Source organism: Shewanella aestuarii, from assembly GCF_014647215.1.
GTDB lineage: Bacteria > Pseudomonadota > Gammaproteobacteria > Enterobacterales > Shewanellaceae > Shewanella > Shewanella aestuarii.
In genome coordinates, this window is record NZ_BMOT01000008.1 from 57,672 (window position 1) to 115,342 (window position 57,671).

Sequence of the window (57,671 nt, forward strand, 5' to 3'; positions counted from 1 at the left end):
CAGTGACATGGGCTTCTAAGCGATCCATCTCTTCGGCCACATCTTGTTTTTGAGCCAATAATACCATTTCTTGCTCAATACGGGCTGGGTCTAGTTCGCCTTGAATTTCTGCTAGGCGATTGGTTAGCTTTTCACGTTGATATTGCATGACCGTTGGCATGTGCTCACGCACTATATTTACTTGCTCCATGACACCATCTAAGCGCGTAAGCAGCATGTCTTTTATGGCAGACCCTTCTCGGCCTCGCGCTTCAATAAATTGATCTATGGCGCTATCAAAGGCTTTCATCAGCTCTGCGCCAATCGAATCCATGTCCTGTTCAGCCGATGCTAACACTCCAGGCCAACGCAATACGTCAGTAAGGCTTAATTCACCTTGGCCGGCTTCTTGTTTTAACCAGTTAGCGGCATTAAGTAATTGCTTGGCAAGATCTTGGTTTAGCTGTAATTCATTACTGCTATTGTCGGCTAATTCATAACGTAGGTTCACTTCTACTTTACCGCGGTTTAGGCGTTTACGCAGACGATCTCGCAGTACAGGTTCAAAGCTACGAAACTGTTCTGGCAAGCGTAAGTAGGTTTCTAAATAACGCTGATTTACGGAACGAATTTCCCAAGAGGCTGTGCCCCATTGTGCTTTGTGCTCTATGCGAGCATACGCTGTCATGCTTTGGATCATGAAATGTCCTATTATGTGCTATTAATTAAATTGATTATCGATTATAGCGGTTTTATCACCAGGGGTTAAAGGATTCGTTCACAGAATGATGCCTTTGCATGGCATATGTAAGCTTATGCGACTATAATATCGTCCCAAATTAAATACGAATTCGACTACAGGACTTTTCATGCGCCCAAGCAATCGTACACCCGCTCAAACTCGCCCTATTACTATTACCCGTAACTTTACTGCCCATGCAGAAGGTTCTGTTCTGGTTGAGTTTGGTGATACTAAAGTACTTTGTACCGCCAGTTTTACGGAAGGTGTGCCACGCTTTTTAAAAGGCCAAGGCCAAGGTTGGGTCACTGCTGAATACGGAATGTTACCGCGTTCAACCCATAGCCGTATGGATCGTGAAGCTGCCCGCGGTAAGCAATCTGGTCGTACACAAGAGATCCAACGTCTTATTGGTCGTTCGTTACGTGCTGCAGTAGATATGAAGTTACTAGGCGAAAATACCATTGTTATCGATTGTGATGTTATTCAAGCTGATGGCGGCACACGTACCGCGGCGATTACTGGAGCCTGTGTTGCTTTAGTTGATGCGTTAAACTGGGCGCGTGGAAAAGGCATTATTAAAGCTAACCCACTTAAGTTTTTAATCGCTGCGGTGAGTGTGGGTATTTTTGAAGGTGAAGCGATCAGCGATTTAGAATATATCGAAGATAGTGCCGCTGAAACAGACATGAACGTAGTGATGACTGAAACAGGCAAGATTATTGAAATTCAAGGGACTGCTGAAGGTGAACCATTTAGCCATGAAGAGTTAATTGAGCTGCTTGGGCTAGCTAAAAACAGTATTCGTGAAATTGTCGATGTGCAAAAAGCGGCATTGAGCTAAAATCAATTCCAAAATTAGGGGCCGTTTACGGTCCCTTTTTTTAAGTAAAAATAGTCAATAGAGGATTAAAAGTGAAAGCTTATCAACGCGAGTTTATTGAATTTGCCCTAGAACGCCAAGTATTACGTTTTGGTGAGTTCACCTTAAAATCTGGCCGTACTAGCCCGTATTTTTTTAATGCTGGATTGTTTAATACAGGCAAGGATTTAGCCCGCTTAGGACGCTTTTATGCCGCAGCATTAATGGATGCGGGTATCGAGTTTGATTTGTTGTTTGGCCCTGCTTATAAAGGCATTCCGATTGCCACTACAACGGCTGTGGCGCTTTGCGATCACCATGATGTCGATGTGCCTTACTGCTTTAATCGTAAAGAGGCTAAAACCCATGGCGAAGGTGGCAGTCTTGTGGGGAGCGAGCTGAAAGGCAAGGTAATGTTGGTTGATGACGTTATTACAGCAGGCACTGCGATCCGTGAGTCGATGGAAATCATTAATGCCCATAATGCCAAGCTTGCGGGTGTGCTGATTGCGCTAGATCGTCAAGAAAAAGGCAAGGGTGAGTTATCGGCAATTCAAGAGGTTGAGCGTGATTTTGGTTGTGACATTGTATCCATTATCAAACTGTCAGATTTGATTAATTACTTATCTGAAAAGCCTGGAATGGAAGCGGAGTTAGCGTCAGTCAGCGCTTATCGCCAACAGTACGGGATTTAATCGATTTCATCATGATGTTGATTATTAAAAAAGCTGCTCAATAGCGATATTGATGCAGCTTTTTTATTGCGGCACTATCTATTTTACCTGATGCAGAAATTCAGCCCGTGTTGCCGAATTTGATTTGAAAATCCCGCCTAAGGCCGTAGTTGTGGTTGAACTGGTCGAGTCCATCACACCGCGAGATTTAACACAGTAATGCACAGCATCCATTTTAACGGCCACATCTTTAGTTTCTAACAAGGTTTGCAATGCCACTAACACTTGCTGGGTTAATCGCTCTTGCACTTGTGGGCGTTGGGCAAAAAATCGCACAATACGGTTAATTTTAGATAGACCAATAATTTTAGTCCGAGGCAAATAAGCCACCGTTGCGAAGCCATCAATCGTCACTAAGTGGTGTTCGCAGGTGCTGGTAAGACTGATGTCTTGAACTCTGACCATTTCATCAACGCCCATTTTGTTTTCAATGACGGTGATCTTAGGGAAGTTTTCGTAATCAAGGCCTGAAAATATTTCGTCGACATACATTTTGGCAATGCGGCGAGGTGTGTCAGCAAGGCTGTCATCGCTTAAGTCTAATGACATAAGAGTTAAAATTTCACGCATGTGGTGTTCAATTTTGACCTTACGCTCTTCAGGTGTTGACGTTTTTGGCAACATTGGGGTTTCTAGCCCACGGTCAGCTAAGGCGGCTTGAACTTTCTTTGCGGCTTCAGATAGTGCCATCACATTCTCCAACAACAAGTATCACATCAGTGTACGATAAAAATGAGGGTGCCGCTAACTGCAGCCGGGCGGGGATCATAACGCTATTTGCTTTAAAATAGTATTGTTGAAATAGAAAAGCCGACCTTTTTAGTCAAGTATCGGCTTTGGAAGGGTATTTAAAACTTAAAAAATTATTTTACATTTAAGTTTTCTTTTAAGAACTTAAGCATAATTTCATAATATTTAGCGCGGTTTTCTGCATTATAAAAACCATGTCCTTCTTTGTCCCATACTTGTTTTTGGTAAGGGTAATTGGCTTGTTTTAGTGCTTTTTCCATCGCTTCAAATTGTTCTATTGGTGCTCGTTCATCTTCTTCACCATGAATCAATAACACATTGGCTTTAAGCTTATCAACGTTATGAGTTGGTGACATCGCACGTAATTGCGCTACGTCACTACCAAGTACTTCTTTTAAAAATGCTTTACCGCCGTATGATTCTGGAACATCACCAGTTTCAAACATTTGCTCTAAATCATATACCCCAGCAACACCTATGGCACATTTAAACATGTCGGGTGCTAGCATTGGGCTCATTAGGGCAGAATATCCACCAAAACTCGCGCCAGAGACACACACTCTGTTTTTGTCGGCATAACCTTGATCTATTGCATATTGTGTTGCATCAAGAATGTCATGTTGAATTTTACTTCCCCATGCACGATAACCAGATTCCTCAAAATCAACTCCATATCCACCTGAACCACGGAAATTCACTTGCAATACCGCAATGCCGTTTTGGGCTAATAATTGATTTTCTGGGTTAAATACCCATAAATCGCGAGGGCCGTGCGGTCCACCATGTGGATTAACCACCAATGGCATGTTTTTATGTTCAATACCACGCGGTAAGGTTAAATAACCATGAATGGTTACACCATCACGATTGACGAAGCTAATAGGGCGAACTTCTGACATCTCATTAGGGTCAAGTGCGGCATTTCCTGCGAATAGAAACTTTAACTTGAGGTTTTGACGGTCAAATAAGTAATAGTCACCTGAGTTTTTATCATTCATTGCCATGACAATAAGGGTATTACCGTTGATGGTTTCACTGACAATACGGATACGGTGATCTGGAATTGCAGCCATAAGCTGCTGTAATGCTTTGGCTTTATTGCTTTCGGTGTCGACGAAGCGATATTCAGGATAACCATTTTCAAATTCAACCGCGTACAGTGTATTTGTTTGGTCACTTATCCAGGTCTTCAGTGGATCGACAATATTATGCTGAATAATTTTTTTATGTTTAGCGCTAGCAAGTTCAACTTCATAAATAGCGCGAGTATTGCCTTCGCTATTGGCTATCGCGTAAATTGATTTGTTGTCTTCGGTAAATGAAATAGGATAAAAATCAGTTAGATCGCCTTTAATTCTGCTGGCATCAATCCATTCGTTATTATCATAATAAAATAATTGGTCATTATTTTTGCTATCACGAGCAAAGCTAAAACGCACTTCTTCATTGTTATCTACTAAAAAACCAGCGTTAGCGACAGGGGAGGTGGTGATGCGCTTGCGTTTGCCTGAATAGACGTTTACTTTGTAAACAAGGGTATATACATAGTTGAGACTATTCCAAGGATAAGCCATCACATAAATGTATTTATCATCATCTTTTAAGGTATCTAATACAAATGCACTTGCCTGAATAGACTCGTTATCAGACATGTTAGCACTGCCTGAACTTCCCCGGCCATTGTAGCCAAACAAGTATTTTGATTTACTGCCATCGTAGTTAACAGCTAAAAGCTCACCGTAATAAACAGATGATTCTTGACGAGGTTTCTTATAGAGTTTTTGCAAGACAATCCGTTCATCATTGACCCAGTAATAACTGCCCACTTCTTCTTCGCCATCAAATTTTACAGCGTAGGTAGGTTGCATTTTTTCGAGGTTTAAAATCAGTAATGTGCGCTTTTCATTCTCGATAAGAATGACACCTAGATGCTTACCATCGGGTGAAATTTTTACTTCTGAAAACTCTGAATAAGCACTGAAGTCTTTAATTGATGGCGAGGCAAAAGTATGGGGGGTGAATAAAATAAACAAACAGCAAGTGAGGTATAAAATGCGCAGCATAAATACAGTCCGTGTAATAAATGTTAAAAATGTAACGGCATTGTATTTTATCTGAATTTATGGGGCAAGAGTTGTGGATTAATTATTCAATTAGATTAAGCGGATATAGGGAGGAAACTAGAGCTACATACACATTGCATATAGCCCTAATGCTGGCTAGCTTCTCAACAATTGCTGCTGAATAAAGGTCCATTGCTCATCAAAGTGTTGCGTTGGTTTTTGTTTAAACTCACTGCGGACAAATTGCGAAATTCTACCTTCTGCAAAGGCCAGTAATAAGTTAGCTAAAATGGCTTCATCTAGGTTAAATCCATGGCCTTCACGTAAGGTTTTTTCGCGTAAAATTTGTTTAATTTGGGTTTCAATTTTAGCAAACAATACACTGATGCGACTGCGTAAACGTTCATTTTCACCCAATAATGCATCACCATTAAGCACTCTTGAAATGCCCGGGTTGCGTTCAGAAAATACTAACAAAAGATGCAACACTAACTGGCAGCGTTTCATGGTGTCTTTTTCTTCATCCATGATGATATTCAAGCGAGATAAAAGTGCATCTTCAATAAACTCAATCAATCCTTCAAACATTCTGGCTTTGCTTGGAAAATGACGATACAGCGCAGCTTCCGATACCCCTACTTCGGCGGCTAACTTCGCCGTGGTAATACGTTGGCCTGGGCTTGTTTCTAACATTTGGGCTAAACATTGTAGAATGTGTTCGCGACGATTGATTTTTGGGCTTTCCGCCATTCTTATTTTCCTTGACTCAGTGACTACTTATGAAGATTACTTGGTGCCTGAGTGACCAAATCCGCCTTCACCACGATCTGAGCTATTAAATTCATCTACTAATGTAAAATGTGCTTGTACGACAGGGACAAAGACAAGTTGCGCTAAACGATCACCAATCTCTAAGGTAAAAGGTTTAGTGCTTCTATTCCAGCAAGATACCATTAAGGGGCCTTGATAATCCGAATCGATGAGGCCAACCAAATTACCTAATACTATGCCGTGTTTATGACCTAAACCTGAGCGCGGTAAAATAACGGCGGCAAGGCTAGGGTCGGCAACATGCACAGCGATACCCGTAGGGATTAATACTGTCTCACCGGGGGCGATAACCATAGTGGTATCTACCATAGCGCGTAAGTCCATTCCTGCACTGCCAGGGGTTGCATAGGCTGGAAGTGGGAATTCACTACCGATACGCGAGTCGAGTATTTTTAGTTCAATAGGTGTTTTCATTTTGTGGGTAACTGCTGATTAATTAAAGTAAGTAGTTGGCGCGCTAATGACAGTTTATCTGTTGTAGGCAAAGTCTGTTGGCCTTTTGGCCAAAATACTTGCAACGCATTATTATCGGCATTAAAACCTAAGCCTTGAACAGATACATCGTTCGCCGCAATCATATCAAGTTTCTTGCGTGTTAGTTTGCCTTTCGCGTATTGCTCGACATTATTCGTTTCAGCCGCAAACCCAACCGTGAAGGGTTTATCGGCCAATGCCGCAACCGTTGCTAAAATATCAGGATTACGTATCAACGAAAGCTGCATTTCTTCCGCTGACTTTTTCATTTTTTCTGTGGCGACATCGGCAAAACGATAATCAGCGACAGCAGCACAACCAATAAAGATATCTTGCGGGTTGATGTGTTCCATTACGGCTGAGAGCATCTGTTGTGCAGAATCAACATTAATGCGTGACACATTTGCTGGCGTAGCCAAACTCACCGGCCCAGAAATTAAGGTCACTTCCGCGCCCATTTCTGCAGCTGCTTGTGCTAGCGCAAAGCCCATTTTTCCTGAGCTATGATTCGAAATGTATCTGACAGGGTCAATGGCTTCGCGTGTAGGGCCTGCAGTTAACATTAGCTTTTTGCCTGCAAGTAATTTGGGAGCAAAAAATTGACTTAATTGCTCGGCTATAACCAAAGGCTCTAACATTCTGCCTGGGCCTACTTCGCCGCAAGCTTGGCTGCCAATGGCCGGGCCCCATAAACTGAACCCTTTTCTGTTTAAGTTAGCCAAATTTTCTTGGGTAGCGATATTTTGATACATCTGCTGATTCATCGCTGGACACACAATCACAGGCGCGCTTGTGGCCAAACAGGTGGTTGTCAGTAAATCATCTGCCATGCCTGCATTAATGCGAGCAATTAAATTGGCCGTCGCTGGGGCAAGTAACATCACATCAGCCCAGCGGGCTAGCTCAATATGTCCCATAGCTGCTTCTGCCGCGGGATCCAGTAAATCTGCCGCCACAGGATGACCTGACAGTGCCTGAATCGTCAGTGGGGTAATGAACTCCATCGCGCTTTGAGTCATGATCACGCGCACATCTGCACCGCGTTCTTTTAAGCGACGAATTAAATCGGCACTTTTATATGCGGCTATGCCACCACCAATACCTAATAATACTTTCTTATCTGTCAGCATGGGTAAAATTCGCTTCAAATTCTAATGCGGCTAACGATACCACAAAGCAATAGAAAGTGGGTGAAGATCCATTATCAAAATATTCGACCATACTGTTTTGTGACTGCCATTAATTTAAATGGAAAAGGGCAAATAAAAACAAGGAAGGTTTATGGCGATTAAAGATTGGCCTCAAGGTGAAGGGCCGCGAGAAAAACTGTTACTTAACGGTGCAGGACAATTATCCGATGCAGAATTACTTGCAGTGATATTAAGAAATGGTCTGGCTGGCAAAAATGCATTGGATTTATCACGGCAGCTCATTATGCAGTTTGGCGGTTTACGAAAATTACTTTCAGCCTCGAAGCAGCAAGTTTGTAAAATTAACGGTGTAGGACCGGTAAAATTTGCGCAATTACAGGCTGCAGCCGAAATTTCTAAGCGAATTGCGCGAGAAAATCTACAAAGAGGTCAAATTTTGACAAATCCTGATTTAACTCGGGACTATTTAATGAGACAATTAGCAGACCGATCCTATGAAGTGTTCGCCTTACTATTGTTGGACAACCAACATAGAGTCATTCAATTTGTAGAATTATTCCGTGGCACAATAAATGCGGCTTCGGTTTATCCACGTGAAGTGGTAAGCCTTGTGCTTGAAAAAGGTGCTGCGGCAGTAATAGTCTGTCACAACCATCCCTCTGGCATTGCAGAGCCCAGTCAAGCTGATCGGCGAATAACTGAGCGAATAAAAAATGCATTAGAAACTATCGATGTTTCTTTGCTAGATCATATGGTTGTGGGTGATAAAGAGATAGTGTCCTTCGCCGAGCGAGGATGGTTAATATAAACAATACTTGATCTTGTGTAGCCAATCGTGTATAAAATGCGCCCTCTTTGTGCCTCGGGCGACGGCCATACGAGGCACATTAATGCTCGAGCGTTAAAAATTTGTTTTGGAGAAGATTGACATGTCAAGAGTATGCCAAGTAACTGGCAAAAAGCCTATGGTTGGTAACAACCGTTCGCATGCTAAAAACGCGACTCGTCGTCGTTTTTTACCTAACCTACAAAACCACCGTTTTTGGTTAGAAGAAGAAAAGCGTTTCGTACAATTACGTGTATCTACTAAAGGTATCCGTATTATCGACAAGAAAGGTATTGAAGTTGTTATTGCTGAACTTCGTGCCCGTGGCGAGAAGGTATAATAGAAAATGGCTAAATCTAAAGGTAATCGTGAGAAGATCAAATTAGTATCTACTGCTAAAACTGGTCACTTCTACACTACTGAAAAGAACAAGCGTAACATGCCTGAGAAAATGGAAATCAAGAAATTTGATCCAGTTATTCGTCAGCACGTTATCTACAAAGAAGCTAAAATCAAGTAATTGATTTTTGACTCTTAAAAAAGCCCCTTAATAGGGGCTTTTTTTATGCTTGAAGAAAAGTAAGCTATACTTGGTTACTAGTCATGATAACTTTCTGGCTGTCATGAAGTTTTTACAGTGTTTGGAAGTTTTTTATTTCATCTGTGATGAAAATAAATGCTTTAATAGTGAATTAAAATGCAATAGCATTGCGTAAAATATGGTGGTTAAGTGAACTTAATCATCGAAATTGAATTATTAAATGTTAAGAGAGGTGATTTTGTCCGTGAGAACTACAGAACTGGTTGATGGATTTCGTCATTCTGCACCTTATGTTAATGCCCATCGCGGTAAAACATTTGTTGTAATGTTAGGCGGTGAGGCACTCGCGAATAATCATTTTCGCGGCATTTTAAATGATGTAGCTTTGTTGCATTCTCTTGGAATTAAAATCGTTCTTGTTTATGGCGCCAGGCCACAGATTGATGCGGGCTTGAAGGCGGCAGGGATAGAGCCTGCTTACCATAATGGTATCCGTATCACTGATGAAGACACATTAAAAGTCATTAAGCAGGTTGCTGGTGCAACTCAATTTGATATTACTGCGCGTTTATCAATGAGCCTTGGCAATACTCCAATGCAAAATGCGCAGATTAACTTAGTGTGCGGTAACTTTGTAATAGCACAGCCTTTAGGTGTTGATGATGGTGTTGATTTTTGCTTAAGCGGAAAGGTACGCCGTATTGATAGTCAAGGTTTAAGACGTCAGCTAGATAATAACTGTATTGTGTTAATGGGGCCAATTGGGGCATCTGTTACCGGTGAAAGCTTTAACCTCACCGCTGAGGAGGTCGCGACTCAGGTAGCGGTTAAATTAAAAGCAGATAAAATTATCGGCTTTAGTGAGACTAATGGCCTATCTGATGAAAACGGTAATGCGATTGCGGAACTGATGCCTAATCAAGCGATAGAGCATTTAGCGATAATGGAGCAGAATGGCTCAGCATGTACTGGCACAACGGCGTTTGTTAAAGCCAGTATTGATGCTTGTCGCAATGGTGTACCTCGTTGTCATTTAGTGAGTTATTTAGATGATGGTGCATTGCTGCAAGAATTATTCTCCCGAGAAGGGATAGGTACCCAAATTGTTACCGAAAGTGCTGAGCGATTACGCCGTGCGACTATCAGTGATATCGGTGGAGTACTAAATCTTATTCGTCCATTAGAAGAGCAAGGTATTCTGGTAAGACGTTCTCGTGAGCAATTAGAAATGGAAATCGAACAGTTTATGCTGATCGAACGTGACAACTTAGTTATTGGTTGCGCTGCGTTATACCCGTTTGAAGAAGATAACGCTGGTGAGTTTGCTTGTTTAGTGGTTCATCCAGATTATCGTGATGCCGACCGAGGCAGTGTGTTATTAAACAACATTATTGGTCAAGCAAGGGTGCGCGGCTACTCACGCTTATTTGCACTAACAACACGCAGCATTCACTGGTTTTTAGAGCACGGCTTTAATATTGTAGAAGTGGAAGCGTTACCGAATAAGAAAAAGCAATTATATAATTATCAGCGTCGTTCAAAAATTTTAGCGCTTGATTTATAATCTATTTTCAATATAAGAATGCCGGCTTGTCCGGCATTTTTTATATCTGCAATTCCCTCACTACAACGAGTGATTAAGGTTTTCTGCATGTATTATCGCGCAAGATGATGTGATGATTTTTGTGTAAAACTCATGTGTTGGGGTCATCGAGTATTGTCCTTTTAAAACCTAATGGTTGGCTTATATTGTGCGGTTTGATAGCCTCTTAACCCCACAATCAACGGAATGTTCAGTATGCATACCATTACCTTAAGCGCCATCGATACCTCAGCACTTTATAGTTTAATCGGCTTACTCGTTGGTTTGGTGGTCATAGCGGGCATTATATTGATGAAACCTATGCCAAACACGGCCAAGTATGCCGCTATGGGCATATTGCTGGCGGTATTCAGTATATTTAGCGTGGCATTATATCAATCTTACACAAGCCAATTGATATGGGATGATAAAACCGTTTCTTTAAACATCCCGTTATATGCTCAAACCCTAGACGCCGCAGATATTGATTGGCAAGGGGCATATATTGCAGATTTAACGACTCAAACTGAACTCAAGCCAGCATGGCGCACCAATGGATTAGGGTTACCGGGTTACAGTTTAGGGTGGTTTACATTACAGGATAAGCGCAAAGCGTTATTGTCTATTGTTGGGGCTACACAGGGCTCGCAGTGGGTAATTATCATACCCACATACAAAAATTACTTGATGATGATAAGTGTGGAGCAACCAGAACGCGCATTGGCTTTACTTCACTCAAAAATCACTCACTAACCTCACTTGGGAGTATAAATCCAGATCAAACGGCCCACTGCACCGCTAACAGCGTTGAATTTACTTGCCATCGGGTCGTTATCCCAGCTATTGGCTCGTAAATTCTGCCGTGTTATCTGTGAAAAACTCAAGTTTGGCTGAAACTCATTAGGTATTCGCTATTTAGGTCTGGTTTATTCATCTATCAACCCGAATTGAGGTTAGCTAAACTCGGTTATTCGTTGGCGACTTGGCGGCGTTTTTGACGCTGAGTAAGCATATCGCCGACGAAGACGAGCAGTGCCAGCCAGATAAATCCGAAGGTGATGCCTTTTTCCATATCAAAGGGTTCATTAAACAGCTTTACCGCTAAAATAAACATAATACTTGGGCCTATGTATTGGAAGAAGCCCAAAATTGAAAAGGGGATACGTACCGCTGCGCCAGCAAAACATAATAAAGGGATGGTTGTTACAATGCCGGCTGCGATGAGTGTTAAATTCAAATTGAGACTATTTAACAACATACTGGTAGCAGATGAGTCTAACGTCAGCAGTAAATATCCTAACGCGACAGGTAAAAGTAATGCGGTTTCAACCAGTAATCCGGTTTTAGCATCCACATTGACCTTTTTACGCAGTAAGCCATAAAAGCCAAAACTGGCTGCTAGGGCTAATGATACCAGTGGGATTGAGCCGAATGAGATAAGCTGCAACAAGACGCCCATAAACGCCAACGTAACGGCTACCCATTGCATTTTTCGTAATCTTTCACCCAGAAATAACATCCCCAAAAGCACATTAAACAAGGGATTAATAAAGTATCCTAAACTTGCATCTAGCATGTGATCGTTATTTATAGCCCAAATAAAGATCAGCCAATTAGCGGCGATTAATATCGATGTAACGATTAACACACCAATCTGTTTGGGGTGTTTTAATACCAACCGTAAGCGCCCAAATCCGCCAATAAATTGCATTAATACAATCATAAACACAAATGACCAAATAACACGATGCATTAAAATTTCGAGCGGCGAAACTTGAGTGAGCAATTTGAAATAAAGTGGTGCAATACCCCAAATAACATAGGCGCACACAGCAAGGAGAACGCCTTTACGGTATTCTAAATCAGGCATAAAGGATCACAGGAGTTGTCAGGCAAATGGACTGAGGATTGTAGGCCTCATCGATGAGCGACTCAAGTAAACTTAATTAACTTGTTTCATTCGCTGTGTAAAGAAATGTGCTGATATTACCCAACCATGTAAGTGCCAGTGCCAAACGCGATATGAGTGCCTTCTTCATTATGTAATTCCATCCGGCAAACCGAGACGCGATTACCTGAACGAATAACGCTTCCCGTGCCAGTAAAGGTTTTACCTCTACCAGGGCGAAGATAATCAATACGCATATCGATAGTACCTAAGGTTGTGAGTCGCTGTTGTAGCTCCTCGATATTCCAATCTTTTCTGCTGGCGACCAATCCAGCAAACACCGTCAGGCCACCTACGACATCCAATATGGTTGCGGCGACACCGCCGTGAAGAATATTTTGATGTATATTACCAATCAGCTCTGGCTTCATATTGACGACGACTTCTACGCCCTCAATGTCATAGCGTGTTATCGATAATCCTAATAGATTATGGAAAGGCACATGTTTATCAAAAACCTCTGCAACTTGGGCTAAAACTTGAGCTTGAATAGGTGAAGTCATGTTCTTCCTTGGCATATCTCACAAACATAGAGTATTTAATCTAGCGCTAATTTACAGATGATTCAATCACTAATACTGAATGCGGTTTATGCCAAGACATATGGCTTGTGGTGCTTTAGAATAGACGGCGATTTTTCCCGTTATCACCATGGATATATAGTTTTACGCTAATGACATCACAACCGCTTAAGTCCACCCAGAATGATTTATTAGCTGCGCAACTGCAGCAGGTTTTTGGCTATCGCGATTTTCGTGATGGGCAGCGTGAGGTGATTGAACAGGCCCTATCGGGTAATGACACCTTAGTGATTATGCCTACAGGTGGTGGTAAAAGTATGTGTTATCAGTTACCTGCGCTAGTATTTCCAGGAGTGACTATTGTGGTATCGCCACTGATTTCTTTGATGAAAGATCAAGTGGATAGTTTAAGACAAAGCGGCGTGAGTGCTGCATATTTAAATTCATCGTTACCGCGTGAGCAAAGTGCTGCTATTTTACGCCAATTGCATCAAGGTGAAATAAAACTGTTGTACGTATCACCCGAACGGTTATTAAGACCCGATTTCATTGAGCGTATGCATGAACTGACGATTTCATTATTTGCCGTTGATGAAGCCCATTGTATTAGTCAGTGGGGACATGATTTTCGACCTGAGTATGCCGCTTTGGGTGCACTTAAACAGCATTTCCCGCACATTCCATTAATGGCATTAACGGCAACAGCGGATCAAGCGACTCGGCTCAGTATTTGTGAGCGCCTGCATATTCAGCCATACGTGCTACTGGCTAGCTTCGATCGTCCTAATATTCGCTATACCGTGGCAGAAAAATTAAATGCTGCCAATCAGCTGCGCCAATATCTGCAATCCCAAAATGGTGCCAGTGGTATTATTTATTGCAGTAGCCGCCGTCGTGTGGATGAGGTTGCAGAACGTCTGCGATTACAAGGCTTTAACGCACAGGGTTATCATGCGGGCATGAGCCAGGAAGACCGGGTTGATATTCAGGATAAATTTTTAAAGGATCAAGTCGACATAGTGGTGGCGACAGTTGCTTTTGGAATGGGAATAAATAAGTCAAATGTGCGTTTTGTGGTGCACTACGATATACCTAAAAGCATTGAGTCTTACTACCAGGAAACAGGCCGAGCAGGTCGAGATGGACTCGATGCTGAGGCATACATGTTGTTTGACCCCGCCGATATTGGCCGTGTACGCCACTTAATTGAGCAATCTGAACCCGGCCCACAACAGCAAGTCGAATTTCATAAACTGCATACCATGGCCGCTTTTGCTGAGGCACAAACCTGTCGACGCCAAGTGTTACTCCATTATTTTGATGAAAGTGCCTCAGAGCCCTGTGGTAACTGTGATATTTGCTTAGACCCACCAAAACGTTATAACGGCACAGAAGATGCTCAAAAAGTTTTATCATGCGTGTTTCGATTACAACAGCGATTTGGCATGCACCATGTGATTGATGTACTTAGAGGCTCTAAAGCGGCTAATGTGGTCGACAGAGGGCACGATAAACTCACCACATGGGGTATTGGCGCGGATAAATCGGCAGAACATTGGCTAAGTGTGCTTAGGCAGTTGATTCATTTAGGTTTGGCGAGCCAAGACATTACCAGAGGATCAAGTATTCGATTGAACCCTGCTGCAAGACCTATTTTAAAAGCTGAAATGGCATTGATGTTGGCTGAACCGCGGATTCAATTGCTGGACGTCAAGCGTAAATCAAATACTCGAACGGTGCAGCAATATGATCGTAAATTGTTTGCGCGATTAAAGTTGTTGCGTCGCGAATTGGCCGAGCAACACGATATTCCACCTTACTTAGTATTTAATGATGCCACATTGGCAGAAATGTCTGCGATGCTCCCCACAAGCCCTGGTGAAATGCTGGCGGTCAATGGTGTGGGACAGATTAAATTAGACCGCTTTGGTGGTGAGTTTTTAGATGAAATAGGCGATTATTTATCTAACGGATAAAGCCCGAGATCATTGTGGCTATTTGATGCCTTGATGTTGTTTTTGAAGCTTAGCTAATTTATTTAATTCTGCGCGTTTTACTAAGGTTTGTAAATTATCCAACTGCTGTAAACTCGCGCTGCCGAAATGGAGTTTTACTGACAAGTAAGGCTGTATGATCGGCGTAAGTTGACGAATCACTTTCAAAGCACCTTCTTCAGAGGCAAAAGGCAATAAAATCGCCATTTTATTGTCCTCAACGCGTAAAATCTTATCTTGCTCTCGTAGCGTTTGCTGTACCTCTTCCTGCACTATCGAAATATCGACTTGACGGATTTCATCTGTATCTAATAACAATAATGTCAAAGGATAATGGCTTTGTTTCGCTTGGGTTAAAATGGTATCAACTAACTGTAATGGATCATTAAGGTGTTCAGATACTTTATTCGATTGGGGTTTTCGGTAAATAAAAGCCACAAATGATGCCAGTAAAATGAAAATACCTAGGCTGAGTAACGCCACATTTTGCGCTTGAAACATTAACAATTCAGCATTTCTTTGACTTGAAGGGTTCTCAATAGGCTCCCTACTGGCTTTTATTTGAGCAATACGCGAATTGGATAATTGTTCATTCGCTTTTTGGCTGGCGTTGAACTTAAGTTGCTGTTGTTTTAACGCCTGCTCGAACTGGTTTTGTTGCTCATAATAATCGCTAAGTATTTGATGAAACTCTATAAGGTCAAAATATTGCTCACTATCATCGGCTTGCTTAACAATATCTGTCATTAAACTTAATGCTTCAGCCGTTTTATGCTGGGCAAAATAGATCAGAGATAAGGTCCGTTTAGCTCGCATCACTTTTAAATCATCAGCAGTATCGACAAAGTGTAGCAAGCTTTTATTTATGGCCTCTTCAGCGGCGCTTAAGTTGCCTAAATGTAATTCTATATAAGCCGTTTGAGCATTAAAGATTGCTTGATTATGCTTATTTCCTGCTTCAGGGATAATGTGTTTAGATTGGCTTAAGTATTTTTCTGCGGCAGCTAAATCTCCTAATGAGATTGATATTCTTGCCAAATAGAAAGCTGTGCCTATTGCAATTGCGCCATTTGTTTGTGGATCTTTTAGGATTTCCTTGGCGTAATCGAGAGCGGTTGCTGCATCACCCGATGAGTAGAGTAGGTTGCTCATGACCATTTTTAAATAAGGTGCAGGAACCATGTACCAAGAAGGTAATTGTTGTTTTGCTACAGGGTATAGCTCTTTGGCAATCTTTATGTTTTCTGACGCTTGTAGATAGTTACTATTTATATTTTCTCGTAAAGATCGAGTGACTAAACCTAATAACAAAGCCTGAGGCTGATCATATTGCTTGGCGAGTTTAATCGCTTCTTCATTGATTAAGTTTGATAAAGTGTATTTACCTAAAAAATCATACGCACTAGCTTCACAGGCCAAAAAGTACGGCTTGGCTTGATCTATACGCATTATTTTAGTGCTATCAGCCCCTTTTTTAGCAATATCAACGGCATTCTCATTTTGTCCCATATCGATAGCATTGAAACAGCTAACAAGTTGTAATTTTAAATATAAAGTGTCTGATAACGGATGGTGTTGATGGCTTGATTCGAGTGTTTCAATCAGGGCCTTGGCACTGTTGGGGTATTGAGGCGAAAACCAAGAAATATAGTCCAGTTTTTGGTTAATCGTTTTGGTTTCAAAATCTTGCATTGAGAATTCAGCTGGTGCAGCTATTGCTAAAGTGACTTTTGACATCAGTAATATGGCGATACAAAATAACTTTTTTAAGGGAGGCATTAGGCAATGAGTGCGTGAAAGTGCTGGCAGCAAAAACATGATGACCTAGTCGATGAGGGAAACGAATTAATTGGCGAGAGTATACCGATTCTGAAACGAATAATGCAGAAAATAAACAGATAAACTGTAGCTATTTAGTCTAATTTTGAGCACAGAAGACATATTCATTCAATCATTATTCATTATCATTGGTCATTCATATTACTCAACTTGACAAAAAGGGGGTTGACACTGAAGCGTTGCCAAGGTAATTATTAACCCAAGAGAAATTTACACACTGTTAATAATAGAATAGATATTTAACAATAATGAATAGAATTTATGCACTACTAGGCCTCCTTCTCCTCACTCGCAATTGTTGCGCGGAGCCTTTTGTGTTACATGTGAATTAAGATTCTCACCCATCACAAACCCCGCGCATTATGTCGCGGGGTTTTTTGTTTATACACATTTGAAAATTGAGCTATTGCTGGTTTGAATCAAAAAGCAAAGGCAAAAATGGAGTAAAGTCGATGTCAGATAGAGTAATAATTTTTGATACCACGCTACGAGATGGTGAACAGGCATTAGCCGCCAGTTTGACAGTGAAAGAAAAACTTCAAATCGCCTTCGCATTAGAACGTCTAGGTGTTGATGTGATGGAAGTGGGTTTTCCTGTGTCTTCACCCGGCGATTTCAAGTCAGTGCAAACCATTGCGCAAACGATAAAAAATAGCCGTGTATGTGCTTTAGCTCGAGCGTTAGAAAAAGATATTGATGCCGCAGCTCAGGCGTTGTCGGTAGCTGATCAATTCCGTATTCATACCTTTATTTCAACTTCAACGATTCATGTTGAAAGTAAACTAAAACGCAGCTTTGATGATGTATTGGCTATGGCAGTACATGCGGTTAAGTATGCTCGTCGTTTTACCGATGATGTTGAATTTTCTTGTGAGGATGCTGGTCGCACACCGATTGATAATTTATGCCGTATGGTCGAGGCTGCCATTACCGCTGGCGCTCGAACCATCAACATTCCTGATACCGTCGGTTATACCATTCCAAGTGAGTTTGGTGGAATTATTCAAACCTTATTTAATCGCGTGCCGAATATCGATCAAGCGGTGATCTCAGTTCACTGCCATGATGATTTAGGTTTATCTGTGGCCAACTCGATTACCGCCGTTGAAATGGGTGCTCGTCAGGTTGAATGTACTATCAATGGTATTGGCGAGCGTGCCGGTAACTGTTCGCTTGAAGAAATTGCGATGATTTTATCAACCCGCAAAGGGCTGTTGGATTTAGAGTGTGGCATTAACGCCAAAGAAATTCATCGCACCTCAAGTTTAGTTAGCCAGTTATGTAATATGCCTATTCAAGCCAATAAAGCGATTGTGGGGACTAACGCATTTTCTCATTCATCGGGCATCCACCAAGATGGTATGTTGAAAGCGAAAAATACCTATGAAATTATGACGCCAGAAAGCATTGGCTTGAACCGCAACAATTTAAATATGACTTCGCGTTCAGGACGCCATGTGATCAAACATCGTATGGAAGAAATGGGTTATTTGGTCACTGATTACGACATGGATAGCTTATATGATCAGTTCTTAAAATTAGCCGATAAAAAAGGCCAAGTGTTTGATTATGATTTAGAAGCATTAGTTTTCATGGAATCACAAGCACAGGATGATGATAACTACGAATTACAACACATGATGGTACATTCAGATTCCACTGAAGGGGTTGCAACAGCAACTGTGCGTATTGTGGTTGATGGCGAACAAAGAACAGAAGCGGCAACGGGTAATGGTCCAGTCGATGCCGCATACAATGCCATTGCCCGTGCGACGGGGCGTGATATTAACATTACCAGTTATAAGTTAGGCGCCAAGGGCGAAGGCCAAAATGCATTAGGCCAAGTGGATATCACCGCTAAATATAATGGCCAAAATTTCCATGGTGTTGGCTTGGCAACCGATGTGGTTGAGGCATCAGCGCAAGCCTTAGTGCATGTAATGAACTTAACGTATCGTGCAGATAAAGTGGCTGATTTTAAACAACAGATTCATAAAAATAGGGAGTTAGGTGGCGTATGAGTTATCAAATAGCAGTATTGTCGGGTGATGGTATCGGTCCTGAAGTGATGGCTGAAGCGCGTAAAGTGCTCGCAGAAGTGGAAACGCGCTTCAAACTGGATATTAACTACACCGAATATGACGTAGGCGGCATTGCGATTGATAATCATGGCTGTCCATTACCAGATGCCACCCTGAAGGGATGTGAAGCCGCAGATGCGATTTTATTCGGCAGTGTTGGTGGTCCTAAATGGGAGCATTTACCACCTAACGATCAACCCGAGCGTGGTGCGCTATTGCCACTACGAGGTCACTTTGAGCTGTTTTGTAATTTACGCCCAGCCAAATTACATGATGGTTTAGAGCATATGTCACCCCTTCGCAGTGATATTTCTGCCCGTGGTTTCGATGTATTGTGTGTGCGTGAGTTAACGGGTGGTATTTACTTTGGTAAACCAAAGGGACGCCAAGGTGAAGGTGATGACGAAGAAGCATTCGATACCATGCGCTACAGTCGTCGTGAGATCACTCGCATAGCAAGAATTGCCTTTGAAGCTGCTCGAGGACGTAAAAACAAAGTCACTTCAGTCGATAAAGCCAACGTGCTGGCCTGTTCGGTTTTATGGCGCCAAGTGGTGGAAGAAGTGGCTAAAGACTTCCCTGATGTCACCTTAGAACACATCTATATCGACAACGCCACGATGCAATTATTACGTCGCCCAGATGAGTTTGATGTAATGCTGTGTTCAAACTTATTTGGTGATATTTTATCCGATGAAATTGCCATGTTAACTGGCTCAATGGGCTTGTTATCTTCAGCAAGTATGAATAGCACCGGATTTGGTTTATTTGAGCCTGCGGGTGGCAGCGCGCCAGATATCGCAGGAAAAGGGATTGCCAACCCTGTTGCGCAAATTTTATCCGCAGCATTAATGTTACGTCATAGCTTAAAGCAAGAAGATGCCGCAAGCGCGATAGAACGTGCGGTAAGTCAGGCTTTATCTGCAGGCTATTTAACTGGCGAGCTATTAACAGCGGACAAACGCAGTCAAGCAAAATCGACCAAACAAATGGGTGATTTTATCGCTAATGCCATTAAGGAAGGTGTCTAATGACGCAAACTAGCGCAAAAACATTATACGAAAAAGTCTGGGATGCCCATATTGTTGCAACTCCAGAGGCTGAAGCGCCGATTATTTATGTGGATCGTCACTTGGTTCATGAAGTGACCTCTCCTCAGGCTTTCAGTGGCTTAAAAGTTGCCGGACGCAAATTGCGTGCGCCTGAAAAAACCTTTGCCACCATGGATCACAACACCTCTACCAAAAGTGCCAGCCTTGATGCCCTAAGCCCAATGGCCCGTACCCAGGTAGAAACTTTAGCGCAAAACTGTAAAGAGTTTGGTGTGCGTTTATATGATATTCACCATCCTAACCAAGGGATCGTGCATGTTATGGGGCCAGAATTAGGCATTACCTTACCAGGTACTGTGATTGTTTGTGGCGACTCACACACCGCCACTCATGGTGCCTTTGGCGCCTTAGCATTTGGTATCGGCACATCTGAAGTTGAACATGTGTTAGCAACCCAAACCTTACGTCAATTAAAAGCCAAAACCATGAAAGTGGAAGTGCGTGGTCAAGTGACGGATGGTGTAACGGCGAAAGATATCGTATTGGCGATTATTGGTAAGCTAGGTATGGACGGTGGCACAGGCTACGTTGTTGAGTTTTGTGGCGATGCCATTGAAGCGTTATCAATGGAAGGTCGCATGACACTGTGTAATATGGCTATCGAAATGGGCGCTAAAGCCGGTATGGTTGCGCCAGATGAAACCACCTTTAGTTATTTAAAAGGGCGTGAATTTGCACCTAAAGGCGCGACATGGGAGCAAGCTGTTGCTGCTTGGTCTGAGCTAAAAACCGATTCAGACGCTAAGTTTGATGCACAAGTGGTACTTGAAGCTAAAGACATTGCGCCACAATTAACCTGGGGAACTAACCCTGGTCAAGTTGTGGCTATTGATGGCGTTGTGCCAAATCCGGATGACGAAACCAACAGCACTGAGCGTAACAGCATTATTAAAGCGCTGGAGTACATCGGCCTAACTGCGGGCACCAAAATGACCGATGTGGCAATCAATAAGGTGTTTATTGGCTCATGTACCAATTCACGTATTGAAGATTTACGTTCCGCTGCAGCACATGCTAAAAACCGCAAAGTGGCCGCAGGTGTTACCGCAATTGTGGTACCGGGTTCTGGTCAGGTTAAGTTGCAAGCTGAAGCTGAAGGCTTAGATAAAATCTTCCTTGAGGCAGGTTTTGAATGGCGTTTACCAGGCTGTTCAATGTGTTTAGCCATGAACGATGACCGCTTAGAAGCAGGTGATCGCTGTGCTTCAACCAGCAATCGTAACTTTGAAGGTCGACAAGGCCGTGGTAGTCGTACGCATTTAGTGAGCCCAGCAATGGCAGCCGCGGCAGCTATTGCTGGCCACTTTGTTGATATTCGCAAACCTTACTAAACCGAGAAAGGAAATAAACATGCAAGCATTTACTGCCCATACCGGTTTAGCGGTAACGATTGATAGCGCCAATATTGATACCGATCAGATTATTCCAAAACAGTTCTTGTCCAAAGTGACCCGTGACGGATTTGGCGTGCATTTGTTTCATGATTGGCGCTATTTAGACGATGCAGGCGATCAACCAAATCCTGAGTTTGTATTGAATCAGTCGCGTTATAAAGGCGCATCTATTTTATTAGCGCAAGAAAACTTTGGTTGTGGATCGAGTCGTGAACATGCTCCTTGGGCATTAGCCGATTTTGGTTTACGGGTAATAATTGCACCAACCTTTGCAGATATCTTTTATGGTAATTCCATCAATAATGGTTTGTTACCTGTGAAGTTATCTGCTGAGCAAGTGCAGCAATTAATGGATGAAGTGGCGGCTAAAGAAGGCGCGGAAATTACTGTTGATCTGCAAGCTTTGCAGGTGATCTCACCTTCAGGCGCCGTGTTCAGTTTCAGCCTTGTTGAGTCAGCGCGCCATAAGTTACTCAATGGACTCGATGCGATAGGCTTGACGTTGTCGTTTGATCAAAGCATTACTGATTATGAAGCGAAAATTCCAGCTTGGTATGCATAAGCGCTAATAATGAGTGATTTCAAATTAAAAAGCCTTCTAGTATGGAAGGTTTTTTTATGTCCTTTTACTTGCTTATGGCAGTATGGATAACATTTGATCTCCAATTCAAATGCAGTGCTTTCAATACTGAATATACTTTTCAACTGAAATATTCAACATAAACTATTGCATGTATTTGCAATCCGCTATTTTTCTGAATAAGGTGCTCGGTAGAATATATCTTCTCCAAAAAACCGATATAGGGTTAATTATGTTTTCACATTGATGTGAAATATTTTTATTTTTTGTGTATGGATAGAGCATTTCTGTAATGTAAGTTGAAGCTGCTATAGGTTAAATGATGGATAAAAAAGATTTAAAGTTACTCGATATTTTGCAAAAACAAGGCCGTATTTCCATTGCTGATCTCGCGGACAAAATGAACATGTCAGATACACCTTGTTTACGCCGAGTCAAAAAACTTGAGCAGGATAAAGTGATCACCTCATATCATGCGCAATTAGACCCGCAAAAACTGGATTTAAATGTGAGCGCATTTATTGATGTTCGCCTAGCTGATTGTTCCGTGATATTTGCCGATAAATTTGAGCAAGATATGGCTCAGTTAGTTAATGTTATGGAATGTGCGGTGGTGACCGGGGAGTATGACTATTTGCTGAAAGTGGTTGTGAGGGATTTACTCAGTTTAGAGCGGTTGATAAAACACAATATTAGTAATTTAGATAACGTATCTTACGTGAGTTCAACAGTGGTGATGAAACCTGTTTTTAGTCGTACAACCTTACCATTAGAATAACTATCTGCAATTCCCTAGATAGGCAGCAAATGGCATCAAGTATTTGGTCGCATTCTAGCTATTAGCCTTGCGCACAAAAAAGCCGCCATGCATTTATAGGCAAGACGGCTGTTAAATTTTTTATGTCAGCGGACGTTAGGCGCCAGCTTCCATCGATTTAATAAATTTATTTGATTCAGCAATCGACTTATTCATTTCGTTTATTAAGCTAGAAATATCGGTTTGTAAATTGGTGAATTCCCCTTTAATAGCACCAATAGCCTGTGCATTAAGGTTATGTTTTAAATACAACATATTGTCTTTCATCGCGGTTAAAATAGGTGGCATTTTGGCTTCGGCGCGGCGCATGCTTTTAACTAAAGATTGGTAAGAGCGCTGGGTTTCTTTTAACTTCGAGGTACTATTACGACGTAAGCTGGCTTTGCTAATTTCATCGATTTCAGACTGCCATTCTTCAAATAGTGCTTCAGCTACATCTTCTACTTTGTTAATGCGATTACTGACATCATCGGCCGCCGATTGGGCTGACTCGTATTCATCTTTGGCTTTGTTGTAGGCTTTTTCTAAATTGCCACCATCAAATGCCAATAATGCCTGCATTTCTTCTAAAGCAGAGCTAAATTGTTGCTGAGCTTCTTCCTGCGATTCTTTGGCATCTTGTACACGATCAACCATTATGTCGCGTTTGTGGTAACCCACTTTCTCCATTGCACCATAATAGGCACTTTGGCATCCGCTTAACGATAATGTACTGATAGCAAGGGTTGCAGCAAGGGCAACTTTAATAAACTTAAATGCATTCATTTTGTAAGTCTCAATTAAGTGTTAAGCGGGAGATTTAAATTTCGCCGCGTCGATAACGCTCCATAAGTGGAAAATAGCGCCAATAATCGGCGGAATGATTAATACCCAAAAGAAATATCCCACGCCAACAATACAAAAGAAAGCGATAGCAGCCAAAATACGACCTTGTAATAATTGTCCAAGACCTGGAAAAAATAAGCTTGCGACAGCGGCTAATACATTGCCAGCCGATCCTTGTTGCGACATAAATAGTATCCTTTGGTTTATATTTTGATTTGTAATAACATTGTACGAAGTTGAAATGTGATTACAATGAATATCTTACCTATCGTTTATGAATAAGGATTTTTATGGCTATTAGTCGTATTTTGCCATCCCTCAAAGGCTTTTTTATTGGGTCTTGGAAATTCTTATTGCATTTAAAGCAAAGACTTAATGAAGATCAAATTAATATACGTGCAGGTCACTTAACCTATGTCACCTTGCTGTCATTGGTGCCAATGGTTGCTGTTACTATGTCTATGCTGTCTGCTTTCCCTGTATTTAAAGGGATAAGAGGGCATATTGAAAGCTTCATTTATGAAAACTTTTTACCCGCAGCTGGCGACACAGTTCAAGTGTATATCAATGAGTTTGTCAGCAATGCGTCTAAGGGCACGTTTGTTGGTATTGTCGCGTTGGTTTTTGTGGCTATCATGCTGATTTCAGCAATCGATAAAGCGTTAAATAGCATTTGGCGGGTGACTGAAAAACGTTCCTACGTGGTGTCGTTTTCAATGTACTGGATGGTGTTAACGTTAGGCCCGGTATTAATTGGCGCAAGTATTTTGGCATCGTCGTATGTTTTATCCTTGCAGCTACTATCAGATACTGAGTTGTCAGGGATCTTGCCTTGGATTATGTCTCGGTTGCCTATGATGTTCTCGGTCGCATCAATTTTATTGTTATATATGGTTGTACCCAATAGAAAAGTGCGCTTTTGGCATGCGCTATTAGGGGCAATTGTAGCCGCTTTACTATTTGAAGCGGGCAAAAAAGGTTTTGCTTATTATGTGACACAATTTCCCAGCTATGAGGCGATCTATGGCGCATTAGCCGTTATTCCTATTTTGTTTGTATGGGTCTATTTATCGTGGATGATTGTGCTGTTAGGTGCCGTCATTACCGCCTCGTTACCAGAGTATTTAGATCAGCATGTCACCGAGTTACTGCATAAAATCAGAATGGAAGCTGGACATGAGCCGCCGCAAAAATCGCAGCGTTCAAAAGATGTTTTAGGGCCTGACAATGATGAAATGAAACCAATGAATCAAGTAGAGATTGTGGATTCTTCTTCGTCTACAAAAATATAACTAGGCGGTTGAACAGGGATATTGAGTTTGATTTTTATTCGTCATGTTATGGTAAAGGTTGCAGATGATATTGCTTTGTCTGTTTCACAATATGGGCGAGTCGGTGCCAAACCCGTATTGTATTTACATGGTGGGCCAGGTGCTGGCTGTCACGCAAGTGATGTGACATTGTTTGAGCACCTCGATTTACATGTATTTTTTATTGACCAAAGAGGCTGCGGTCGTTCAATCGGTGATGATATGACCGCTAATACCTTAGCTGAATTAATCGAAGATATTGAGCGCGTAAGGCAATATTTTGCTATCGAGCAATGGGCAATAGTGGGCGGGTCATATGGTGCCACCTTAGGGTGGTTGTACAGTGGGCTTTACCCGCACAGAGTTAATAAACAGGTTTATTGGGGGATGTTTTTAGCCAATGAGGCTGCTCGCGATTGGTTGTATGGTCCTAATGGTGCGGCAGTGTTTTTTCCTGACGATTACCATGACTTTCAGCTTGCAGCCAAACATAGTGCCCATATACCTGAGCGTATGTCGATTGAAGATATATTGCTTGGATACTCACAGCACTTTAACGCCGATAAGCAATACCAGCAGCTAGCGGCATCATCCTGGAATCAATGGGAGCAAAAGCTCGCATCACCAAATCAACTCAGTGTTGCTAATTCATCTGAGGAGGCGATCAAGTTGGCTGTGATCGAGCACCATCATGCCCAGCATCAATACTTTTCAGCGGCTAGTTTATTTCAGCAAGTTGATGGCAAAATTACCGCCCAAACGCACTTGATTCAAGGGGAGTTAGATTGGGTGTGTCCAGCCCACTTGCTCAATGACTTTTTACAGCAATCGCAACAAAATCATCTTATCGTTGAGGAAGTTAAATCGGGTTATCACAGCTTAAATGATGTTAAGATGTTAACCCGTGTGATGCAAAGTATAGCGAACATAAGTTAAGGAAATAGAATGAAAAAAATATTACTGCTAAGTGGTTTGTTAGTGCTGTCAGCTTGTAGTACTACCGGAACAGAGACTAAGGCCGCGGCAGACAATGCCATTCCTAGCACTGTCGATATGTCTGCCATGACGAATGAGCAAGCCACCGAGCAATTATATGTTTCGCTAATAAAAGCCAACTATTTAGTCACCAAAGTTGGGCCTACTCGTGTGGCGGTTCAATTAGGGGATCATCAGTTTGTGTTACAACCTAGCATGAATGCAGAAGGGATTGACCGTATTTTAGCGAATCGCTTTTATGCTGTGCATCCGAAGCTTCAAGGAAGTAAAGAATTATTGGTGATGATAGGTCAACTTAATCAAAAATTAAATTTTGCGAAGTTTTTCATTCGTGAAAATGGTGCCGTTATTCAAGTGCAAAGTAGTGCCACTTTTGTCAATGTGATGAGCATTGAAGAAATTCGTCGCTTCTTACTTTGGACTGATGAGGGCTTACGTCAAGTCGGAACCTCTATGCCTGAAGGCACTGAAAAACTGATTAAAGCTATACCTGTGATGCAACATCCTCAAGGGGTTTAGTGTCAAGATGATCGGCTTAATACAACGAGTTAAACAAGCAAAAGTAGTTGTCGCGGATGAAACAACCGGGGAAATCAATCAAGGATTATTGATTTTTCTTGGGGTTGAACGCGATGATGGCATCGAGAAAATGCAAAAGTTAGCCAATAAAATCATTAACTACCGTGTGTTTAATGACGATAACGGCAAGATGAACTTCAATGTGTCGCAAGTTGGCGGCAAATTATTGGTGGTATCACAGTTCACTTTAGCTGCCGATACAGGTAGAGGCTTGCGCCCTAGTTTTTCAGGTGCCGCCACCCCTGAGCAAGCTAAGACCTTATACGATGCGTTTGTGGTTTATTGTCGCGAACTTGGTGTGGAAACCCACACGGGACGTTTTGGGGCTGATATGCAAGTGTCATTAATTAATGACGGACCAGTGACATTTAACCTGCAGGTTTAACCATGAAAATGCATCAACCGCTCATTGAACAACTGGTTGCGACCTGGCATCAAACCATTCCTCTAAGTCAGTTTATGCAGGTGAATGTGGTATCGTTTGCATTAACACACGATATCCATATTAACGCTTCATGCTCGAATGCGTTATTGAGTTCAGATCAACTGATAACCACAGCACCGCTATCTCCCAATATTAACCTGCATAACACCATGTTTGCTGGCAGCATATACACTCTGATGACATTAACGGGGTGGGGGATGGTGTGGTTGCAACAAAAGCTCGCGGCAGTTGAGGGTGATATTGTTTTAGCCGATGCACACATAAAATATCACGCCCCAGTTCGCACTCAACCTATTGCGAAAGTGATATGGCCTGATACTTCATTGATAGCATTATCACAGGGGCGACGTGTTAAAACTAAATTGTCAGTTGAACTTTGGTGCGATGATCTATTATGCGCCACGTTCGAAGGCTTATACGCGTCTTTACCTGTGCAAATTAAATAACCGCAACTCAAGATTACGTCAGTTAATATTCGATTTAATCGAATCTTCGTGTCGATTTATTCCGCTATTATTCCATTTATTAGTAGTTAAACTGTATTCCTGTCAAAAGAGCAGCCATTCAAGGTGGTTGGGCAATGCTGATAACGTTACTAAGCTAAGGAATAATCATGAAAAAAATATTAATGTTGAAATCGAGTATTTTAGGTTCTCATTCACAATCATCAGCATTGTTAGATGATCTTGCTATGTTATGGAAAGACCAAGGTGCGCAGATCACCACACGTGATTTAGTCGCAGATCCTATTCCTTTACTCGATGGTGAATTAGCCAATGGTTTACGTGGTGGCGATGCGTTAAATGAACGTCAAACCGCGGCTTTGGCTTTATCAGACACACTTGTTGCTGAACTGAAACAAAACGACACCATAGTGCTCGCCGCGCCTATGTACAATTTTATGATCCCAACTCAGCTAAAAGCTTGGATTGATTTTATTGCACGTGCGGGCGTGACTTTCACTTATACCGATACAGGGCCTCAAGGATTATTAAGCGGCAAAAAAGCCGTTATTGTGACTTCTCGTGGTGGTATGCATAAAGATGCGGGTAGCGATCATTTAGTGCCATATTTAACAACCTTACTCAGTTTTATTGGTATCAAAGATGTCGAAGTGGTTTATGCAGAAGGATTAAATATGGGGCCGGAGAATGCAGCGACAGCGATGGCGAATGCTAAACAAGCCTTGAACCAACTAGATTAGTGAAGGCTTTCACATTCGGATTGATAGAGAGTATTTTGCTTTAGTTACCCTTTGGGGGCTAATTTCTGCCAAAAAATGATTTTGGAAACACAACTTTTTTTGCGAATAAATTACCGCCTATAACTGGCTAATTTTTTGATTTAAAGTAAAAAAATGTTATTTGGCAATGAAATTCTGCAATTTTTTATTCTGTAGAATGAAGCCATTTTGTCAACGACGACTTTAAAAATGGTTAATGCCTACTTTGGACTATAATCCAAGGTAGGCATTTTTGTATTAGACAGAATAAATATCATTTACAAGAACTGGTGATCTCAATGCAAAAAAGGCAAATGTTGTGGGCTGTAGGATTCATAATCACTACAGTATTGTTAGTGCCTCTATTGATGGTGATTTCACAGCAAATAGCTGGGCGAGACGGCAACCCTCAGTATGGCATCAATGGTGAAAGGTTAATGCCGCTTTCATTTGAATGGCAAGATGTAGCCGAGAATGTACACAGTTTTCCTACTCAAAAGGCACAATACACCTATTTATTTGCTGGCTTTTTATCCTGTTCAGAAATTTGTCCGATACGGATTCAGCAGTTGTATCAACTTGAAACTGCCATCACAAAAGACAATGATTTAAGTAACATAGATATCGCGTTTATGTTTATTACTATCGATCCTGAAAACGACACTTTTGCGATTCGACAACAAATGATTGATGAACGTTCGCCAAGATTTAAAAGTGCTGCGCTACAAGAACCAGACCTTTTAAGCTTGTCAGGTCGTTTATCTGAAAATATTCAATCACACTCGCCTACAAATAATCATGTAGGCAATCTATATTTAATTAAGCCAAATGGCGTTGTTGCCCGTATATACACAGCAAAACAACTGTCGACAGACAAAATGTTGGCCGAATTAAAATACGACATAGAATCGAGCTAAGGTAATAATAATGACTGATAAACAAGCAACCAATTTACTGTTAAAGAAAGATGCCTATATTTATCGACTGTTATTGCTTCAAGTGCCGTTGTTAATTGTTAGCGGGCTATTTGGCGCACAAATGCTGACTTTTGCACTGGTTTCAGCTGTGGCAATTGCCTTACTTACGCAGGCGAGTTATAGCGTGTTAAAAGGTTCGCCCCTGTTTGGTATTGTTGCTGCAGTGCTGATGATGACGGTATCGGCAATCTTAGTGCAAAGCCAAATGGGCATGATTGAAATGCATTTCCACATATTTGCAACTATGGGTATTTTATTGATTTATCAACGGTGGCAACCTTTGTTAGCCTCGCTATTAACCGTTGCTGTGCATCATGTGTTGTTCACCTATATACAACTATCTGGTGGCAGCTTATTCGGCACACCCATTATGATTTTTGCTGGCGAGTGTTCATGGGGCATTATGTTGGTTCATGCCTTATTTGCGACCGCTGAAACCTTAATTCTTATCCAAATGTCACTTTTTATGCGGGCTGACTCATCGGCAAACTTACGTATCGCTAATGCCATTCAGCATATATCGGCAAATAAAGATTTATCGATTAGATTGTCTCCTGCCGACACCCAGGCCGAAGGGGCATTCAACTTAATGTTGGAAGAGTTAAGTCAGCTATTCAGTGATTATCGCGATATCGCGACCAAAATGGGCAGTACTTCAAATCAGCTATTAATGCTTAGCGATCATACCCAAGAAGCGATGACGCACCAACAGCACCAAGCGCAATCAATATCGCAAACAGCCCAGAACGTGATCCAATATTTTCAGCAGGTCACTGAAAACAGCCAGCAATCTGCCCAGCAAGCACAGTCTGCGGCCTCATCGAGCATGCAAGACAGGCAAAGTGCCTTATCGATCATGAAAGATATGCAACTTTTGGAAACCAATACGACTGAAGTCACAACGGCATTGACGGACTTAACTAAAGACGTGTCAGCTATCACGACACTTTTACAGGCGATACGGAGTATTTCAGAGCAAACCAACTTGCTGGCATTGAATGCTGCCATTGAAGCGGCAAGGGCCGGTGAAAGTGGTAGAGGTTTTGCTGTTGTAGCCGATGAAGTTCGTGCTTTAGCGCAACGTACTAGCCAGTCAACTGATGAAATTGAGAAGGTACTGAGTCGCTTAAATCAAAGTATGTTAAAAACCGTTGATTCGATGGATCAGGGAAAGCAGCGCACGACGAAAAATGTTGAACATACCAATACCATAGCAGCAGGGTTGGCGGAACGTGCTAGCCAAATCGAACAAGTGGCCAGCCTAAGTCGTAATGTCGCTAATGAAACCGAGCAACAAGGTACACAATTGAATCACATTGGCAGTGAAATGAATGACAATATTAATACCGTTACTCTGTTGTCAGAACAAATTGCCAAATTGGCCATTGGGGTCAATGAGATGAAGCAAATTACCCAAGAGTATCAAGCCAAAGCGGCGACTTATCGGTTGTAGTCAGCGCTAAACGGATAGCAAAACAATAAAAATGCGACTGCTAAAAACTGAGTAGTCGCATTTTTTTAAGCTGTTCATCACAAGTTGCAAAACTTAGTAATATGATTTGATATATTTTGCCGCGTATTTACGCAGTTTTTTCTCTGGTGCGGTTTCAGCAAGATGCGCGATAACAGGTTTAAATTTTTCATTGCCCGATGACGCTAAAGCCTTAGCAATCCAAGCATAGGTATCTATTGATAGCTTATCCTGCTTGAGTAAATCTAAGCTGGTGAGTTGGCTGGCTAATTTTTCTAGTATGAACTCAGCATAGACTCGTTTTGCCGCAATGTGTTTGGCTGCCATGCGTTTCAATTCTAAATCATTGCTTGCCAACGCATTGGCTAGCACATTTAACTGCTGAGGTTGCATAGCATCATACTGACTTTGGTCATTTAGGATAGGGTTCCAAATGGCAAATTGGTCTAGGTTTTTGAGTCCTTCTTGGGCGTATTTACGCAGTTTTTTATGGTAATCGCCGTTCACAATGGCTTGCAGGCTGGCACGATACTTATCATTACCTGAATAGCCTAATCCTTTGGCTAACCAAGAAGAGTATTCTATTGGATGTTTTTGGGTCGCAAGTGGCAAGCTGGCATTGAGTTTAGCTTCAATCATATCAAATAAACTTGGATCACTGAGACCGGATAAAATCAAAGATTCAAGCGCCAACTGTTGTTTCTGCTGATCCCCGTCTTGAAAAATTTGTTGATATTCTTCTTGGGTGTAATCTTGACTAAAGCCATATGGTGTCAGTAAGCAGCTTGCAATTAACAAGCTTAATGCAATTTTCTTCATTTCATATCCTTATGGGCTAGGTGTTATTTAGCGCATTCTTGCCAGCGTTTAAAAATTAATGAGGTATTAATACCACCAAATGCAAAATTATTACTCATCACATAATGGGTTTCCAGTGTTCTGATATCGCCACGAATGTAATCTAACGGGGCACACTCAGGGTCTATTTCTGTCAAGTTTAACGTGGGTGCGAACCAATTTTCATTCATCATTTGAATACTGGCCCAGGCTTCTAATGCACCGCAGGCACCGAGAGTATGGCCGGTGTAACTTTTTAGTGATGAGATAGGCATTGTGCTGCCAAATACGGCATGAGTTGCACTCGTTTCAGCCACATCGCCTCTGTCGGTAGCAGTGCCATGTGCATTAACATAGCCAATGTCATTTGCATTGAGTTGCGCATCTTTTAGGGCTAAGCGAATAGCAATTTCCATGGTTTGCGCATTAGGTTGAGTAACGTGTAAGCCATCCGAGTTTGTGCCAAACCCGACCAATTCGGCATAGATTTTCGCGCCACGTACTTTGGCGTGCTCTAACTCTTCCAGTATTAAGGTACACGCACCTTCGCCTATGACTAAGCCGTCACGATGTTTATCAAATGGGCTTGGCGTTAAGGCGGGAGTGTCATTTTGAGTGCTGGTGGCAAATAAGGTATCAAATACCACGGCTTCCGTTGGGCAAAGTTCTTCGCCACCGCCGGCTAACATTACCGTTTGGTGACCATATTTTATAGCCTCATAGGCGTAACCAATGCCTTGGCTGGCAGAGGTACAGGCACTACTTGTGGTATGAATTCGTCCCTTTAGACCAAAAAATACCCCGATATTGACCGCCGTAGTATGGGCCATCATGCGGATATAGCTTGTGGCCGTCAGGCCTGTCATATTGCCGGTTTTTAGCATATCGCCAAAGCCCACTATGGGATCAGTGCTTCCGGTAGAAGAGCCATACGCGACACCCGTTTCACCAGAGGTGAGTATTGGATGTTCAAGTAGGTTGGCATCTTCTAGCGCTAGTTCACTGGCGCGAGTTGCCATTAAGGATACGCGGCCCATTGAGCGGATTTTTTTACGGGGATAATGGCTTGGGGTAACAAAATCAGTGACTGGTGCCGCTAAACGCGTGTTTAAGTCAGGGTATCTGTCCCATTCATCCATACGAATAACGCAGTTTTTTTGCGCGAGTAAGCTGGCTTTAATACTTGGCCAGCTATCGCCTAAGGCAGAGATCCCGCCAATACCTGTAATGACGACTCGACGGCTCATATCATGCCTCCGTTAACAGAAATAACCTGACGGGTGATGTAGGCTGCATCCTCTGATAACAAAAACAGCGCTAGACCAGCGATTTCATTGGGTTTGCCCATGCGTTTCATGGGCACGATTTGATCGACCATTTCTTTGGGGAAATCATTGACCATATCGGTTTCAATTAAACCTGGTGCGATACAATTGACGGTGATTTTTCGCTTCGCTAATTCTAAAGATAAGGCCTTAGTTGCACCAATGATCCCCGCTTTGGAGGCGCTGTAATTCACCTGTCCACGGTTACCTGCGATGCCTGATACTGATGCTAGGGTGATAATGCGACCGCCTTTACGGTTTTGAACCATGGGCATTACCGTGGGATGGACCACGTTATAAAAACCATCTAAGTTAGTATGGATGACGCTATCCCATTCCTGTTCTGTCATCGCAGGAAAGGCAGTGTCGCGAGTAATTCCAGCATTTAAAACCACGCCATAATACGCTCCATGTTCAGCAATATCTTGCTCAATAGCGTGCTTAACTGCAGGGCGATCAGCAACATCAAATTGTAATAAACTGACGTTAATGCCACAGGCGACTAATTCTGTTTGGGTGTCAGTCGCGGCTTGCAGATTACTGTGAAAATGTAAGGCGATATCATAGCCTGCAGCGGCAAGCTTTAGGGCAATGGCTTTACCTATGCCACGGCTTGAACCCGTGATTAAAACTCTTTTATTCAATGTGGTTCTCCAAAACGTTAAGCGCTATGACTGTCTTTGATATACGAATGACTATCGTCAGGTTGAAAGACGTTCACGTTGGCTTGCGCCATTAATGTATTTTGATGAAATATCTGACAATCAAACACGGCTAAGCCAGACTCCTCTTGATATAAGCGAGTCACGTGCGTGTGGTAGGTGTGTCCAAGGGCAAATAAGTGCTGATGCATTTGCAGTTTACGGCTACCCAATAAAAAACCTACCTTAATAGGTTGTCCTTGCAGTATTGCCTCAACCCCAGCCAGAGCAGCAATGCTCTGGGCCATATATTCAATGCCAACGTAATTAGGCACCCCTTGCTGTGTTTCGTCAAAGTATGCACTTTGCGGACTAATCTGTGTTTGGGTGATCAAACTGTCTGGCTGATGACGAGTAATACTGTCAATTAAAATCATTGGGGCACGGTGCGGTATAAAGTCGCTTATCGGGCGTGCTAATAATTCAGGCGTCGCGGTTGTCATTAACTCTGACCTTGTTGAGGTTGTTTGGCAAAAATTATGCTGGCATTGCTGCCGCCAAATGCAAATGAATTACTCATTAAATAGCGAAGTTTCGTGGCGGTTTGCCCTGGGCTGACTAAAGGTAGGCTGGGATCATTAGGATCAGCTTGTCCATCCCATAATTGCGGTGGCAAGGCTTGATGAATATTGAGGTCACTTAATATTAAATAACAAAATGCGGCCTCAATCGCCCCAGCAGCACCAAGTAGGTGGCCAACCAAAGGTTTTGTCGAGCTACAAGGTGGAATTGTACCGTTAAAGAGCGCCGCTACAGCGCGCGACTCCATCGCATCATTTTTAGGGGTGGCTGTACCATGTAAATTAATATAATCGATGTCGTTTATGCTGATATTGGCATCAGCAATTGCTTGTTCCATTGCCGCTATTGCACCGCAACCTTGCGGGTGTGGCGCTGATATATGATGTGCATCGGCGGATTCGCCTACGCCAACCAGCATGACTTGGGCGGATTTTTTTTCAAGGGTAAAAAGGACCGCTCCTTCACCGATATTTATACCATCGCGATTAACACTAAACGGATTACACTGCCCTGATGAGACAGATTCTAGTGCGCTAAATCCGTTTAAGGTGAGTTGGCACAAACTGTCAGCTCCGCCAACAATCACCATATCGCAAAGGTCTGCTTGTAATAAACGTTTGGCTGCAGCAAAGACTTTTGCGCTGGAAGAGCAGGCGGTTGAAATGGTGTAACAGGGGCCTTCAAGTTCAAATAGTTTTTGTAAATAAAAACTGGTGCTGCCCAATTCCTGTTGCGAATAATGATAATTAGGCGGAAAACAGCCGTGTTCAGCACGATACCTTAATGCGGTTTCGCCCTTTGAAATCCCCGACGTGCTAGTGCCTAAGATCACGCCAATCCGTTTGGCTCCATAGGACTGTTTTGCGCTTTGTACCTCAGCATTGATCTGCATAGCTGCGGTATGAAGTAATCGGTTATTGCGACAGGAAAACTCCTGTAAATGTTCTGGAATATCCAGCAGGACATCATTGTTCACTACGCCAACGAGTGTCGATTTTTCAAATAATAAATCGTCACGCCATTGCATCGCGCTAGTATCGCCTTGCAATAATTTGCTTAACACGGACTCTGCGCTATTGCCTAGCGGAGTACACAATCCTATGTGTGTGATGCCTATACCTGTCATGTTTTTATCTTCAGCGTTGTTTATGTCTATTGGCGATTCAGTTGTTGCGCTTATTGTAACGCTTGAATCCTAATCTGCACATCGGCTTGGGTGATGTTAATGTTGATAGCTGCTTGCCAAGGGTTATTTTGGCTATATTCAGCGTGCAATATTACATTATCTTGCGTGAGTTGACGGCATAATGCCGACAGACAAGCTTGTTGCTGCCAGCTACCTGACGACAAATGTTGATTAACTTCCTCTGTTGGCCAATACACTAACTGTAAAATTGCCATCAGATATTCTGCTTTAAATGCTTCACCAAGCAAACTGCTTTGCTGACTAATTAAGTTGTTTCCATCGTAGACTATGGTGAACAGTGGCTGGCCCAATGGAGCCAGACCAACCAAGGTCATAGTATATTGATCAATTTGTAGCTCAGTAATTAATTGATGTGATTGTCCATCATGGCTAAATTGCACTGTTTGGCTATGTGTGCCCTGTTCAACTTGCGTGCTAACTGGCGCTAAGCAGTAGCTAACCCCCTCTGTCAGAGCCACACAGGTTTGCCGCTGCAATTGCTGGCTACAACCGCTAAGTAATAAGAAACTTAGTAGCAATCCACATAAGAGTTGTAAGCGATAGCTATGGTATTGAGTCTTTATCATTAATTTATGATTGATCTTAGGTTGATGGTGCGGGTTATTGAGTCCCTATCCGATCCCATTGAGATTGGCGCACCAATGATACAAGTCATGCCGCAGTTTCACGACATAAGGCGACGATGGTATTTAAGCGTCGTTCCGACTCAGCCACAAAGGGATTGTCTGCATCCCAGGCATAGCCAGCTAAAATTGAACAGATCATCTGTTTGATCTTAGGGTTGCCTTGCTGGTAAAAAATCACGTCCTGAAAACGGCCGTCATACCAAGCTTGAACATAAGTTCTAAAGGTATTCACCCCTTTCATCAAAGGTTCAGCATAGTCTTGTTGCCAATCGACTGTTTCACCCTCTAATTGTTTTAATAAGCTTTCAACGGCCATGGCGGCAGATTGCATCGCAATGGTTACACCAGAAGAAAATACCGGGTCCAAAAACTCTCCAGCATTGCCAAGTAGGGCAAATTTGTTGGTTGCTAGGGTGCTGACATTGGCAGAGTAGCCTTTTAAGGTCGCACATTCTTGAACAATTTTTGCATTTGCCAGTAAACGTTTCAGGCCAGATTCTTCATTCACAATAGCGAATAATTGCTGTTCTAAAGTGCCTTCAAGATGTTGCAGTAAATGGGGTTCACCTACTACACCAATGGAGCAGCGGTTATTGCTGAATGGGATCAACCAGTACCAAATATCTTTATGCTGTGGATGCACACTGATCAGAATCTTGTTGCGGTCGAATGTGGGATCATCAATATTGTCTTCGATATGGGTAAAGATAGCACTGCGTGAAGGTAAATTTGACGGTTTTTCAAGGTTCAGTAAACGCGGTAAAACGCGGCCAAAACCGCTAGCATCGAGAATAAATTTGGCGTTGACTTGATATGCGCAGCCATTGTCATCGGTAACATGTAACACTGGCTCGGCATTTAAATCGACTTGGGTCACTGTATGGCCGTAATGAATGCTAACGCCTTGTTGCGCGGCAGTATCAGCCAGAAGTTTATCAAATTGTCCGCGCTGTACTTGAAATGTCGTGCCAGGACCTGCAGTAAATTTGTCGGTAAAGTTGAAGGTAGTGTACTGATCTTGGTAACGAAATGCCGCGCCGTCTTTAAACTGAAATCCGGCTTGTTCAACCGCATCTAACATTCCCGCTTGTTTAATAAATTGCATACAACAAGGCAATAAGCTTTCGCCAATTGAAAATCGAGGGAAATACTGCTTTTCTAACACCAACACTTTTTTACCTTGTTGATGCAGTAGGCTGGCGGCTATTGCGCCAGAAGGGCCTGCGCCAATAATGGCAACATCAACGTCCAAGTTGTTGATTGAATTTAACGATTCGCTGTGCATGTTAATGCGTTTTCCTTGTTATCAATGTCATAAAGGGGGCAAGTAAAAAGGTATAGCCTATCCCCAGTAATAGGGTTAAACCAAAAAAGTGGATAGCGTTGGTTTGGCTAAAGGCTAATAAACCAAAGGCAAGTAAGGTTGAGCAAGCCGACATAAATATCGCCATCATCACCCCTCGGCTAGTGCGTTTCGCCTCGGCAAAAAACAAGCTGTAGTCTATGCCAATTCCTAGTACTAAAATGAGCGCCAGTGCATGAAATAGGCTAAATGGAGAAGCCAATATCCCTAAACTACTTAGTGTTAAGATAATCGCCAGCGTAGGCACTCCGATAACGGCCAGAGCTAATTTTATCGGGTATTTGATGCAAAAAATCACACTAGCAATGATCAACACACCCAATAGCAGCATCAAGGTAAATTGGCGATATTGGCCCATCAAATTGGAAATGTCGCCTACTTTATCGACCAGTTTAACCTTAGCATCGTTTAGCTGAGTGTGATTAATACGCTTTGTTAACCCATCTAGGTTGTTGATGCCAGTTAGTAGCACTATCGCCCCAACGGCTCCTTTGTTCTCTGACGTTAGCCATAGGTCTTTCAATGCACTGTCACCAAGCGCGAGTAACCCATCTGGCGTTAAATTGGCGGGTTGTGCTTGAATGTAGGCCGTCTGCAGCGATTGATTTAATAAACCGCTGACATCATTTAATCCTAACTGATCAATAATCTCGGGTAAGTGTTGCTGATAAATCAGTCCCTGTAATTGATAGTTTTTTTGTTGCTGCGAAAGACTGGGTAACAAGCTCGCTAGGCTAAAAAAATGCGTTAACTCATCTTGGTTAACAGCCAGTTCTAAAGTGGAGGCCAGTTGATGCAAGGCTTCTAACAGGTCGGTTTCATTAGCGGCACTGACCAAAATAAATTGATTATCCGTGCCACCACTGAGCCAGTGTCTGAGTTGGTTTTCTTCATCGGTGATCTGCTGTGGACTTTGTTGTAAATGCCGAATGTCATCGTTATGTTGTAACTGCAAAAGCCCAGTGAAACTCACTAATCCTATGACACAAAACCCCGTCCAATTGACGCCGGGTTTAGCGGATATCTTTGCCACTAAGTGTAAATAATATTGTGCCCAGCTTAGGGCATTTGATGGCTTTAAGGGTTTATTAGCCAGCAGTGGAAAAGCCAATACTAAGGTGATGTAAGCACCGAATAAGCCAGCGGCACAAAATACCGCCACTTGTTGCATACCGGGAAACGGCGTAAAGCCTATACCGATAAAGGCTAGCGAGCTGGTGGCCAAAGCAAGTGTCATGGCGGGCAAAATATCATCAATGATCTGATTAGCATTGTGTTGTGGGTGGTTGAGCTTCTCACAGTAAAAATGAAAACTATAATCGATGGCAATTCCGATAAGGCTGGTACCAAACACTAGCGTCAGTAGATGCAATTCATTGAATAAACTCAAGGTGGCGACTAACGCCAACACAAAGCCACTTGATAAGGTGAGCAAGGCTAAATGCAGGGGCATTAAGGTGCGAAATCCTAGCCAGACCAAGATCACTACCCCAATGAGCGACAGTCCGCCAATAAAGGTAATTTCTTGCTTGGCTGATTCGGTAGCGGCTTGGGCGTGGAATAAGGCTCCAGCTTTTAAAATCTGCACATCCCCTCCATCAATGGCCGCAAAGGCATGGTTGAGAGCGGCTAATTGTTGCTGTTGTGCATTGGGGTTAAAGGCACTTTGTGCTCCCTTAGCAATAACAATTGCTGCGGTTTGATTAGCTTGTTGATTGAATAAAATACCTTGTTCTTGGCGCAGTGATGATGACGAAGTTAATGCCAGCATGTTATCGCTAAACAGCAGTAAAGGATCCTGGCTAATCAATTGGCTATTGGCGATGCCAAATGCACTGTAAAGTTGTTGCTGCGCTTTAGCGATTAAACCATCAAGTTGCTTGGTGGCGAGTGCATCTTGCTGATCTGCCGTTAGCAGTTTAAAGCGATGGTCAAAGTACCATTTACCCAAAGCATTCATATTGCCATTAGACGCACTGGTAACCTGGCTAAATGCTTGATGTGGGTCTTGTTGAAGTTGACTCATCAATGTTTGTGCTGCGTTAATCGCGGTATCTTTTTGCGAAGACACAATGGCAACATAGACCTGATTGGCTAAACGATTTTCCACTTGCTGAAGTGCATTCCGGGTTAATTCATCCTGCTGTAGGTGCGGCAGCATTGCCAAAATATCACTTTGCACTTTTGCGCCAGATTGCCATAAATTTATCCCATAGATCACCACACTGCTAAATAGCAGACACCAGATAGCAAAACGCCATTTGGCTGAAATGAGGTGACTTTTTACGGGCTTTCGCGTCATTATTGCGTCTTCACTGGGCTGGAATTTTCTTTGGCGCTAGGTGAGGTCAGCATATCGAACCAGGCGGCATTTTCTCTGCTTATTGGCAGATAATTTACCTGTTTGAATAGAATGTCGGTGATATCAAGGCGATCAGCTTGCTGAGTCGATGCTTGATTTAACATCACAATGCGATTGATTTGCGGTTGACCTTGAATGATAAGTTTACCTAATGCTTGTTGTAAAAGTGGATCTTTTGCGAGTAAGCCTAAGGTCCATAACTCGGTGCTATTGGCATCGGATGAAAGATAAAACATCGAAAAATCATCTTGTAATGCCATCAAATCACCGCTGAGTAAATGTTGCATTAACTGGGGAACTTGCTGCATTAGCGGATTAGCAGCTTGTGCGCTTTTAGCGGCAGAGTGCGTAATATTACCATTGCTATCTATGGTGGTTAGCTGTTGTTTGTGCATCACCATGGTGGTGACAAAGGGGGACTGTTGATGCCAAACCATACCCAAATTAGGATTAAATGCAAAAGTGCCATGGCTGGTTAATGGTCGGTTTAAAACCGCTAAATGGCGTGTTTGCTCGAAAAGGCCTTGAGTATTTTCGTGTGTTAAAGACACTCTGTTAGCCAGTTGCTGTAAATTTTGTGTACTGGCAGGGTGTTGGAACACTTTTACTAAATCAGCTGGGGTAACTAATGACGATTTGTCTACAGTCTGCGCTGTTTGCGCGTGAATGACTTCAGCCGCCTGTGATGGCGTCAACTGGGCAATTAATAGCAACAGAAAGAGTGCCAATAGGCCAGACTGCATAATGACTATAAGCTTGTTAATCCAGCGTGCCACACGGTTTGGTTTATTCATTAGCGGTAAGCCAGGGTTTGATTTTGTCTTGAAAGACGTTAGGGGTGATAAAGCACAGTTCTTGGGTAGCCATATCCACCGCAGCTTGAATGGTATAGCCCTTAGTGATGCGTTGACCTGTGTGGGTATCAATAATTTGGTAATTGATTTTTAAACGATTTTCCCACTCAACAATACTGGCTTTAACGGTAATAAGCTGATCAAAACTGCTGCTTTTAACATACTTAATCTGTAGGTCTACCACGGGCCAAGCAAACCCAGAAGCTTGCATTTGACGGTAGTTATAGTCAAGTTTATCTAATAGCTTGCAACGCGCCACCTCAAAGTAGCGCAGGTAATTACCATGCCAGGTGATGCCCATCGAGTCCACATCGTGGAAAGGGATCACCATGTCCATTTCAATGCTGAGTATGCCTTTCATTAACAGACCTCCCATTCACCTTGCTGTATTTTGGCAACGGTTTGACGCAATACAGCTTCTAATGGTCGATCTTCAACGAGTAACTCAAAGTCTTCGCTAACCTGGGCAAGGGTTTTCGCGAGTGATGGTGTCAGACTATTAATATCTAACTCATTTTGGCTAATGCGTAATTGGATACCTTGACTCATGGCCAATAATGCGGCTGCCGCAACCTGCTCAGTCAGCTGTAATATCCGCATGCAATCACGGGCGGCAATGGTGCCCATGCTCACTTTATCCTGATTGTGACATTCAGTGGAACGAGAAAACACACTGGCGGGCATGGTGTTTTTGAGTGCTTCAGCTGTCCAGGCTGACACGCCAATTTGTACCGCTTTAAAACCATGATTGATGGCGCGACGCTCACCGGTTGCGGCCGAAAGGTTAGCCGGCAAGCCGTTATTAAATTTGGTGTCCATCACTAATGCCATTTGGCGATCAATTAAATCGGCAATATTGGCGATGGTGTTTTTCATCGAGTCCATAACAAAAGCGATATGGCCACCATAAAAATGGCCGCCGTGCAGAATATGTTCGCCCTCTGCATCCACAATAGGGTTATCGTTGGCGCTGTTTAACTCAGTTTCAATAAACTGGCGCATAAAAGGTAATGCATCTTGCAATACCCCAATGATGTGCGGTGCACAGCGGATTGAATAACGGTCTTGTAGGCGGTCTGAGTTTCGCGGATGCGTATGATGGTTTAAATCTTCGCGTATCCAGCTGGCAACTTGGACTTGGCCTGGGTGCGGTTTAGCGGCAAACAGAATCTCATCAAAATGGTTTGAATTGCCTTTTAACGTTAATGAAGCCATTGCGGTGATCCGGCTAGATAAACGCGATAAATATTGGGCGCGATCATATGCCAAACAGGCTAAAGCGGTCATCACCGCAGTGCCGTTCATTAAGGCTAAACCTTCTTTGGGGCGAAGTTTTAGCGGGGTAATCCCCAAAGCCTGATAAACCGCGCTTGTCGGTTGGCGTTGACCTTGATACATCACATCCCGCTCACCAATTAATACAGCAGCAAGATAAGATAATGGGGTTAAATCACCACTGGCACCGACAGAGCCTTCTTCTGGGATGACTGGAGTAATATCATTATTCAGTAACCATTCGATACGTTGCAGTAAGGCATAACTGACACCTGATTTTCCTACTGCCAATGAATTCAAGCGACATGCCATTACTGCGCGAGCTTGAACAGGGCTTAATATATCACCTAAGCCACAACCATGAAAACGGGATAAATGCAGCGGTAATTCGTGCACCAATTCTAAGCTGACATTAACAGTGCAAGAGTCGCCATAACCTGTAGTCACCCCATAAACCACACCTTCTTCATGTAACAGGCTATCAATAAAACGTGCGCCTTTTTCAATGTAGTGCTGGTATTCAGGGCTGTTATTCAATTTAACCTTTGCCCCTTTAGCAATGGCAACCACTTGCTCAATGCTGAGTTGACCTTGATAAAAATCCACATGACCTAAATGAACGGTGTTGGGTTGTGAGATCGAATGCGTCATCGAGTTATTGTTCCTGCTTTGCTGGGGCTGATTGGCGTATGCTTTTGTCATCATCACGCCAAAAATCATAAAAATTAAACCATTGTAATGGAGCTAGCTGTGCGAAATACGCTAAGCGTTGACTGTATTCAGTCATGGCTTCAGTGAGTCGCTCTGCTCGTGCTTTTCTGGGGCCTTTTAAGGTATTGGCTAGGTGTTTAACATGCACTTGATAGCGGCCATTTTGACGAATACAGAACATAGTAAAGACAGGGCAATCCAGCAAACTGGCCAAAATGAATGGCCCTTGCGGGAAAGGAGCGGGTTCACCTAAAAAGGGCAAGTTGACGACTCGTCCTTGACTGCTTGAAGACGTTCGATCGGCGGCAATCACGACCAATTCACCTTGCTGTATTTTTTGTTGTAACAGCATGGCTGTGCTGGGATCTAGCTCATTAACTTGGATTAAATTTAACGTGCTTTGTGGGTTAAGTTGCTGCAATACTTTATTGAAGTTTTCAGCATGGCTTGTTAGCACCATGACATTCACTTTCACTTTTTGCTGGTGGATAGATATCGCGCGACACAATTCTAAATTACCTAAATGCGATACTAGCAACACGGCACCTTTGCCTGTGTCTATTTGATCAGCAAGTAAGTGTCTGTCGGCAAAATCAACTTCGCTCAGTTTAATCCTGTCGCACCAAGCATCGATTCTATCTAACGCTGCGTTACCAAAGGCGATAAAATGTCGCAGGCTGTCCCGCCAGCTTAGTTTGGCCGCCAAATCGGTATGATGTGGGTTAATTTGCTTAACTCGCTGTAAAAACGCCATCGAGGCTTTACGCGCACTTCCGCCCGTTAAAAAGAAATAACCAATTACCGGATACATGATGGCGCGGCATAACCAATGGCCGCCAAATCGATAGCTTTGTGCCAGTAACTTTATGCCCCAGTAACTGCCACGCTCTTGCATCGTTGACCAATGTTGCTGGTTATTGCGCTGCAATAGTCTTTGGGGGAGCCTGCTTAGCATGCCAAAAAATAATCGAGTGTGCATCCAACTGATGCGAACGTTGTCTTGTAAGCCTTGGAAGTGGCTAATACCATTTTCAGGGTAAATCACTTTAGTGGGCAGCTGAATAATAGGCGTTTTTTGCCAATGCAACTTAACCATGACTTCGATATCGAAATCCATTCGTTCGCCAAGGGAGTCAGTTTTAAAAAGCTGCTCAGTTGCCCCAAGGGGATAAATGCGAAAACCACACATGGAATCTTGAATGTCAAAACTTAAGGTTTCAATCCACACCCAGAAATGGGTGATGTAGCGGCCGTATAATCGTCCTTTAGGCACAGATTCATCGTATTCCGGCTTACCTGAAATGAGGGCTAATGGATTTGACTCCGCAGCCGCAATCATCAGTGGAATATCCGTAAGGTTATGTTGGCCATCGGCATCAACTTGCAAAGCGTGGCTAAAACCATCGGCAAAAGCCGCTCTCAGCCCAGTGATCACCGCAGCGCCTTTACCGCGATTAAAAGGGTGATGAATTAACGTGACCCAAGCAAATTTATCTGCCATGGCTTGTAGCACATAGCGGGTCTCATCTTGGCTACCATCATCAATTAAATAACAAGGTAGGTTAAATTGTGCTAATGCAGCAAGGGTATTTTCAATCTCAAGATGATGATTGTAATTGGGAATAATTAACGCCAGTTTCATGAGTTGTTTCCTGAAACATTGGGGGTGAACATTATGCGCCCTGATGCATAGCGTTTATCACCGTTGGCATACTGAAACGTGAGTCTGGCTTTATCTTTATTGTGATTAATGGTGAGTTCAACCTGACTGTTTGGCAGCAACAGTTGTTGAAACTTTAATACCTCAAGGCTTGCAACTTTTGGCTCGTAACCAAATGCCTTGCAACCTAACTGCACCGCCCAATCTAACTGTGTGACACCTGGTAATACGGCCTGCTCAGGAAAGTGGCCTTTAAAAAAGTCTAAACTGGCATCCACAAAAATATGCCAAGTAATGGTGTCTTCTTGCTGATGGGCACTAATGATTTGCGGTAATACAGATTTAATCATGTTTTTTTAATAACGAGACCAGTTCAGATTGGACTCGTTTTCCTTCCGAATTTTGAGGGATCACATCAGGGTAACGCCAACGCCTTGGAAGTGTCACTCGCTCAAATTGGCTTAATAAATGCTTTTTAATGCGGTTATTAACCGCGAGTTTACCTTCTGTTGCCAGTAAAGCTTTACCTTCATCAGTTAAGGTTACAATCGCGCCTAGCATTTGACGAGGCTTGGTGAGCATAGCGACAGCGGCATCTTCCACTAAAGGATGTGAGCGCAGTAACTGTTCCATCTGCACCATGGAAATGCGTTTTTCTTCAACTTTTACTATACGGTCGAGTCGATTAAGCAAGGTAAATTGCTGCGCATTAATCAGCTCAATGCTGTCATCACACTTATGCCATTGGTTATCTTGCTCTAAATAAGCCGATTTAATACATAATGCGCCATCGACTGGGTCTTGCTTGATACTGACGGGGCTGAACACTTGCCAAGGTTCATTCGCCATGTGTTGACGTCGATAGGCAATGCCACCTGTTTCTGTACTGCCGAAAATTTCGATTGGCACTTGACGATAACACTGCTCAATATCAGTAGCAGCTTGAAAACTCAGTGGTCCGCCAGAGCTGAAAATCAAGCTAGGGTGGCGATGCTGTAACTGATTTTCTAAAGCATCAGGTAAGCGTGAAAGTTGTGCTGGGCTACTGATTAGACATAGGTTTGGCATGATGGCTAAGTAGTAGCTTAGGGTTTCTGGGTATTCAATTTGCTCACTCAGAAAAGGTCGATTGGCCGCCAAAGGCCATAAAATTTTGAACAATAAACCATAAATGTGTTGATGCGAAACCGTAGACACAACCGAGCAATGTGGTAATTGCTCGGCAAAGGTATGCTCTAACGTACTGACTTCAGCATCAAGCTGTTCAATTGTTTTGCGCACCGCTTTGGGTTCGCCGCTACTTCCCGAGGTAAATAGAATTAACTCACCTAAGCGTTCACTTTTGGGCCACTTTGCAACAGGCGGGGTTATTTCGGTGGTCAGGGGAATAAAGGTTCTTACTTCGCAAACAGGCACGTCAGCAATCACGGCATCAAATTGATGATTGAGCTCAGATATCGTCCCTGCTTGGGTGTTCGCGGGCAAAATAATGGTTTTACCTGCTAATAATCCTGCGCAAAGGCCGGCGGCAAATAAATCGCTTTGCTTGGCGGCAAGTAACCAACGTTTTGCAGGCTCTGCGTGTAACTGCTGATAAAGATAAGCCACCTGAGCACAAAAGCGATTGCTTGGCATAATATCGTGATGATTAAAACTGATTAATTGCTGGGTATTTGGCCCTGTTTTAAGCCAAGTAAGTAATAAATTATCCATGTTTTTTCAACCATAAAGTACGATATAGCCATTCACCACCCAATAACGTGCCCATTAATAGATATGCAATAAAGCCGTTATATAAGGTCCATGTTTCTATGCTTGTTGCAAGTGCGGTATACAGCGCCATGAACCCATTTAAAACAAAAAACAGACACCAAATCAGGGTTACTTTAACAAGATAAGGTGTAGCCTCAGGTGGTAAATCGGGCTCTTTCAATTTAGCTAGACGTTCAATCATGCAGGGGCCATATTTCAATGAATGGCCAAATAAAGCTAACATGCTGAGATTAATAACCACAGGGTAATACAATAACCAGTCATGGCGTTTAGCAATAAAGCTGGCTGCCGTTAAGGCTATCCCCACTATCAATGGTGCTAGCATAGGTTTTAATTGTTGCCGACTTAATGACAGTCGCGTAATTAATAAACCACATAGCACTATGGCAATCACGCCGCTGGGCAATAATTGCAGGCCGAAGTAGACAGCAAGAGGATATCCCATCACCGCTAAAGCAGACAGCACCTGCAATATGCGTTTCATTATTGTTTCATTAATCCATCAATGGCATCGACAACATCACTGACACTTCGCACGGCTTTAAACTCTTCAGGTTGTATCTTTTTACCTGTCAGTTGTTGCAGTTTAATCACTAAATCTACGGCATCAATGCTGTCTAAATCTAAGTCTTGGTAGAGTGATGCATCTAAATTAATGTCTTCACGGTCAATTTCAAATTCATCTACTAAAATGCCACAGAGCATGTCATAAATTTGTTCACGGCTTTGCATGTTGGCTCCTAAACTCGCTGAGACTCGATAAAACTTGCCAAACTTGCCACACTGTAAAAGTGAGCTTTGGTGGCATCAGAGTTCGCTTCAATTTTTACATCAAATTGTTTTTTAATGGCTAACCCTAATTCTAAAGCGTCAATTGAATCTAAACCTAAGCCTTCACCAAAAAGAGGCGCATCGGTTTCGATATCATCTACTGTGATATCTTCAAGATCTAAACAATCAATGATGAGTTGTTTGATGTCATTATTTAACGTGGTCATTTTCTATTCTTATGGTTGCTAATATCTAAAACGGGATCGGGTGTACTAATTGTGTTTTGTAAAACTGTTCCAGCTCACGCGTCATCTGTCTCGCGAGCTTTGCTTCGCCGCTATCGAGTTGACGGTAAGTTTGGTAGGCAAAAATATCACCGACTTCAACCGACATATTAATCGTTTGTTGCGGAATTTCATACCATGGTTGTTGTTTGGTTAATCCAGCTACATCGGTTCGCAGGATAACAGGTAAAATATTGCTGCGGGTGCGCAGGGCAATATTGGCTGCACCACGGGCAAAAGGGTTAATGATACTGCCTGTGACAGTGCGGGTGCCTTCAGGGAAAATAATTAAATTGGTGCCGCGAGATAGCACCTGAGCGCAATCCTCCAGTAAAAGTGCCGCCCCTCGATTGGGTATATATCCAGCAGAGGATAATACCCCGCGAATAAACGGGTTGCGCCACAAGGTTTGCTTTACCACGCATCCGACATTGGGCATTAAGCTAATTAGCACCACCACATCCACCAAAGTGGGATGATTAGCGACAACTATTGTTCCTGTTATGTTATTAAGCTGCTTAATCTGTGTTTGGTTGACCTTTATTACACCAGCAAAGGTTAACATGGCGACAAAACCACGAAACATCCAACTGACAAAACGCTGTACTCGCGAGACTTTAACGGCGTATGAGCCTGGCCAAAAACGCAGAACAGGCATAATGGTTAGTGAGCTGATTAAGCCACCTAAGCCAAATATCAAATAGCAACAAACACCACCGAACCATCTTGGAATATAAGCAACGCCAGACAATTTGGGGGCTGGCGGGGGAGTTGGCTTGGCGCTAGACATGGTGGGTTAACGTCCAATGCCATTGACACATTTTGCCTTGCAGTGCATTGCTGCTGGCAAGATGGTGAATGAGTTGGCTTAAACTGATAGCAGAGTCTGAAGTCTGCAGGTTATTTGTATCTGTCAGTGTTAACCGGGCTATCCTTTCTGGTCTAGGAGTATCCGATGCTAAGGTGAGTAATACGCCGAGGCTAATCGATAATTCGACCTCATTGATAAACTCGTTATACACAGGTGGCACAGGTTCATCTGCAAACACCAGTAGTACTGGTGTGGGGTTTGCCACAAGTTGACCGTAGGTTTCAATAAGTACCTGAGGCAAACTTTGTGCCCCAGCGGCAATGGATGTGGAGCTTGCGGTATTACCACTGACGATACCATAGATACCACTGCCAGTATTATGTACCGATTGACTGAAGGCCATAGGAGAAAGTGGTTGCCTGGCAATAACATCTTCAAGCAAACCTATGGTGCGACTGAGTTCACCATGGCGCGATGCAAATACGCTTCGGGTATTGGGTTGCGCCTGACATTCAAAAGCAACGTGAAGCATCATTTTAGTTAATCGGCTAAAACGACGACGTTGCATCGCGGGTATATCGGGTAATGCAGGAGCTACAGAGTTAGGCTCAGCATTTTGATTAGGAGATTGCCAATTTAACCAACTCTCTTTTGTTTGAAAGTCGGGTGTCCATGCACCCCAAGATAAAATATCAAATGCTAACTGCATTACATTGCCTCATTGTTGCCTAGCTGTCCTTATCTAAGAGTTAATGTTGGCTGCCTGTATAGCGTAAGCAATGCTCAAAATTAACTGCGCAATTGTACACTAAATCATGAGGCTTAAAACAGGGTAAAAGGCATAAAAAAGCAGCGTCGATGATGGCATTTCCGCTGCTTGTTTGATGGCCACTCTATGATAAAAGTGACAGATGTGATGCTTTTAGTTTGGCAGTAAAGGCTGTAAACGTTTTACGGCATTTTTAATCTTACGGGTATTTTCTGGTCCCATTCTGACCAAAAGCTTTTGGGCATTAGGTAAAGCCTCTAAGTTGACATCGACATATTTGTAATTAACTGAAATCGAGGTTAACTCAATAGGGTCTTCAACGATTGGCGCATCGGCAATCATTTTAAAGGCCTGTTGCATGCGAGCATCAAAGCTGGTGTCGGTATAGCCTAATTCGGCAAACGCCTCTTCAAACAAGGGTTTTAGCTCGCGATAGGTTGCCGCTAATTCTTGATCGTTTAAACCACTGACAAAATCAGCATAAATATCATAACGGTGATAACTATCTGGGTTTAAATAAGTTTTATTAGTGATTTCGCTGGTGGTAAATTTATTGTCAGGACCTTTCATCGGGCTGGCTTTACGGATCAACTCACCCTGAGCTAGGTTATCAATAAATACCACAAATTGACGCGCCATATCTTTTTTCAAAATGAGTGGTTCAATTTTCATTCCACTGGCGACAGTAAGGGCTTTTTTAGCCACAAAATCATCTGATTCAGCTAACGCAGGTAAAGGCTCGAAAATAGCTGCAGGTGCTTCGGGCTCACCTAATGGAACAACATCAGATGAGGTGATAGATTCCTCAATAGCAGGCTCTTCAATTGGCGCTTGCTCAATTGGATTCATAGGGACTGGTTCAGGTAACTGAACGGGTGTTGGAATTATTGGCTCGATTTCAGCTGAATCATCACCGCTCATACTGAAGTAACCCGCCGCCGCAATAAGTGCAACGACCACTACACCAATAACCGTTTTATTGGAACCTGATTTAGGCTCTTGAGTGGGTGCTGGGGTTGCGCGATCTTCTTTATTAACCTGCATTGTCGTTCCTTAGCTGTTAAAGCTGGTGATCCTGAATATTAAAATCAATAATACACTGTACATTGTGCAAGATTACACTTGCTTGTCTATAGGAGGGTTGAAATATAAATAAAAAATCATCTTTTATGCTTGTACATACTGCTGGCGATCACCTAGCCATCGCTGAATGATAGGAGCGACATTTTCAGGAACCTGCTGATTTATATGAACCGCCAATTTTTGAATGCTGGGGATCAAGTATTGATCTCGGACTAAATCAGCAATTTTTAATTCAGCAAGACCAGTTTGTTTCGTGCCTAGTACCTCGCCTGGACCTCGAATTTCAAGATCTTTTTGGGCTATAACAAAGCCATCATTACTGTCTCGCAATACCCCTAAACGTTTGGTTGCTGTTTGCGATAAGGGGGCTTTATATAACAGCACGCAGTGGCTGGCTATCGCCCCACGACCAACCCGTCCACGTAACTGGTGCAGCTGTGCTAGCCCTAAACGTTCTGGGTTTTCAATAATCATTAAGCTGGCATTGGGAACATCTACGCCAACCTCAATCACTGTGGTTGCCACAAGAAGATGTATTTCACCTGCTTTAAATTGTGCCATGATGGCTTGCTTTTCTGCGCTTTTCATTCGCCCATGTACTAACCCAACTTTTAATTCGGCCAGTATCTCTGTGAGTTCCGCTGCGGTATCTTCTGCTGCCTGACACTCCAGCACTTCAGATTCTTCAATCAAGGTACATACCCAATAAGCTTGGCGATTATCCTGCAGTGCGGCTAGCCTTACGCGCTCAATGACATCCTGACGGCGGCTATCGGATACCGCCACTGTGCTCACAGGGGTTCGACCTGGCGGTAGTTCATCAATAATAGAGGTATCAAGGTCAGCGTAGGCTGTCATGGCCAGTGTTCGTGGTATGGGAGTTGCGGTCATGATCAGTTGGTGTGGATGAAATCCTTGATGCACGCCTTTTTCGCGTAGCCCTAAGCGTTGATGTACGCCAAATCTATGTTGCTCATCGATAATAATCAGGGCAAGTTTATGAAATTGTACCGCTTCTTGAAATATTGCATGGGTTCCAATGACCATCTGAGCTGCCCCAGAGGCGATATCGGTTAACGATTGGGATCTGGCTTTGCCTTTAAGTTTTCCGGCCAACCAAGCCACTTTTAATCCAAGTGGCTCAAACCATTGTGCAAAATTAGTTGCATGTTGCTCTGCTAATAGCTCTGTTGGGGCCATCATGGCAACTTGGTAACCGTTTTCTATTGCTTGCAGCGCCGCCATAGCGGCAACCAAGGTTTTACCAGAGCCAACATCACCTTGAACTAAACGCATCATTGGGTGAGCTTGGTGTAAGTCTTGGCGTATTTCAGCAACCACGCGCTGTTGAGCTGCAGTGGGTTTGAAGGGTAAATGTTGCAAGAATGGATTGAGCAATTGCCCGCTTGCTGACAGAGAAACCGCATTATCACGTCGAGACTTTTGTCTTAACTGCAGCATGCTTAAATTGTGAGCCAGTAACTCTTCTAGCACCAAGCGTTGTTGTGCAGGGTGATCGCCTTGCTCCAGTACGTGTGGGTCGACGTTTTTATCGGGTCGATGCAGTATCATTAAGGCCTGGGGCAGGCTTAGATTATTCGGTTGTAAGTTTGCGGGGATAAGTTCAGTTAATCCACCTTGGTTGAGCATTAATAATGCTTGATCGGTAAGCTTTATCCAGCTTGCCTGTTTTAACCCTTCGGTTGTTGGATAGATGGGCGTTAAGGTGTCGCTTAAGCTGGCCTCATCGCCTGCTTGGATCATTTTATACTCAGGGTGCACAATTTCAGCATGGTGGTTGCCGCGGCGAATTTCACCATAAGCTCTGATCATTGCGCCCTGTTGCATGGCGCTGCGTTGTGCCATTGAAAAATTAAAAAAGCGCAGGGTCATCGGGCCGGTATCATCACGAACATTGCAGATTAGCATTCGGCGGCGACCCTGAATAATTTGGGTCGATTGCACCTGTGCTTCTATGGTACCGTAACTGCCAAAAGCTAAGGTGGCGATAGGATAAATTTGGGTACGGTCTTCGTAGCGTAAGGGTAAGTGAAACAGCACATCTTGCACTGTTTTTATGCCTAATTTATGTAGCTTCTCAGCCACTTTTTTGGCCACACCTTTTAATTCAGTAATGGGCACTAAATCTAAACGCAACAAATGCAACTTACTCCAATTCGCTTATTGAAATAACACTGTAAATATATACATGTGTTTTGTCTATACTAGCAGAGATTGTTCCTAAGGCAATATTATGCCGCTGAATGTGTTCAGGGTTTTATAGCCAACCCTTTTGTTTGGCGATTCTTGCGGCATCTATTCGGTTGCTGGCGTTCAATTTACTAATGGCTTCGGATAAATAATTTCTCACAGTGCCTTCGGCAATGAAGAGGATTTTGGCAATATCAATGGTCGATTTTCCTTCACTTGCTAGTCTAAGTGCATGACGTTCTTTGTCATTAAGCGGGTCAATCTCGCCAATGGCAGTAAAAGCCAGTTCTGCATCTATGACACGTTTGCCCGCCACAACTTGCTTGATAGCTTTGATTAAATCGTCTGAGGGAGCATCTTTAAGTAAAAAGCCATTTACGCCATATTCAAGGGCGCGCTTGATGTAACCGGCTCGACCAAAGGTGGTTAAAATAATCACTTTTGTGTTGGAGTCATTGGATTGTAGCCATTGGCTTAAATCTAAACCGGTTTTATGGGGCATTTCAATATCTGTGAGTAGCAAATCAAAGTGCTGCTTTTTTAAGGCATTAATGGCTTGCTCCCCGTCTTCAACCGCGATAATTTCAAAATGACCTGCGTAGGTCAGTTCATTTTGGGCTAGGGTTAATAATGCCACTAACGCACCGCGGATCATGGCTTGGTCTTCGGCCAGTAATATCTTCATCATCCTTCCTGTTAATTAGGTTGTTTTGGTAAACAAATTGTCAGGCTAAACTCGGGTGAACACTGGTAGTTTATGCTGCCATTAAGTAATCCAATACGCTCCCTGATCCCTTTTAATCCATTGCCTTCAATTACATTATTCACCCGAGTATTTTGAGTAAAGGTAATAATGTTTTCAGTTGACTCATCACTAAAGGTTAATTGCACACGTTCAGCAGTACTGTGTTTTAAGCAGTTATGAAATAACTCGGTCAGAATTAATGCCAGTTGCGATTCCGCTAATTCAGCTAATACTGGCGTTTCCCCCTCGATGATGACTTCCATGCCTTTATCGCGTAAAGATTGGCTTAATGCAGGCAAGCAGGCACTCAGTCCCTTATGTTTGTAATTCGATACGGTTTGACGAATTTGACTTAAGCTTTCACGGGCAATATCGGATAATTGATTTAGTTGAATTTGAGCCTGATCGGTTTGATTAGCTATCAGAAGTTTACTAGCTAATTCAGCTTTTAAAGCTATGGAAGATAAATTATGCCCCATGATGTCATGTAAATCGCGGGCGATACGTTCACGCTCTAATGCTGTGGCTAAGCTGGCAATTTCATCTTGCGATCGTTTTTGTTGGCGTTTAATACGCTGACGATTTTGCTCAATGACCCCAAATGCCCCAACACCTATGCTGATCCCCATACCGTAAAATGCAAAATAATATCCAACCGTATCGACCACGCCATTTAAGGCAAAAAGTAAAATACAAATACAGATAAAACTCATCACTGTGGTTTTTAATGGATAAAAAAAGCCAATAAAAAAGCACACAAAAGAGAACAATGAAATGGTACCTGAGGTAAAAGGCGAGCCGATGATTGCACAGGCCAGCATTAAGCTGATAGGGTAAATGGCGTTTTCTGTGGTGCTGTTATAAGCCCAAAAATAGCCGCCAATAAAGGGAATAAGTAGCGCTAACGCAATGGTGATATTGACCCATTGTCCTTGCATAAAAAACAACGGAATAAAATAAAATCCTAGATTAAGCAAATAAACCCAAGAGGTTTTTTGCTCGTAGCTTTTTTCAGCCTTAGGGGTATTTAAAATTGCGTCGTGCATTTTAATTTCCTTATGCGACACAATTGAGTCGCTTTATCCGTTATCAATAAGCTACCTCAAGATGATGCCAATCACCACCTTGATACTGCCAAATAGTTCAGCCACAAAATGAGGCTGTTACTGCACAGTTGATTGCTGATTAAGCAAGAATGTGGCCCAGCCGTACTGATCATCAATGGTCAGAGCCGTTTGCCAATCTTGTTTGGCCCCCACTAAATCACCTTGTTGTTGCTTGGCTAATCCTCGCCAGGTATAGGCTTCTGCATGGCCCCAACAAAATGTGTCACAGGGCAGATTAAATTGCTCTATGGCCTGACTTGCGAGTAATTTTGTTTTATCCAGCCCGCCGCCAAAGAGGCTAGGAGTGTAAAAGGCATTTATAGCTTTGACTAAGCTAACCCGAGGATTTTGTGGTTCAAGTTGGCTGGCCTGCTTTAACAAGATTGCGGTTTTCATTCCGTATTCAGCACCTTTGCTATTATCTAAGGCGATTTGCATACCGTACACCGCAGCCAAAAGTGCCTGAGTGTCTGCGCTAGCCTGACTATTAAGTAAGGCTTCAAGTGTCAGTTGGGCACTATTGAGTGATTGTGCTGCCAGTTCAATTTGACCAACAATATTGGCGGTAATAGTCAATCGGTAGTTAGCGTAGGCTTTTTCATAGTCTACTGCGTCGGTGCTGTATTGCGTAAGATGAGTGATGTTCATGGTATTTGCAGCAATATCAATTTGCTCAATACTGGCCGAAGCGGCGTGGCTAACAAAGGCTAAACTAGTAACTAAAAATAATGATTTCATGGCTATATCCGTATATCTAAGCCCAAGCAAGGTGTTGGGATAGGCTTAGTATGTCGATAGTGCCAAACTGATGTTAGCGACAAAGGTCATCAATAGGATGTGACAATTGTCATCATGACGCGTAAAAAAGAAAAAGCCCCAAATACTGCGTATTCAGGGCTATCAATATTGAATTTAAAAGGCCAGTAATTACACCACTTGAGAAATCAAATAGCTGGTATACCCAATATAGCCTGCAAGCAATACCGCGCCTTCACGACGGCCAATACGCAAGCCGCTCCAGGCAAATGGTAGCACTAAGATGGCAAAAATAATCATCGCAATAAAGTCTACCTGGTTAAAGCCCTCAGCCGATACCGGGTGTATTAAAGCCGTAGCGCCTAATATACCCAAGACGTTGAAGATGTTAGATCCTACAACGTTACCGATAGCGATATCGCTTTGCCCCTTTAACGCAGCCATCACTGAGGTGACTAGTTCAGGCATGCTGGTACCAATAGCCACAATGGTTAAACCGATAATGACTTCGCTAATACCAAACAATTTGGCAAGGTCTACTGCGCCATCGACAAACAGTATGCCGCCGCCGACTAACATAGTGATACCCACAGCAATAAGGCCGATTGAAAGCAATGGATTTTGCGGTGTAGTATCAATATCCAGCTCTTCAGGCTCATTTTTTGAGCTGATATAACTGAAGACCAAATAACCGACCAGCAGGCTGAATAAAATTGCGCCGTCGATAAAGCTGACAATACCGTCAAGTAGCAGGAACCACACTAAAATAGAAGCGCCAATCATTAATGGAATATCACGCTTCACCATTTGCGATTGGATTTTTATCGGTCTGATGAGGGCGGTGATCGCTAAGATTAAGCCAATGTTGACAATGTTTGAACCCACCACGTTGCCAAGTGCTATACCAGGATTACCCGCTAAAGCCGATTTTACACTTACGGCTAACTCTGGTGCGCTAGTACCAAAGGCGACAATGGTTAAACCAATGATTAATGGTGCGATACCTAAGCGTAATGCAACAGCACTTGCACCACGTACTAAGGCTTCTGCGCCGAAGGTTAAAATTATAAATCCGCCAATAATGGCTAATGCAATCAACATGATACTCTCATTAAATTAGGTTACCCAAGTGGCACTTTTTTCTGCACTTAAGGCGACAGTTTTCGTCGACATATGTTGACAGAATATGTCAAAAAAATACACGCATTGAGCGTGTATTTTTTTATCTACCAGATGAATTTTAATTCATCAAATTATAGCTCATCTTCCCAACGCACTTTAGCACCACGAACACCCTCAACTTTGGCACTAAACGCTTTTTCTAATACATGACGTTTAATTTTCAATGTAGGCGTTAGGGCATCATTTTCAATTGTCCAAGGTTCTGTCACTACCACAATCGCATCGACATGTTCATGGGACTCGAGGTTAGGGTTGATGCTGTCTAAGGTGGCTTTTAATGAAGTGCGCACTTCTTCACGAGGTTGCCTATTTGCACCTTCAGATAATTGCACTAATGCAACAGGGTGCGGTAAACCTGAACCTATTACACAAATTAATTCGACATGCGAGTCTTGTGCAAGTTTACGTTCAATTGGCACTGGGGCAACATATTTACCCTTTGAAGTTTTAAAGTTGTCTTTGACGCGACCTGTGATATCAATATAGCCATCACTGTCAATTTCGCATAAATCGCCAGTGTAGAAAAAACCATCTTCATCAAATGCCGCGGCAGTGGCTTCTTCTTGCAGATAATATCCTTTCATCAGACCTGGGCTTTTTACCATTAACTCGCCTTGTTCTGTTCGGCGAACCTGGCAACCTTCAATTGCACGACCCACGCTGCCAATTTTATTGGGGTTGAACGGGAAGTTAATAATCGAGTAAGCACAATTCTCTGTCATTCCCCATGCTTCACAGATATTCATGCCAATGTCGTGGTACCACTTCAAAAGTGTTGGCGGAATAGGTGCAGATCCTGAACCTAATAAACGGCAATGCTCTAAGCCTAAGCCTTTTTGAATTTTGCGTTTAACAATGCTACTGATAATGGGAACTTTCAGGAGGAAGTTCAGCTTATTCTCACCAATTTTATTGATAATGTTCAGCTGGAATAAGGTCCATAAACGTGGCACAGAGAAGAAAACGGTCGGACGGCAACGTTGTACATCTGTGACGAAACTATCAAGGCTTTCCACGAATGCTACGGTTGAGCCTGAGTAAAATGATGATCCTTCCATCGCAATTCGTTCGGTAATATGAGCTAAAGGCAGATAAGATAATAATCTGTCGGCAGTATTGGTTTGCAAATCACGCACTACAGCACCACAGGTCCAGCTGTAATTTGCAAACGTATGAATTGCACCTTTAGGTTTACCAGTTGAACCTGAGGTATAAATGAGCGTCATTGTGGCATCAATTGCTGGATATTCTACTTCAACAAGGGGTTGTCCCAAAGATAACAACTGCTCCCATTGATATTGTGCTGGCATAGTGTCGTAAGGCATCGCCAAGCGTAAAATATCTCCACCGACACCAGGTTCTTGATCAGCCCAATAATCTAACTTACCGATAAAAATGGCTTTGGTGCCGCTGTGCTCTAATACATAGCGAATAGTATCGGCATTGGCTGTTGGGTAAATAGGTACACTGATATAACCGCCATGCATTAAGGCAAGATCGGTAATAAACCATTCGGCACAATTTTTAGATAATACGGCCACTTTGTCACCAGGCTCTATACCTAAATGGCGCAGTGCGCCAGCAATCTGCTGCATTTTTTGCTGAACTTCGCGCCAAGTGAAATCGACATATTTACCATTAATCGGTTGGCGTAGATAAACTTTATCACCATGTGTATTAACCCAATGCGCAAGCATCTCAACGGGGGTTTTCTTTGCATTATCCATAGGGCTATTCTCTGATTTTTGTTATTAATTAAGATTAGTTCAAACATGCGTTTGAACCAGTATGGCGAGTTTTTTGAGCCGGCGCAAATGGTTTACGTTGCTTTGATACTAAACGTTATCAGTAAATAACAAGCTCTGACCAGCTTAAAAGTGGATGATATTTGTGCAGAATTTGGATTATTTATCAAGCTTGTTGGTGGAGGGTTGAATAAGTGGGTGAAGGCTGTTGAGGCTGTGTGTGGTAATTGTTGGAAGGGGTGGCGTTATTCTCTCGTGTCAGTGGCATGGCGCAGATTAGGCGTCAGCCACTTTGTTTGAGTTTAGGTAGTTAGCCTACAATAAGCTGATTTTCAGTTAAGCTTCTTCA

The 57,671-nt window shown here is 42.8% G+C and carries 59 protein-coding genes (2 of these 59 cut by a window edge); 21 read left to right on the forward strand and 38 right to left on the reverse strand.

What is annotated here, in order from left to right; all coding sequences use genetic code 11:
* Positions 1–679, reverse strand: the 5' portion of a protein-coding gene (locus IEY03_RS12460) for a YicC/YloC family endoribonuclease (RefSeq protein ID WP_188842161.1). It extends 185 nt beyond the left edge of the window; the window shows 679 of its 864 coding nt (coding positions 1–679); its start codon is at positions 677–679; its stop codon lies off the left edge, out of view.
* Between the two features lie 169 nt (positions 680–848).
* Here IEY03_RS12460 and rph point away from each other — a divergent pair, with 169 nt between their 5' ends.
* Together rph and pyrE are read left to right on the forward strand one after the other, a co-directional pair.
* Positions 849–1,562, forward strand: coding sequence for a ribonuclease PH (gene rph, locus IEY03_RS12465; RefSeq protein ID WP_188842163.1), 714 nt, complete (start codon positions 849–851; stop codon positions 1,560–1,562).
* A 71-nt stretch (positions 1,563–1,633) separates the two neighbouring features.
* On the forward strand, positions 1,634–2,275 hold the full coding sequence (gene pyrE, locus IEY03_RS12470; RefSeq protein WP_188842165.1) for an orotate phosphoribosyltransferase: 642 nt from the start codon (positions 1,634–1,636) through the stop codon (positions 2,273–2,275).
* A gap of 78 nt (positions 2,276–2,353) precedes the next feature.
* Here the strand turns inward: pyrE and folE are convergent, their stop codons facing one another.
* The 5 genes from folE to coaBC form a co-directional block, all read right to left on the reverse strand.
* Positions 2,354–3,004, reverse strand: a complete 651-nt coding sequence (folE, locus tag IEY03_RS12475) for a GTP cyclohydrolase I FolE (RefSeq protein ID WP_188842167.1) — start codon at positions 3,002–3,004, stop codon at positions 2,354–2,356.
* Positions 3,005–3,177: 173 nt separating this feature from the next.
* Entirely contained in the window at positions 3,178–5,127 is a 1,950-nt protein-coding gene (locus tag IEY03_RS12480) for an alpha/beta hydrolase family protein (protein WP_188842170.1), read from the reverse strand.
* Positions 5,128–5,283: 156 nt separating this feature from the next.
* Positions 5,284–5,877: a nucleoid occlusion factor SlmA gene (slmA, locus tag IEY03_RS12485; RefSeq protein ID WP_188842172.1), complete on the reverse strand. Its 594-nt coding sequence runs from the start codon at positions 5,875–5,877 to the stop codon at positions 5,284–5,286.
* A 36-nt stretch (positions 5,878–5,913) separates the two neighbouring features.
* The gene (gene dut, locus IEY03_RS12490) at positions 5,914–6,372 is read right to left on the reverse strand and encodes a dUTP diphosphatase (protein ID WP_188842174.1); all 459 of its coding nucleotides are present in this window, start codon (positions 6,370–6,372) and stop codon (positions 5,914–5,916) included.
* On the reverse strand, positions 6,369–7,562 hold the full coding sequence (gene coaBC, locus IEY03_RS12495) for a bifunctional phosphopantothenoylcysteine decarboxylase/phosphopantothenate--cysteine ligase CoaBC (RefSeq protein WP_188842176.1): 1,194 nt from the start codon (positions 7,560–7,562) through the stop codon (positions 6,369–6,371). The genes dut and coaBC overlap by 4 nt, the downstream gene beginning before the upstream one ends.
* A 151-nt stretch (positions 7,563–7,713) precedes the next feature.
* Here coaBC and radC point away from each other — a divergent pair, with 151 nt between their 5' ends.
* The 5 genes from radC to IEY03_RS12520 all read left to right on the forward strand — a co-directional run bounded on the left by radC (position 7,714) and on the right by IEY03_RS12520 (position 11,285).
* The gene (gene radC / locus IEY03_RS12500; protein WP_188842178.1) at positions 7,714–8,391 is read left to right on the forward strand and encodes a RadC family protein; all 678 of its coding nucleotides are present in this window, start codon (positions 7,714–7,716) and stop codon (positions 8,389–8,391) included.
* Positions 8,392–8,512: 121 nt separating this feature from the next.
* Positions 8,513–8,749, forward strand: a complete 237-nt coding sequence (gene rpmB / locus IEY03_RS12505; protein WP_188842180.1) for a 50S ribosomal protein L28 — start codon at positions 8,513–8,515, stop codon at positions 8,747–8,749.
* 6 nt (positions 8,750–8,755) lie between these two features.
* Positions 8,756–8,929 carry a 50S ribosomal protein L33 gene (gene rpmG / locus IEY03_RS12510; RefSeq protein ID WP_160054468.1) on the forward strand — a complete coding sequence of 58 codons (174 nt, stop codon included), beginning with the start codon at positions 8,756–8,758 and terminating at the stop codon, positions 8,927–8,929.
* A 265-nt stretch (positions 8,930–9,194) separates the two neighbouring features.
* Positions 9,195–10,514, forward strand: coding sequence for an amino-acid N-acetyltransferase (argA, locus tag IEY03_RS12515; RefSeq protein WP_188842181.1), 1,320 nt, complete (start codon positions 9,195–9,197; stop codon positions 10,512–10,514).
* A 234-nt stretch (positions 10,515–10,748) separates the two neighbouring features.
* Positions 10,749–11,285 carry a PH domain-containing protein gene (locus tag IEY03_RS12520; protein WP_188842183.1) on the forward strand — a complete coding sequence of 179 codons (537 nt, stop codon included), beginning with the start codon at positions 10,749–10,751 and terminating at the stop codon, positions 11,283–11,285.
* Between the two features lie 214 nt (positions 11,286–11,499).
* Here IEY03_RS12520 and rarD read toward each other — a convergent pair whose 3' ends face one another.
* Complete coding sequence (gene rarD / locus IEY03_RS12525) at positions 11,500–12,402, reverse strand: EamA family transporter RarD (protein ID WP_188842185.1); 903 nt, start codon at positions 12,400–12,402, stop codon at positions 11,500–11,502.
* A 116-nt stretch (positions 12,403–12,518) separates the two neighbouring features.
* On the reverse strand, positions 12,519–12,983 hold the full coding sequence (locus IEY03_RS12530; protein ID WP_188842187.1) for a thioesterase family protein: 465 nt from the start codon (positions 12,981–12,983) through the stop codon (positions 12,519–12,521).
* Between the two features lie 170 nt (positions 12,984–13,153).
* Between IEY03_RS12530 and recQ the strand changes: the two genes are divergently transcribed.
* Positions 13,154–14,977, forward strand: a complete 1,824-nt coding sequence (recQ, locus tag IEY03_RS12535) for a DNA helicase RecQ (protein WP_188842189.1) — start codon at positions 13,154–13,156, stop codon at positions 14,975–14,977.
* Between the two features lie 18 nt (positions 14,978–14,995).
* Here recQ and IEY03_RS12540 read toward each other — a convergent pair whose 3' ends face one another.
* Entirely contained in the window at positions 14,996–16,813 is a 1,818-nt protein-coding gene (locus IEY03_RS12540) for a tetratricopeptide repeat protein (RefSeq protein ID WP_188842191.1), read from the reverse strand.
* A gap of 473 nt (positions 16,814–17,286) precedes the next feature.
* On the opposite strand from IEY03_RS12540, the gene leuA reads away from it, so the two are divergent.
* The 5 genes from leuA to IEY03_RS12565 all read left to right on the forward strand — a co-directional run bounded on the left by leuA (position 17,287) and on the right by IEY03_RS12565 (position 22,779).
* The gene (leuA, locus tag IEY03_RS12545; protein ID WP_188842193.1) at positions 17,287–18,855 is read left to right on the forward strand and encodes a 2-isopropylmalate synthase; all 1,569 of its coding nucleotides are present in this window, start codon (positions 17,287–17,289) and stop codon (positions 18,853–18,855) included.
* Positions 18,852–19,946 (forward strand): 3-isopropylmalate dehydrogenase, encoded by a 1,095-nt coding sequence (leuB, locus tag IEY03_RS12550; RefSeq protein ID WP_188842195.1) that lies wholly within the window; start codon positions 18,852–18,854, stop codon positions 19,944–19,946. The genes leuA and leuB overlap by 4 nt, the downstream gene beginning before the upstream one ends.
* The gene (gene leuC / locus IEY03_RS12555) at positions 19,946–21,358 is read left to right on the forward strand and encodes a 3-isopropylmalate dehydratase large subunit (protein WP_188842197.1); all 1,413 of its coding nucleotides are present in this window, start codon (positions 19,946–19,948) and stop codon (positions 21,356–21,358) included. Before leuB ends, leuC begins: the two co-directional genes overlap by 1 nt.
* Before the next feature lie 19 nt (positions 21,359–21,377).
* Positions 21,378–21,983 carry a 3-isopropylmalate dehydratase small subunit gene (gene leuD / locus IEY03_RS12560; protein ID WP_188842199.1) on the forward strand — a complete coding sequence of 202 codons (606 nt, stop codon included), beginning with the start codon at positions 21,378–21,380 and terminating at the stop codon, positions 21,981–21,983.
* 340 nt (positions 21,984–22,323) lie between these two features.
* Complete coding sequence (locus IEY03_RS12565) at positions 22,324–22,779, forward strand: Lrp/AsnC family transcriptional regulator (RefSeq protein ID WP_188842201.1); 456 nt, start codon at positions 22,324–22,326, stop codon at positions 22,777–22,779.
* Positions 22,780–22,914: 135 nt separating this feature from the next.
* On the opposite strand, the gene IEY03_RS12570 is transcribed toward IEY03_RS12565, so the two are convergent.
* Both IEY03_RS12570 and IEY03_RS12575 read right to left on the reverse strand, forming a co-directional pair.
* Complete coding sequence (locus IEY03_RS12570) at positions 22,915–23,583, reverse strand: DUF2959 domain-containing protein (protein WP_188842203.1); 669 nt, start codon at positions 23,581–23,583, stop codon at positions 22,915–22,917.
* A 21-nt stretch (positions 23,584–23,604) separates the two neighbouring features.
* Positions 23,605–23,829 carry a hypothetical protein gene (locus IEY03_RS12575; RefSeq protein WP_188842205.1) on the reverse strand — a complete coding sequence of 75 codons (225 nt, stop codon included), beginning with the start codon at positions 23,827–23,829 and terminating at the stop codon, positions 23,605–23,607.
* Between the two features lie 104 nt (positions 23,830–23,933).
* Between IEY03_RS12575 and IEY03_RS12580 the strand changes: the two genes are divergently transcribed.
* The 8 genes from IEY03_RS12580 to IEY03_RS12615 all read left to right on the forward strand — a co-directional run bounded on the left by IEY03_RS12580 (position 23,934) and on the right by IEY03_RS12615 (position 30,625).
* Entirely contained in the window at positions 23,934–24,935 is a 1,002-nt protein-coding gene (locus IEY03_RS12580) for a virulence factor BrkB family protein (protein ID WP_188842207.1), read from the forward strand.
* A gap of 27 nt (positions 24,936–24,962) precedes the next feature.
* Positions 24,963–25,889 (forward strand): alpha/beta fold hydrolase, encoded by a 927-nt coding sequence (locus tag IEY03_RS12585; RefSeq protein WP_188842209.1) that lies wholly within the window; start codon positions 24,963–24,965, stop codon positions 25,887–25,889.
* 9 nt (positions 25,890–25,898) lie between these two features.
* Positions 25,899–26,468: a hypothetical protein gene (locus tag IEY03_RS12590; protein ID WP_188842212.1), complete on the forward strand. Its 570-nt coding sequence runs from the start codon at positions 25,899–25,901 to the stop codon at positions 26,466–26,468.
* Between the two features lie 7 nt (positions 26,469–26,475).
* Positions 26,476–26,913, forward strand: coding sequence for a D-aminoacyl-tRNA deacylase (gene dtd / locus IEY03_RS12595; RefSeq protein ID WP_188842214.1), 438 nt, complete (start codon positions 26,476–26,478; stop codon positions 26,911–26,913).
* A gap of 2 nt (positions 26,914–26,915) precedes the next feature.
* Positions 26,916–27,419, forward strand: a complete 504-nt coding sequence (locus tag IEY03_RS12600; protein WP_188842216.1) for a thioesterase domain-containing protein — start codon at positions 26,916–26,918, stop codon at positions 27,417–27,419.
* Between the two features lie 167 nt (positions 27,420–27,586).
* Entirely contained in the window at positions 27,587–28,177 is a 591-nt protein-coding gene (locus IEY03_RS12605; RefSeq protein WP_188842218.1) for an FMN-dependent NADH-azoreductase, read from the forward strand.
* A gap of 317 nt (positions 28,178–28,494) precedes the next feature.
* Positions 28,495–29,112: an SCO family protein gene (locus tag IEY03_RS12610; RefSeq protein ID WP_188842220.1), complete on the forward strand. Its 618-nt coding sequence runs from the start codon at positions 28,495–28,497 to the stop codon at positions 29,110–29,112.
* A gap of 10 nt (positions 29,113–29,122) precedes the next feature.
* On the forward strand, positions 29,123–30,625 hold the full coding sequence (locus IEY03_RS12615; RefSeq protein ID WP_229778319.1) for a methyl-accepting chemotaxis protein: 1,503 nt from the start codon (positions 29,123–29,125) through the stop codon (positions 30,623–30,625).
* Between the two features lie 93 nt (positions 30,626–30,718).
* Here the strand turns inward: IEY03_RS12615 and IEY03_RS12620 are convergent, their stop codons facing one another.
* The 27 genes from IEY03_RS12620 to trmH all read right to left on the reverse strand — a co-directional run.
* A complete protein-coding gene (locus IEY03_RS12620) occupies positions 30,719–31,462 on the reverse strand; it encodes a hypothetical protein (protein WP_188842222.1) in 744 nt (247 codons plus the stop codon).
* A gap of 23 nt (positions 31,463–31,485) precedes the next feature.
* Positions 31,486–32,727 carry a beta-ketoacyl-ACP synthase gene (locus tag IEY03_RS12625; protein WP_188842224.1) on the reverse strand — a complete coding sequence of 414 codons (1,242 nt, stop codon included), beginning with the start codon at positions 32,725–32,727 and terminating at the stop codon, positions 31,486–31,488.
* Positions 32,724–33,449, reverse strand: coding sequence for a 3-ketoacyl-ACP reductase FabG2 (locus IEY03_RS12630; protein ID WP_188842226.1), 726 nt, complete (start codon positions 33,447–33,449; stop codon positions 32,724–32,726). The genes IEY03_RS12625 and IEY03_RS12630 overlap by 4 nt, the downstream gene beginning before the upstream one ends.
* A 17-nt stretch (positions 33,450–33,466) precedes the next feature.
* Complete coding sequence (locus IEY03_RS12635; RefSeq protein WP_188842228.1) at positions 33,467–33,949, reverse strand: hotdog family protein; 483 nt, start codon at positions 33,947–33,949, stop codon at positions 33,467–33,469.
* Positions 33,949–35,154, reverse strand: a complete 1,206-nt coding sequence (locus IEY03_RS12640) for a beta-ketoacyl-[acyl-carrier-protein] synthase family protein (RefSeq protein WP_188842230.1) — start codon at positions 35,152–35,154, stop codon at positions 33,949–33,951. The genes IEY03_RS12635 and IEY03_RS12640 overlap by 1 nt, the downstream gene beginning before the upstream one ends.
* A 50-nt stretch (positions 35,155–35,204) precedes the next feature.
* Positions 35,205–35,801, reverse strand: coding sequence for a DUF3261 domain-containing protein (locus IEY03_RS12645; protein ID WP_188842231.1), 597 nt, complete (start codon positions 35,799–35,801; stop codon positions 35,205–35,207).
* Between the two features lie 85 nt (positions 35,802–35,886).
* Positions 35,887–37,146, reverse strand: a complete 1,260-nt coding sequence (locus tag IEY03_RS12650; RefSeq protein WP_188842234.1) for an NAD(P)/FAD-dependent oxidoreductase — start codon at positions 37,144–37,146, stop codon at positions 35,887–35,889.
* 1 nt (position 37,147) lies between these two features.
* A complete protein-coding gene (locus IEY03_RS12655) occupies positions 37,148–39,526 on the reverse strand; it encodes an MMPL family transporter (protein ID WP_188842236.1) in 2,379 nt (792 codons plus the stop codon).
* On the reverse strand, positions 39,526–40,380 hold the full coding sequence (locus tag IEY03_RS12660; protein WP_188842239.1) for an outer membrane lipoprotein carrier protein LolA: 855 nt from the start codon (positions 40,378–40,380) through the stop codon (positions 39,526–39,528). The genes IEY03_RS12655 and IEY03_RS12660 overlap by 1 nt, the downstream gene beginning before the upstream one ends.
* Complete coding sequence (locus IEY03_RS12665) at positions 40,373–40,801, reverse strand: acyl-CoA thioesterase (RefSeq protein ID WP_188842241.1); 429 nt, start codon at positions 40,799–40,801, stop codon at positions 40,373–40,375. Before IEY03_RS12665 ends, IEY03_RS12660 begins: the two co-directional genes overlap by 8 nt.
* Entirely contained in the window at positions 40,801–42,366 is a 1,566-nt protein-coding gene (locus IEY03_RS12670) for an HAL/PAL/TAL family ammonia-lyase (RefSeq protein WP_188842242.1), read from the reverse strand. Before IEY03_RS12670 ends, IEY03_RS12665 begins: the two co-directional genes overlap by 1 nt.
* Before the next feature lie 4 nt (positions 42,367–42,370).
* Entirely contained in the window at positions 42,371–44,068 is a 1,698-nt protein-coding gene (locus IEY03_RS12675; protein WP_188842244.1) for a glycosyltransferase family 2 protein, read from the reverse strand.
* Complete coding sequence (locus tag IEY03_RS12680) at positions 44,065–44,436, reverse strand: 3-hydroxyacyl-ACP dehydratase FabZ family protein (protein WP_188842246.1); 372 nt, start codon at positions 44,434–44,436, stop codon at positions 44,065–44,067. The genes IEY03_RS12675 and IEY03_RS12680 overlap by 4 nt, the downstream gene beginning before the upstream one ends.
* Positions 44,429–45,799, reverse strand: coding sequence for an AMP-binding protein (locus IEY03_RS12685; RefSeq protein WP_188842248.1), 1,371 nt, complete (start codon positions 45,797–45,799; stop codon positions 44,429–44,431). Before IEY03_RS12685 ends, IEY03_RS12680 begins: the two co-directional genes overlap by 8 nt.
* Positions 45,792–46,343: a COG4648 family protein gene (locus tag IEY03_RS12690; RefSeq protein WP_188842250.1), complete on the reverse strand. Its 552-nt coding sequence runs from the start codon at positions 46,341–46,343 to the stop codon at positions 45,792–45,794. The genes IEY03_RS12685 and IEY03_RS12690 overlap by 8 nt, the downstream gene beginning before the upstream one ends.
* On the reverse strand, positions 46,343–46,591 hold the full coding sequence (locus tag IEY03_RS12695) for an acyl carrier protein (RefSeq protein WP_188842252.1): 249 nt from the start codon (positions 46,589–46,591) through the stop codon (positions 46,343–46,345). The genes IEY03_RS12690 and IEY03_RS12695 overlap by 1 nt, the downstream gene beginning before the upstream one ends.
* A gap of 8 nt (positions 46,592–46,599) precedes the next feature.
* On the reverse strand, positions 46,600–46,857 hold the full coding sequence (locus IEY03_RS12700; RefSeq protein ID WP_188842254.1) for a phosphopantetheine-binding protein: 258 nt from the start codon (positions 46,855–46,857) through the stop codon (positions 46,600–46,602).
* Positions 46,858–46,882: 25 nt separating this feature from the next.
* On the reverse strand, positions 46,883–47,704 hold the full coding sequence (locus tag IEY03_RS12705; protein WP_188842256.1) for a lysophospholipid acyltransferase family protein: 822 nt from the start codon (positions 47,702–47,704) through the stop codon (positions 46,883–46,885).
* Entirely contained in the window at positions 47,697–48,434 is a 738-nt protein-coding gene (locus IEY03_RS12710) for a beta-ketoacyl synthase chain length factor (RefSeq protein ID WP_188842258.1), read from the reverse strand. The genes IEY03_RS12705 and IEY03_RS12710 overlap by 8 nt, the downstream gene beginning before the upstream one ends.
* A gap of 213 nt (positions 48,435–48,647) precedes the next feature.
* Positions 48,648–49,538, reverse strand: coding sequence for a DUF3014 domain-containing protein (locus IEY03_RS12715; RefSeq protein ID WP_188842260.1), 891 nt, complete (start codon positions 49,536–49,538; stop codon positions 48,648–48,650).
* 123 nt (positions 49,539–49,661) lie between these two features.
* Positions 49,662–51,737, reverse strand: coding sequence for an ATP-dependent DNA helicase RecG (recG, locus tag IEY03_RS12720; protein ID WP_188842427.1), 2,076 nt, complete (start codon positions 51,735–51,737; stop codon positions 49,662–49,664).
* Positions 51,738–51,855: 118 nt separating this feature from the next.
* The gene (locus tag IEY03_RS12725) at positions 51,856–52,473 is read right to left on the reverse strand and encodes a response regulator transcription factor (protein ID WP_188842262.1); all 618 of its coding nucleotides are present in this window, start codon (positions 52,471–52,473) and stop codon (positions 51,856–51,858) included.
* Between the two features lie 11 nt (positions 52,474–52,484).
* Entirely contained in the window at positions 52,485–53,579 is a 1,095-nt protein-coding gene (locus IEY03_RS12730; protein ID WP_188842264.1) for a sensor histidine kinase, read from the reverse strand.
* Positions 53,580–53,696: 117 nt separating this feature from the next.
* Positions 53,697–54,377 carry a hypothetical protein gene (locus IEY03_RS12735; protein WP_188842266.1) on the reverse strand — a complete coding sequence of 227 codons (681 nt, stop codon included), beginning with the start codon at positions 54,375–54,377 and terminating at the stop codon, positions 53,697–53,699.
* Between the two features lie 189 nt (positions 54,378–54,566).
* Complete coding sequence (locus tag IEY03_RS12740; protein ID WP_188842268.1) at positions 54,567–55,496, reverse strand: calcium/sodium antiporter; 930 nt, start codon at positions 55,494–55,496, stop codon at positions 54,567–54,569.
* 152 nt (positions 55,497–55,648) lie between these two features.
* Positions 55,649–57,304 carry an AMP-binding protein gene (locus IEY03_RS12745; RefSeq protein WP_188842270.1) on the reverse strand — a complete coding sequence of 552 codons (1,656 nt, stop codon included), beginning with the start codon at positions 57,302–57,304 and terminating at the stop codon, positions 55,649–55,651.
* A 354-nt stretch (positions 57,305–57,658) separates the two neighbouring features.
* Positions 57,659–57,671, reverse strand: partial view of a tRNA (guanosine(18)-2'-O)-methyltransferase TrmH gene (trmH, locus tag IEY03_RS12750; RefSeq protein WP_188842272.1) — the final stretch only. 689 nt of this gene lie beyond the right edge of the window; only the last 13 of its 702 coding nucleotides appear in the window; its start codon lies off the right edge, out of view; the stop codon is at positions 57,659–57,661.

What these genes read in the sequence shown, in the direction of transcription:
- rph (WP_188842163.1), top strand. Translation starts at nt 849, where the DNA reads ATGCGCCCAAGCAATCGTACACCCGCTCAAACTCGCCCTATTACTATT.
- folE (WP_188842167.1), bottom strand. Translation starts at nt 3,004, where the DNA reads ATGGCACTATCTGAAGCCGCAAAGAAAGTTCAAGCCGCCTTAGCTGAC.
- IEY03_RS12480 (WP_188842170.1), bottom strand. Translation starts at nt 5,127, where the DNA reads ATGCTGCGCATTTTATACCTCACTTGCTGTTTGTTTATTTTATTCACC.
- slmA (WP_188842172.1), bottom strand. Translation starts at nt 5,877, where the DNA reads ATGGCGGAAAGCCCAAAAATCAATCGTCGCGAACACATTCTACAATGT.
- dut (WP_188842174.1), bottom strand. Translation starts at nt 6,372, where the DNA reads ATGAAAACACCTATTGAACTAAAAATACTCGACTCGCGTATCGGTAGT.
- coaBC (WP_188842176.1), bottom strand. Translation starts at nt 7,562, where the DNA reads ATGCTGACAGATAAGAAAGTATTATTAGGTATTGGTGGTGGCATAGCC.
- radC (WP_188842178.1), top strand. Translation starts at nt 7,714, where the DNA reads ATGGCGATTAAAGATTGGCCTCAAGGTGAAGGGCCGCGAGAAAAACTG.
- rpmB (WP_188842180.1), top strand. Translation starts at nt 8,513, where the DNA reads ATGTCAAGAGTATGCCAAGTAACTGGCAAAAAGCCTATGGTTGGTAAC.
- rpmG (WP_160054468.1), top strand. Translation starts at nt 8,756, where the DNA reads ATGGCTAAATCTAAAGGTAATCGTGAGAAGATCAAATTAGTATCTACT.
- IEY03_RS12520 (WP_188842183.1), top strand. Translation starts at nt 10,749, where the DNA reads ATGCATACCATTACCTTAAGCGCCATCGATACCTCAGCACTTTATAGT.
- rarD (WP_188842185.1), bottom strand. Translation starts at nt 12,402, where the DNA reads ATGCCTGATTTAGAATACCGTAAAGGCGTTCTCCTTGCTGTGTGCGCC.
- IEY03_RS12530 (WP_188842187.1), bottom strand. Translation starts at nt 12,983, where the DNA reads ATGACTTCACCTATTCAAGCTCAAGTTTTAGCCCAAGTTGCAGAGGTT.
- recQ (WP_188842189.1), top strand. Translation starts at nt 13,154, where the DNA reads ATGACATCACAACCGCTTAAGTCCACCCAGAATGATTTATTAGCTGCG.
- IEY03_RS12540 (WP_188842191.1), bottom strand. Translation starts at nt 16,813, where the DNA reads ATGTTTTTGCTGCCAGCACTTTCACGCACTCATTGCCTAATGCCTCCC.
- leuA (WP_188842193.1), top strand. Translation starts at nt 17,287, where the DNA reads ATGTCAGATAGAGTAATAATTTTTGATACCACGCTACGAGATGGTGAA.
- leuB (WP_188842195.1), top strand. Translation starts at nt 18,852, where the DNA reads ATGAGTTATCAAATAGCAGTATTGTCGGGTGATGGTATCGGTCCTGAA.
- leuC (WP_188842197.1), top strand. Translation starts at nt 19,946, where the DNA reads ATGACGCAAACTAGCGCAAAAACATTATACGAAAAAGTCTGGGATGCC.
- leuD (WP_188842199.1), top strand. Translation starts at nt 21,378, where the DNA reads ATGCAAGCATTTACTGCCCATACCGGTTTAGCGGTAACGATTGATAGC.
- IEY03_RS12565 (WP_188842201.1), top strand. Translation starts at nt 22,324, where the DNA reads ATGGATAAAAAAGATTTAAAGTTACTCGATATTTTGCAAAAACAAGGC.
- IEY03_RS12570 (WP_188842203.1), bottom strand. Translation starts at nt 23,583, where the DNA reads ATGAATGCATTTAAGTTTATTAAAGTTGCCCTTGCTGCAACCCTTGCT.
- IEY03_RS12575 (WP_188842205.1), bottom strand. Translation starts at nt 23,829, where the DNA reads ATGTCGCAACAAGGATCGGCTGGCAATGTATTAGCCGCTGTCGCAAGC.
- IEY03_RS12580 (WP_188842207.1), top strand. Translation starts at nt 23,934, where the DNA reads ATGGCTATTAGTCGTATTTTGCCATCCCTCAAAGGCTTTTTTATTGGG.
- IEY03_RS12590 (WP_188842212.1), top strand. Translation starts at nt 25,899, where the DNA reads ATGAAAAAAATATTACTGCTAAGTGGTTTGTTAGTGCTGTCAGCTTGT.
- dtd (WP_188842214.1), top strand. Translation starts at nt 26,476, where the DNA reads ATGATCGGCTTAATACAACGAGTTAAACAAGCAAAAGTAGTTGTCGCG.
- IEY03_RS12600 (WP_188842216.1), top strand. Translation starts at nt 26,916, where the DNA reads ATGAAAATGCATCAACCGCTCATTGAACAACTGGTTGCGACCTGGCAT.
- IEY03_RS12605 (WP_188842218.1), top strand. Translation starts at nt 27,587, where the DNA reads ATGAAAAAAATATTAATGTTGAAATCGAGTATTTTAGGTTCTCATTCA.
- IEY03_RS12610 (WP_188842220.1), top strand. Translation starts at nt 28,495, where the DNA reads ATGCAAAAAAGGCAAATGTTGTGGGCTGTAGGATTCATAATCACTACA.
- IEY03_RS12615 (WP_229778319.1), top strand. Translation starts at nt 29,123, where the DNA reads ATGACTGATAAACAAGCAACCAATTTACTGTTAAAGAAAGATGCCTAT.
- IEY03_RS12620 (WP_188842222.1), bottom strand. Translation starts at nt 31,462, where the DNA reads ATGAAGAAAATTGCATTAAGCTTGTTAATTGCAAGCTGCTTACTGACA.
- IEY03_RS12625 (WP_188842224.1), bottom strand. Translation starts at nt 32,727, where the DNA reads ATGAGCCGTCGAGTCGTCATTACAGGTATTGGCGGGATCTCTGCCTTA.
- IEY03_RS12635 (WP_188842228.1), bottom strand. Translation starts at nt 33,949, where the DNA reads ATGACAACCGCGACGCCTGAATTATTAGCACGCCCGATAAGCGACTTT.
- IEY03_RS12640 (WP_188842230.1), bottom strand. Translation starts at nt 35,154, where the DNA reads ATGACAGGTATAGGCATCACACACATAGGATTGTGTACTCCGCTAGGC.
- IEY03_RS12645 (WP_188842231.1), bottom strand. Translation starts at nt 35,801, where the DNA reads ATGATAAAGACTCAATACCATAGCTATCGCTTACAACTCTTATGTGGA.
- IEY03_RS12650 (WP_188842234.1), bottom strand. Translation starts at nt 37,146, where the DNA reads ATGCACAGCGAATCGTTAAATTCAATCAACAACTTGGACGTTGATGTT.
- IEY03_RS12655 (WP_188842236.1), bottom strand. Translation starts at nt 39,526, where the DNA reads ATGACGCGAAAGCCCGTAAAAAGTCACCTCATTTCAGCCAAATGGCGT.
- IEY03_RS12660 (WP_188842239.1), bottom strand. Translation starts at nt 40,380, where the DNA reads ATGAATAAACCAAACCGTGTGGCACGCTGGATTAACAAGCTTATAGTC.
- IEY03_RS12665 (WP_188842241.1), bottom strand. Translation starts at nt 40,801, where the DNA reads ATGAAAGGCATACTCAGCATTGAAATGGACATGGTGATCCCTTTCCAC.
- IEY03_RS12670 (WP_188842242.1), bottom strand. Translation starts at nt 42,366, where the DNA reads ATGACGCATTCGATCTCACAACCCAACACCGTTCATTTAGGTCATGTG.
- IEY03_RS12675 (WP_188842244.1), bottom strand. Translation starts at nt 44,068, where the DNA reads ATGAAACTGGCGTTAATTATTCCCAATTACAATCATCATCTTGAGATT.
- IEY03_RS12680 (WP_188842246.1), bottom strand. Translation starts at nt 44,436, where the DNA reads ATGATTAAATCTGTATTACCGCAAATCATTAGTGCCCATCAGCAAGAA.
- IEY03_RS12685 (WP_188842248.1), bottom strand. Translation starts at nt 45,799, where the DNA reads ATGGATAATTTATTACTTACTTGGCTTAAAACAGGGCCAAATACCCAG.
- IEY03_RS12690 (WP_188842250.1), bottom strand. Translation starts at nt 46,343, where the DNA reads ATGAAACGCATATTGCAGGTGCTGTCTGCTTTAGCGGTGATGGGATAT.
- IEY03_RS12695 (WP_188842252.1), bottom strand. Translation starts at nt 46,591, where the DNA reads ATGCAAAGCCGTGAACAAATTTATGACATGCTCTGTGGCATTTTAGTA.
- IEY03_RS12700 (WP_188842254.1), bottom strand. Translation starts at nt 46,857, where the DNA reads ATGACCACGTTAAATAATGACATCAAACAACTCATCATTGATTGTTTA.
- IEY03_RS12705 (WP_188842256.1), bottom strand. Translation starts at nt 47,704, where the DNA reads ATGTCTAGCGCCAAGCCAACTCCCCCGCCAGCCCCCAAATTGTCTGGC.
- IEY03_RS12710 (WP_188842258.1), bottom strand. Translation starts at nt 48,434, where the DNA reads ATGCAGTTAGCATTTGATATTTTATCTTGGGGTGCATGGACACCCGAC.
- IEY03_RS12715 (WP_188842260.1), bottom strand. Translation starts at nt 49,538, where the DNA reads ATGCAGGTTAATAAAGAAGATCGCGCAACCCCAGCACCCACTCAAGAG.
- IEY03_RS12725 (WP_188842262.1), bottom strand. Translation starts at nt 52,473, where the DNA reads ATGAAGATATTACTGGCCGAAGACCAAGCCATGATCCGCGGTGCGTTA.
- IEY03_RS12730 (WP_188842264.1), bottom strand. Translation starts at nt 53,579, where the DNA reads ATGCACGACGCAATTTTAAATACCCCTAAGGCTGAAAAAAGCTACGAG.
- IEY03_RS12735 (WP_188842266.1), bottom strand. Translation starts at nt 54,377, where the DNA reads ATGAAATCATTATTTTTAGTTACTAGTTTAGCCTTTGTTAGCCACGCC.
- IEY03_RS12740 (WP_188842268.1), bottom strand. Translation starts at nt 55,496, where the DNA reads ATGTTGATTGCATTAGCCATTATTGGCGGATTTATAATTTTAACCTTC.
- IEY03_RS12745 (WP_188842270.1), bottom strand. Translation starts at nt 57,304, where the DNA reads ATGGATAATGCAAAGAAAACCCCCGTTGAGATGCTTGCGCATTGGGTT.